The organism is Duganella paludis (genome assembly GCF_054461335.1).
The window spans coordinates 1,926,503-1,981,651 of sequence record NZ_CM136922.1 but is presented as its reverse complement, the minus strand read 5'-3'; the positions used below and the strand labels follow the sequence as shown (position 1 = coordinate 1,981,651).

The 55,149-nt window shown below is 62.3% G+C and carries 53 protein-coding genes, 1 tRNA gene and 1 pseudogene (1 of these 55 running past the window's edge); 35 read left to right on the top strand and 20 right to left on the bottom strand.

Annotation, left to right across the window (positions count from 1 at the left end; all coding sequences use genetic code 11):
- Positions 1-596: 596 nt before the first annotated feature.
- A pseudogene (locus ACXZ1M_RS08915) lies at positions 597-1,181 on the top strand (AbiU2 domain-containing protein); the annotation flags it as partial.
- A gap of 194 nt (positions 1,182-1,375) precedes the next feature.
- On the opposite strand, the gene ACXZ1M_RS08910 reads toward ACXZ1M_RS08915, so the two are convergent.
- Positions 1,376-1,663: a hypothetical protein gene (locus ACXZ1M_RS08910; RefSeq protein WP_459052814.1), complete on the bottom strand. Its 288-nt coding sequence runs from the start codon at positions 1,661-1,663 to the stop codon at positions 1,376-1,378.
- A gap of 22 nt (positions 1,664-1,685) precedes the next feature.
- Positions 1,686-1,883, bottom strand: coding sequence for a BrnT family toxin (locus tag ACXZ1M_RS08905; protein ID WP_459052813.1), 198 nt, complete (start codon positions 1,881-1,883; stop codon positions 1,686-1,688).
- Positions 1,884-2,134: 251 nt separating this feature from the next.
- Between ACXZ1M_RS08905 and ACXZ1M_RS08900 the strand changes: the two genes are divergently transcribed.
- On the top strand, positions 2,135-2,662 hold the full coding sequence (locus ACXZ1M_RS08900) for a hypothetical protein (RefSeq protein WP_459052812.1): 528 nt from the start codon (positions 2,135-2,137) through the stop codon (positions 2,660-2,662).
- Between the two features lie 164 nt (positions 2,663-2,826).
- Positions 2,827-3,252, top strand: a complete 426-nt coding sequence (locus ACXZ1M_RS08895) for a hypothetical protein (RefSeq protein ID WP_459052811.1) — start codon at positions 2,827-2,829, stop codon at positions 3,250-3,252.
- Between the two features lie 4 nt (positions 3,253-3,256).
- Here ACXZ1M_RS08895 and ACXZ1M_RS08890 read toward each other — a convergent pair whose 3' ends face one another.
- The 4 genes from ACXZ1M_RS08890 to ACXZ1M_RS08875 are packed head-to-tail and all read right to left on the bottom strand — an operon-like array spanning position 3,257 to position 7,245.
- Positions 3,257-4,105 carry a CPBP family intramembrane glutamic endopeptidase gene (locus ACXZ1M_RS08890; RefSeq protein ID WP_459052810.1) on the bottom strand — a complete coding sequence of 283 codons (849 nt, stop codon included), beginning with the start codon at positions 4,103-4,105 and terminating at the stop codon, positions 3,257-3,259.
- The gene (locus tag ACXZ1M_RS08885; protein ID WP_459052809.1) at positions 4,102-4,593 is read right to left on the bottom strand and encodes a MarR family winged helix-turn-helix transcriptional regulator; all 492 of its coding nucleotides are present in this window, start codon (positions 4,591-4,593) and stop codon (positions 4,102-4,104) included. Before ACXZ1M_RS08885 ends, ACXZ1M_RS08890 begins: the two co-directional genes overlap by 4 nt.
- Positions 4,594-4,635: 42 nt before the next feature.
- Positions 4,636-5,223 (bottom strand): response regulator transcription factor, encoded by a 588-nt coding sequence (locus ACXZ1M_RS08880; RefSeq protein ID WP_459052808.1) that lies wholly within the window; start codon positions 5,221-5,223, stop codon positions 4,636-4,638.
- A 3-nt stretch (positions 5,224-5,226) separates the two neighbouring features.
- Positions 5,227-7,245: a two-component system sensor histidine kinase NtrB gene (locus ACXZ1M_RS08875; protein ID WP_459052807.1), complete on the bottom strand. Its 2,019-nt coding sequence runs from the start codon at positions 7,243-7,245 to the stop codon at positions 5,227-5,229.
- Between the two features lie 89 nt (positions 7,246-7,334).
- On the opposite strand from ACXZ1M_RS08875, the gene ACXZ1M_RS08870 reads away from it, so the two are divergent.
- The 6 genes from ACXZ1M_RS08870 (at position 7,335) to ACXZ1M_RS08845 (ending at position 12,291) form a co-directional block, all read left to right on the top strand.
- Entirely contained in the window at positions 7,335-8,321 is a 987-nt protein-coding gene (locus ACXZ1M_RS08870) for a TRAP transporter substrate-binding protein (protein ID WP_459052806.1), read from the top strand.
- A 71-nt stretch (positions 8,322-8,392) separates the two neighbouring features.
- The gene (locus ACXZ1M_RS08865) at positions 8,393-8,965 is read left to right on the top strand and encodes a TRAP transporter small permease (protein WP_459052805.1); all 573 of its coding nucleotides are present in this window, start codon (positions 8,393-8,395) and stop codon (positions 8,963-8,965) included.
- Entirely contained in the window at positions 8,962-10,242 is a 1,281-nt protein-coding gene (locus ACXZ1M_RS08860; protein WP_459052804.1) for a TRAP transporter large permease, read from the top strand. Before ACXZ1M_RS08865 ends, ACXZ1M_RS08860 begins: the two co-directional genes overlap by 4 nt.
- A 416-nt stretch (positions 10,243-10,658) precedes the next feature.
- Positions 10,659-11,180: a methylated-DNA--[protein]-cysteine S-methyltransferase gene (locus ACXZ1M_RS08855; protein WP_459052803.1), complete on the top strand. Its 522-nt coding sequence runs from the start codon at positions 10,659-10,661 to the stop codon at positions 11,178-11,180.
- A complete protein-coding gene (gene xerD, locus ACXZ1M_RS08850; RefSeq protein ID WP_459052802.1) occupies positions 11,156-12,058 on the top strand; it encodes a site-specific tyrosine recombinase XerD in 903 nt (300 codons plus the stop codon). The genes ACXZ1M_RS08855 and xerD overlap by 25 nt, the downstream gene beginning before the upstream one ends.
- A gap of 56 nt (positions 12,059-12,114) precedes the next feature.
- Positions 12,115-12,291, top strand: a complete 177-nt coding sequence (locus ACXZ1M_RS08845) for a hypothetical protein (protein WP_459052801.1) — start codon at positions 12,115-12,117, stop codon at positions 12,289-12,291.
- 96 nt (positions 12,292-12,387) lie between these two features.
- Here the strand turns inward: ACXZ1M_RS08845 and ACXZ1M_RS08840 are convergent, their stop codons facing one another.
- The 3 genes from ACXZ1M_RS08840 to ACXZ1M_RS08830 all read right to left on the bottom strand — a co-directional run bounded on the left by ACXZ1M_RS08840 (position 12,388) and on the right by ACXZ1M_RS08830 (position 17,859).
- Positions 12,388-15,513 carry an efflux RND transporter permease subunit gene (locus ACXZ1M_RS08840; RefSeq protein WP_459052800.1) on the bottom strand — a complete coding sequence of 1,042 codons (3,126 nt, stop codon included), beginning with the start codon at positions 15,511-15,513 and terminating at the stop codon, positions 12,388-12,390.
- A gap of 2 nt (positions 15,514-15,515) precedes the next feature.
- Positions 15,516-16,751, bottom strand: a complete 1,236-nt coding sequence (locus ACXZ1M_RS08835; protein ID WP_459052799.1) for an efflux RND transporter periplasmic adaptor subunit — start codon at positions 16,749-16,751, stop codon at positions 15,516-15,518.
- Positions 16,752-16,878: 127 nt separating this feature from the next.
- Positions 16,879-17,859, bottom strand: coding sequence for an endonuclease/exonuclease/phosphatase family protein (locus tag ACXZ1M_RS08830; RefSeq protein WP_459052798.1), 981 nt, complete (start codon positions 17,857-17,859; stop codon positions 16,879-16,881).
- A 24-nt stretch (positions 17,860-17,883) separates the two neighbouring features.
- Between ACXZ1M_RS08830 and ybaK the strand changes: the two genes are divergently transcribed.
- The 6 genes from ybaK to ACXZ1M_RS08800 all read left to right on the top strand — a co-directional run bounded on the left by ybaK (position 17,884) and on the right by ACXZ1M_RS08800 (position 22,350).
- Positions 17,884-18,375, top strand: coding sequence for a Cys-tRNA(Pro) deacylase (gene ybaK, locus ACXZ1M_RS08825; protein ID WP_459052797.1), 492 nt, complete (start codon positions 17,884-17,886; stop codon positions 18,373-18,375).
- Positions 18,376-18,435: 60 nt separating this feature from the next.
- Positions 18,436-19,065: a glycerol-3-phosphate 1-O-acyltransferase PlsY gene (plsY, locus tag ACXZ1M_RS08820; protein ID WP_459052796.1), complete on the top strand. Its 630-nt coding sequence runs from the start codon at positions 18,436-18,438 to the stop codon at positions 19,063-19,065.
- Positions 19,066-19,713 (top strand): DsbA family oxidoreductase, encoded by a 648-nt coding sequence (locus ACXZ1M_RS08815; protein WP_459052795.1) that lies wholly within the window; start codon positions 19,066-19,068, stop codon positions 19,711-19,713.
- A gap of 83 nt (positions 19,714-19,796) precedes the next feature.
- Positions 19,797-20,849, top strand: coding sequence for a sensor domain-containing diguanylate cyclase (locus tag ACXZ1M_RS08810; RefSeq protein WP_459052794.1), 1,053 nt, complete (start codon positions 19,797-19,799; stop codon positions 20,847-20,849).
- A 13-nt stretch (positions 20,850-20,862) separates the two neighbouring features.
- The gene (locus ACXZ1M_RS08805; protein WP_459052793.1) at positions 20,863-21,153 is read left to right on the top strand and encodes a DUF427 domain-containing protein; all 291 of its coding nucleotides are present in this window, start codon (positions 20,863-20,865) and stop codon (positions 21,151-21,153) included.
- Positions 21,154-22,350, top strand: a complete 1,197-nt coding sequence (locus tag ACXZ1M_RS08800; RefSeq protein ID WP_459052792.1) for a metal-dependent hydrolase — start codon at positions 21,154-21,156, stop codon at positions 22,348-22,350. It begins immediately after the preceding gene.
- Between the two features lie 63 nt (positions 22,351-22,413).
- On the opposite strand, the gene ACXZ1M_RS08795 is transcribed toward ACXZ1M_RS08800, so the two are convergent.
- Positions 22,414-23,256 carry an oxidoreductase gene (locus ACXZ1M_RS08795; RefSeq protein WP_459052791.1) on the bottom strand — a complete coding sequence of 281 codons (843 nt, stop codon included), beginning with the start codon at positions 23,254-23,256 and terminating at the stop codon, positions 22,414-22,416.
- A gap of 110 nt (positions 23,257-23,366) precedes the next feature.
- Here ACXZ1M_RS08795 and ACXZ1M_RS08790 point away from each other — a divergent pair, with 110 nt between their 5' ends.
- Together ACXZ1M_RS08790 and ACXZ1M_RS08785 are read left to right on the top strand one after the other, a co-directional pair.
- Entirely contained in the window at positions 23,367-24,302 is a 936-nt protein-coding gene (locus ACXZ1M_RS08790) for a LysR family transcriptional regulator (RefSeq protein WP_459052790.1), read from the top strand.
- Between the two features lie 178 nt (positions 24,303-24,480).
- Positions 24,481-24,663: a hypothetical protein gene (locus ACXZ1M_RS08785; RefSeq protein WP_373988848.1), complete on the top strand. Its 183-nt coding sequence runs from the start codon at positions 24,481-24,483 to the stop codon at positions 24,661-24,663.
- Between the two features lie 8 nt (positions 24,664-24,671).
- Here ACXZ1M_RS08785 and tsaD read toward each other — a convergent pair whose 3' ends face one another.
- Positions 24,672-25,712: a tRNA (adenosine(37)-N6)-threonylcarbamoyltransferase complex transferase subunit TsaD gene (gene tsaD, locus ACXZ1M_RS08780; RefSeq protein WP_459052789.1), complete on the bottom strand. Its 1,041-nt coding sequence runs from the start codon at positions 25,710-25,712 to the stop codon at positions 24,672-24,674.
- A 173-nt stretch (positions 25,713-25,885) separates the two neighbouring features.
- On the opposite strand from tsaD, the gene ACXZ1M_RS08775 reads away from it, so the two are divergent.
- Complete coding sequence (locus tag ACXZ1M_RS08775; protein WP_459052788.1) at positions 25,886-26,206, top strand: Rieske (2Fe-2S) protein; 321 nt, start codon at positions 25,886-25,888, stop codon at positions 26,204-26,206.
- Here ACXZ1M_RS08775 and ACXZ1M_RS08770 read toward each other — a convergent pair whose 3' ends face one another.
- Positions 26,207-27,265, bottom strand: coding sequence for a 3-deoxy-7-phosphoheptulonate synthase (locus ACXZ1M_RS08770; protein ID WP_459052787.1), 1,059 nt, complete (start codon positions 27,263-27,265; stop codon positions 26,207-26,209). It abuts the gene before it with no gap.
- A gap of 75 nt (positions 27,266-27,340) precedes the next feature.
- On the opposite strand from ACXZ1M_RS08770, the gene ybiB reads away from it, so the two are divergent.
- The 7 genes from ybiB to ACXZ1M_RS08735 all read left to right on the top strand — a co-directional run bounded on the left by ybiB (position 27,341) and on the right by ACXZ1M_RS08735 (position 35,337).
- On the top strand, positions 27,341-28,324 hold the full coding sequence (ybiB, locus tag ACXZ1M_RS08765) for a DNA-binding protein YbiB (protein ID WP_459052786.1): 984 nt from the start codon (positions 27,341-27,343) through the stop codon (positions 28,322-28,324).
- A gap of 127 nt (positions 28,325-28,451) precedes the next feature.
- Positions 28,452-29,660 (top strand): BaiN/RdsA family NAD(P)/FAD-dependent oxidoreductase, encoded by a 1,209-nt coding sequence (locus ACXZ1M_RS08760; protein ID WP_459052785.1) that lies wholly within the window; start codon positions 28,452-28,454, stop codon positions 29,658-29,660.
- A gap of 141 nt (positions 29,661-29,801) precedes the next feature.
- A complete protein-coding gene (gene rpsU, locus ACXZ1M_RS08755; RefSeq protein WP_008451879.1) occupies positions 29,802-30,014 on the top strand; it encodes a 30S ribosomal protein S21 in 213 nt (70 codons plus the stop codon).
- Between the two features lie 128 nt (positions 30,015-30,142).
- On the top strand, positions 30,143-30,592 hold the full coding sequence (locus ACXZ1M_RS08750) for a GatB/YqeY domain-containing protein (RefSeq protein WP_459052784.1): 450 nt from the start codon (positions 30,143-30,145) through the stop codon (positions 30,590-30,592).
- Between the two features lie 97 nt (positions 30,593-30,689).
- Positions 30,690-32,486, top strand: a complete 1,797-nt coding sequence (gene dnaG / locus ACXZ1M_RS08745; RefSeq protein ID WP_459052783.1) for a DNA primase — start codon at positions 30,690-30,692, stop codon at positions 32,484-32,486.
- A 430-nt stretch (positions 32,487-32,916) separates the two neighbouring features.
- Complete coding sequence (gene rpoD, locus ACXZ1M_RS08740; protein WP_459052782.1) at positions 32,917-35,157, top strand: RNA polymerase sigma factor RpoD; 2,241 nt, start codon at positions 32,917-32,919, stop codon at positions 35,155-35,157.
- 101 nt (positions 35,158-35,258) lie between these two features.
- Positions 35,259-35,337 (top strand) — tRNA-Ile (locus ACXZ1M_RS08735).
- A 46-nt stretch (positions 35,338-35,383) separates the two neighbouring features.
- Here ACXZ1M_RS08735 and ACXZ1M_RS08730 read toward each other — a convergent pair.
- From ACXZ1M_RS08730 to ACXZ1M_RS08720, 3 genes are all read right to left on the bottom strand, one after another.
- Positions 35,384-35,707: a type II toxin-antitoxin system RelE/ParE family toxin gene (locus ACXZ1M_RS08730; protein ID WP_459052781.1), complete on the bottom strand. Its 324-nt coding sequence runs from the start codon at positions 35,705-35,707 to the stop codon at positions 35,384-35,386.
- Between the two features lie 8 nt (positions 35,708-35,715).
- On the bottom strand, positions 35,716-35,988 hold the full coding sequence (locus ACXZ1M_RS08725) for a type II toxin-antitoxin system Phd/YefM family antitoxin (protein ID WP_459052780.1): 273 nt from the start codon (positions 35,986-35,988) through the stop codon (positions 35,716-35,718).
- Between the two features lie 75 nt (positions 35,989-36,063).
- Positions 36,064-36,804: a substrate-binding periplasmic protein gene (locus ACXZ1M_RS08720; protein WP_459052779.1), complete on the bottom strand. Its 741-nt coding sequence runs from the start codon at positions 36,802-36,804 to the stop codon at positions 36,064-36,066.
- Positions 36,805-36,986: 182 nt separating this feature from the next.
- Here ACXZ1M_RS08720 and ACXZ1M_RS08715 point away from each other — a divergent pair, with 182 nt between their 5' ends.
- Positions 36,987-38,093 carry a Gfo/Idh/MocA family protein gene (locus tag ACXZ1M_RS08715; protein ID WP_459052778.1) on the top strand — a complete coding sequence of 369 codons (1,107 nt, stop codon included), beginning with the start codon at positions 36,987-36,989 and terminating at the stop codon, positions 38,091-38,093.
- A 3-nt stretch (positions 38,094-38,096) separates the two neighbouring features.
- Here the strand turns inward: ACXZ1M_RS08715 and ACXZ1M_RS08710 are convergent, their stop codons facing one another.
- The gene (locus ACXZ1M_RS08710) at positions 38,097-38,741 is read right to left on the bottom strand and encodes a hypothetical protein (protein ID WP_459052777.1); all 645 of its coding nucleotides are present in this window, start codon (positions 38,739-38,741) and stop codon (positions 38,097-38,099) included.
- A 12-nt stretch (positions 38,742-38,753) separates the two neighbouring features.
- Complete coding sequence (locus ACXZ1M_RS08705) at positions 38,754-39,212, bottom strand: GNAT family N-acetyltransferase (protein ID WP_459052776.1); 459 nt, start codon at positions 39,210-39,212, stop codon at positions 38,754-38,756.
- Positions 39,213-39,271: 59 nt separating this feature from the next.
- Here ACXZ1M_RS08705 and ACXZ1M_RS08700 point away from each other — a divergent pair, with 59 nt between their 5' ends.
- Genes ACXZ1M_RS08700 through ACXZ1M_RS08690 form a run of 3 tightly spaced genes read left to right on the top strand, consistent with a single transcriptional unit; the run spans position 39,272 to position 41,432 of the window.
- A complete protein-coding gene (locus ACXZ1M_RS08700; RefSeq protein ID WP_373988834.1) occupies positions 39,272-39,637 on the top strand; it encodes a DUF5710 domain-containing protein in 366 nt (121 codons plus the stop codon).
- Positions 39,638-39,657: 20 nt separating this feature from the next.
- Positions 39,658-40,749 (top strand): histone methylation protein DOT1-like protein, encoded by a 1,092-nt coding sequence (locus ACXZ1M_RS08695; protein ID WP_459052775.1) that lies wholly within the window; start codon positions 39,658-39,660, stop codon positions 40,747-40,749.
- Positions 40,746-41,432 carry a lysoplasmalogenase gene (locus ACXZ1M_RS08690; RefSeq protein ID WP_459052774.1) on the top strand — a complete coding sequence of 229 codons (687 nt, stop codon included), beginning with the start codon at positions 40,746-40,748 and terminating at the stop codon, positions 41,430-41,432. Before ACXZ1M_RS08695 ends, ACXZ1M_RS08690 begins: the two co-directional genes overlap by 4 nt.
- Here the strand turns inward: ACXZ1M_RS08690 and ACXZ1M_RS08685 are convergent.
- Entirely contained in the window at positions 41,382-42,272 is an 891-nt protein-coding gene (locus ACXZ1M_RS08685; protein ID WP_459052773.1) for a LysR family transcriptional regulator ArgP, read from the bottom strand. The genes ACXZ1M_RS08690 and ACXZ1M_RS08685 overlap by 51 nt on opposite strands.
- A gap of 87 nt (positions 42,273-42,359) precedes the next feature.
- Here ACXZ1M_RS08685 and ACXZ1M_RS08680 point away from each other — a divergent pair, with 87 nt between their 5' ends.
- Together ACXZ1M_RS08680 and ACXZ1M_RS08675 are read left to right on the top strand one after the other, a co-directional pair.
- Complete coding sequence (locus ACXZ1M_RS08680) at positions 42,360-42,965, top strand: LysE/ArgO family amino acid transporter (protein WP_459052772.1); 606 nt, start codon at positions 42,360-42,362, stop codon at positions 42,963-42,965.
- 602 nt (positions 42,966-43,567) lie between these two features.
- The gene (locus tag ACXZ1M_RS08675; RefSeq protein WP_459052771.1) at positions 43,568-45,412 is read left to right on the top strand and encodes a putative bifunctional diguanylate cyclase/phosphodiesterase; all 1,845 of its coding nucleotides are present in this window, start codon (positions 43,568-43,570) and stop codon (positions 45,410-45,412) included.
- Here the strand turns inward: ACXZ1M_RS08675 and ACXZ1M_RS08670 are convergent.
- Positions 45,405-45,734 (bottom strand): hypothetical protein, encoded by a 330-nt coding sequence (locus ACXZ1M_RS08670; protein WP_459052770.1) that lies wholly within the window; start codon positions 45,732-45,734, stop codon positions 45,405-45,407. The two genes, ACXZ1M_RS08675 and ACXZ1M_RS08670, sit on opposite strands and share 8 nt — an antisense overlap.
- Before the next feature lie 139 nt (positions 45,735-45,873).
- Here ACXZ1M_RS08670 and ACXZ1M_RS08665 point away from each other — a divergent pair, with 139 nt between their 5' ends.
- The gene (locus ACXZ1M_RS08665; protein ID WP_459052769.1) at positions 45,874-48,105 is read left to right on the top strand and encodes a TonB-dependent receptor; all 2,232 of its coding nucleotides are present in this window, start codon (positions 45,874-45,876) and stop codon (positions 48,103-48,105) included.
- A gap of 114 nt (positions 48,106-48,219) precedes the next feature.
- Positions 48,220-49,914 carry a methyl-accepting chemotaxis protein gene (locus ACXZ1M_RS08660; protein ID WP_459052768.1) on the top strand — a complete coding sequence of 565 codons (1,695 nt, stop codon included), beginning with the start codon at positions 48,220-48,222 and terminating at the stop codon, positions 49,912-49,914.
- 18 nt (positions 49,915-49,932) lie between these two features.
- Here the strand turns inward: ACXZ1M_RS08660 and ACXZ1M_RS08655 are convergent, their stop codons facing one another.
- Positions 49,933-53,028 (bottom strand): ligand-binding sensor domain-containing diguanylate cyclase, encoded by a 3,096-nt coding sequence (locus ACXZ1M_RS08655; protein WP_459052767.1) that lies wholly within the window; start codon positions 53,026-53,028, stop codon positions 49,933-49,935.
- A gap of 147 nt (positions 53,029-53,175) precedes the next feature.
- Between ACXZ1M_RS08655 and ACXZ1M_RS08650 the strand changes: the two genes are divergently transcribed.
- Both ACXZ1M_RS08650 and ACXZ1M_RS08645 read left to right on the top strand, forming a co-directional pair.
- Positions 53,176-54,663 (top strand): DEAD/DEAH box helicase, encoded by a 1,488-nt coding sequence (locus ACXZ1M_RS08650; RefSeq protein WP_459052766.1) that lies wholly within the window; start codon positions 53,176-53,178, stop codon positions 54,661-54,663.
- 154 nt (positions 54,664-54,817) lie between these two features.
- Positions 54,818-55,149, top strand: partial view of an acyltransferase family protein gene (locus ACXZ1M_RS08645; protein ID WP_459052765.1) — the beginning only. Its footprint extends 1,702 nt past the window's final position; the window shows 332 of its 2,034 coding nt (coding positions 1-332); it begins with the start codon at positions 54,818-54,820; its stop codon lies off the right edge, out of view.

Sequence of the window (55,149 nt, the reverse complement as noted above, 5' to 3'; positions counted from 1 at the left end):
CGATCTCCATATCTGTAATTAGTAGGGAAGGGGCGACTCTGTCAATTCATCGTAGACGTCCCCTTAGGGTGAATCAAGCGAGTACAGGTTCGATGTTGGCTCCCGAGTAGCTGCGATGCTATTGCTGGCGTTGAAGATGGTGACGCATCTCATTTTCAGGATTAATCCGTCAGGCTGACCTTCCTGTCAGCAAGGCTGTCTAGCGTGACAATCCGTGAATTTTTCAAATGAGCAAGATGTTATGCTGAGTACGGAGGCCGGGTTCGGCCAGGAGCAGCCAGTCGTATAACTCTTTTACGCCAAATCCAGAGGTTAGATGTCCAGTACTATCAAAAGCATGCGGCCGACCGCCGTAGTGGGTACAACAACCAGCTTTTGGCTGCGCGTTGCCTGTGCAGGCGGATACAATTGTTGGGATACCAAACCCAATTCGGTTAGCCATGGCCAATAAGCAGAAACTAGATAAATTGGTAGCCCATACTTCGCATCTGCTAACGTCGTTTATTCAGCTTCGAGAGCGTTATGCGATGCTGCACCCGATGCTATTTGATGAGCGGGTGCCGTAGCAGTACGGAAGCTACAAACAGGCACACGGGTTCACCATCCTTAAATCTTCCCTGTTCCTCTCGTGTTGTCAGGACATAGCCAAGCTTACTAGCGATAGTTCCACCAAGGCTCCAAGCTTGAAGCGTTCGGTCGAAGAGCTTATGGACTCTGGAACGCTAGCGAAGTGCAAGGCACGGTACATTGAGGACGGTCCTATCTTCGATGGAGACGACAAACCCGATCCCTACTTGGTAGAAGTCTATAGGTCGATTCACGCATCGGAACGAGAGGCGCGTAGCAAAGATTTTGATTCAAAGTACGTGCAGCTATTAGCAGCATGGGAAGCGTTCTCAAATTCGCCCCTATCAAATTCTTTTCGTGTTGTACGCGACAAGGTGACGGCACACACGGAACTTAAAGGGGATGACTATAAACCTATCGACATCAGCACACTTGGCATCAAGTGGGGTAACTTGAAGACGGTTATATCCGAAATGCAGGTAATCGTCGAATTGCTGAATAACCTAATTCGGGACGCCGGGTTCGCATGGGAGTCCTTTGATGCAATGGTAGAGAGGGCGGCCCTCGGGTTCTGGTCCGACCGTGACCTCCCAAATCCGAAACGCCAACTGTAACCATACAGGTCCTTGACGGGGGCAGCTCGGGGTCCCTTGACGGGGTCAGCTCTGTCATTTGGACAGCCAGTACGAATCGTTGATCTTCATCAGTACTTGAAAAGGCTCGAATATGCGTATTGAGATTAGTCAAACAAATTGTTCTTGTGTCCGAATGACAGAGCTGACCCTAGTTCCTGCTGTTGACTTCCTGGCTATTTAGTTTCAGTTTTCTCAGGAAGCTCTACCGGGTGCCGCTTGCCGTGGATTTTCCACAATGGATCTTGATGTGGATGGCCTCCTGGGAAGGTGACGATACCCCTTGACCAGTAAGCTTTCAATTCGGTTTCGTTGTTGGGATCGTACGGGTTGTCCGGGTCGTAGATGTATTCAGGAGCGGCAGCGATTGCGGCTTCAATCTGTTCCTTAGTAAAGACTGGAGTTGAAGTATTTTTGGGTGTCATATCGATCTCCATATCTGCAAGAAATAATTCGTGCATCATCACCGACGGGTGTCCAAATCACTCAGATCACACGTCCATGCAGCAGTCCCAAACTACGTATGCGCAACTCAGTGTGGTCAGCCGACCTGTCTTCTTCAGAATCCATGGCATGATCAAAAATAGACTCGGCTTCCGTGAAGTCTATGCCGTGATGTTTCAGATTCAGACGCCGCTTGTTTTCGTCCCATGTAATCATGGTCAATTCATCGTAGCCGCCCATTGAGATGAATCAAGCGGGCACATGTTCGACATATCGCTTCCAGCGCAGCTGCGTCGCTACTGCTCGTGTTTAGGATAGATGATGTATTTCATTTTCAATATCAATCCGTCAGATTGACCTATGTGGCAGCAAGGTTGGTTAGCGTGACAATCCGTGAATTTTTCAAATGAGTGAGATGTTATGCTGAGTATGGAGGCCGGATTCGGCCAGTAGCAGACCCGCCTCGAAACTGAAAAATGGAATATGCGAATATGACGGGACTGGTAGCTGTTAAAGAATTTGGCAACCCATCGGCCTTTGCCTTTGTATGTCAGCATGAACCTATTCCAAACGAAAGAGGGCATGTATATGGGCGGATGTGCATCAAGTCGAATGAAAAAGTGCTAGGGGACTTTGATGAACCTGTTTGCATGCTAAATGTAACTGCCTCTCATCTTGAAGCGGTCATAAGTCGTCTCCCAGAGCTCGATACGGATATGTTTGTCGGGCAGGATGACCTAGCGGTATGGGGAAAAATTGATAAGTATCTGTATCTTGATGATGAAAGGTCCAATGAGGAACTTGCCAATGACTCTGAGCAGTTTTCCAAATTCGATTTTTTAACCAACGGCGGAGAGTCCTTCGACGACTCGAAGTCTTTCATTATCCGAGAAGGTAGCCGGGTCCGGATTCTTTTTGTTCAAGGTAATTCAACGGTAAGCTGCATGAGCGTGCACACTGATTTGTTCAAAGAAACCGTGCAAGCATTTTTGGAATGGATAAATACCGGCGGAAAATAGCCTTTTAATGATGAGGGTCCGCAGGAGTAAGCCGCCGGCGATGGGAGAGGAAACGATCTGGGTATCTACAAAAACTTTGGCGGTTGCTCGCTACTATGACTACTGTAATCTTGCGCCTATCTATCTCTCTTATTCTTACTGGGATCTTGGTATCGTGCGTGCCAATGCGGCATATAGAACATCTGCGGCCGGCAGTCAGCGGGCTCATTGTCGAGGATGAAAAACCAATTCCCGGCGCTGTGCTCTTTTTGGCAAAATTCCCGGGGCACAATCAACCTTGCGCTGACGTCGGCGAAGTCGTGCCGGTTTCGCCGGAGGGTAATTTTTCCTTGGCAGCGGTTCAAGAGGACAAGCTCACGGATTCATTGATCAATCCGGCCGCAGTGCGCGGGCAGCTCACCGTTTTATGTATTCGCCACCCCAGGAAGGGCGTGCTGATCGGAGTGTCTATGATGATGAAGCTGAACAATCCAGTATCGCTGCACCTCGCCTGCGATGTGGCGCGCCCGCATAGCGGCGGCATGGGGCCGCACACTGTATCGAGCATGCTCGGGCAGCCTCAATACTGCGAGGCCAGCGCGAGCAATTAGCTTTTCATGATGTACGGCGCGCACTGCGCAGCAGGAGGAGGGCGGTGGCGCCCCATACCAGCAGCGTAGCGGCCGAGGCTTCTACGCCGTAGGCGCCGCCGCTCAGCCATTCCGGACCGGGCATGCTGACTTGCAGCCAGCCGCGCGCCGCGTGGCCCGAGACCGGGACGGCGAAGATGCCGTCGTACAGGTAGTTCCAGCCGAAGTGCAGGCCGATCGGCAGCCACAGGCGGCGCGTCAGCAGGTAGCTGGCGCTTAAGGTCAAACCCGCCACGCCGGTGATCACCACGCCCAGAATGCTGACATGTTCGTTCGGCAGGTGCGCCACCGCGAATAGCAGGAAGGACGCCCCCAGCGCGATGCGTGTGCCCCAGCGTTGTTCGGTGATGCGGAACAGCGCGGCGCGGAAGATCAGTTCTTCGAAGATGGCGACCATTACCTGCTCGGGTAGGGTTTTGAGTGCGATGGTCCAGCCGTTGCTGCCGGTGACCACGAAGGCGCCGGCCAGCGCCAGCAGGCCTGCGACGGCCAGACCGAGGATCACGCCCAGTGCCACGCCGGCGCCGGTTTCCCGCGCGGCGCCCGGCACGGCCAGTTCCGTCAGCGCACGCGGTGGTTCAGTGCGGCGCACGAAATAGCGGTAGCTCAGCACACTCATGGTGGCGGCCAGCAGGAAAGTCCAGCCGCCCACGCGCAAGGGCTTGGGCACCAGGATGTCGGCCAGGATCATGGTGATGGTGATCGGCGCCAGCACCGCGATCACGCCGATCAGCATGCGGGTGACGGGATGCGCGAACAGACGGCTGCGCCAGCCCGCGGCGGGCGACGTGATGTGTGACTGGGCGGTGCTCATGGTTGCTCCTGTTGCTGGTCCGGGTTGGTGAGGGCGGCGCGCGCGCTGCGGATGCGTGCGCCGAATGATTGGGTTTCCAGGGCTGCGATGGCGGCAGCCAGGGTGTCGGAGAGGGGATAAGGCAGGTCGCGGTCCAGGCTGTCGGCGGCGGCGCGCGTGGCTTGCCAGCACAGGCGCAGTCGCGGCAGCAGGGTCTGGCCCTGCGCGCTAAGGCGGATCACTTTTTGGCGCGCATCGTGGGCGCCGGGCGCGGCTTCCAGCAGGCCTTCGCGGATCATCAGCGCCACGGTCTGGGTGGCGGCTGGCTGGGTGATGCCTGCCGCTTCGGCGATCTGGCCCACCGTGCGCGGCTCGCCGCCCTCCAGCGCCCGCATCACCGGCGTGTAGCGCGGCCGGTAGTCGATGCCCGCGTCTTCATAGGCGACAGCGACCGCGCCGTCCAGCAGGTCGATCAAATGACGTAATTGGGTGCCGAGTCCTTGTCTCATGCATTGAATGTAACACAATGCATAAGCGCTTATGGAATATTTTTATTTCAGCAGGCCGGCCAGTTCGACGGCGGTTTTGACGTGCATCTTGTCGAAGATGTGGGCGCGGTGCACTTCCACCGTGCGCATGCTGATGCCGAGCTGGTCGGCCACCACCTTGTTCATTTTGCCGGCCAGGATCAGGTCCAGCACTTCCCGCTCGCGCGCCGAGAGCGTGGCCAGGCGGGCGTGGACGGCGGCGTTTTCGCCGGCGCGGCGCGAGCCGACCAAGGCTTCCTGCACCCGGTCCATCAGCTGGTTGTCGTTGAACGGTTTTTCGAAGAAGTCGAAGGCGCCGCGCTTCAGGGTGTCCACCGCCATCGGCACGTCGCCGTGGCCGGTCAGGAAGATCACGGGCATGCGCTGCGCCAGGCCGCGCGACAGCAGTTGGTCGAACACGGCCACGCCGTTCATGTCTGGCATGCGCACGTCGAGCAGCACGCAGTCGCCGTTGGCGTCGAAGGTGCCGCTGCCGATCTGTGCCAGGAAGTGCAGGCCCGATTCGTAGGCGCGCGCCGGAATGGACCGCGAGGTGGCCAGCCAGCTCAGCGAGTCGCGCACCACGGCTTCATCGTCGACGATATGCAGCATGTTCTATGTCTCCTGTTCGTTTGCCGCCGTTGCGGCCGGCAGCACGAAGGTAAATATGGTCCCGCCTTCGGGATTGGCGCGGAAGGTCAGCGCGCCACCGTGGAATTCTATCGCAGTGCGGCAGATGTTGAGGCCCATGCCCATGCCTTCGGCCTTGGTCGAGAAGAACGGCGAGAACAGGCGCTGCGCGACTTCGTCCGGAATGCCGTGGCCCTGGTCGATCACCGCGACGCTGACCTGCGCGGCGGCGACGTCGTGCGTGGCCACCACTTTCAGCACGCGCCGTGGCGACGGCACTTCCTGCATGGCTTCGATGGCGTTGCGGGTCAGGTTCAGCAGCACCTGCTCGATCATCACGCGGTCGGCGCGCACCGGCGGCAGGTCGGTCGGGATCTCGGCGCGGAAGGCCACGTGGCTGTGGCGTGCCTGCAGTTCGATCAGCGCGCGGATGCCGTCAAGCAGCGAGGCGATGGCCACCTGCTGGCGCAGCGGTTCGCGCTGCTTGACGAATTCATGCACGCTGCGGATGATCTGACCGGCCCGTTGCGCCTGCGCGCCGGCCTGTTCCAGCGCCGGCTTTAGGATCTCGCAATCGACCGGGCCGTCGCGCTCCAGCAGATTGAGGGCGCCGGTGGTGTAGCTGGAGATCGCCGCCAGCGGCTGGTTCAATTCGTGCGCCAGCATCGACGCCAGCTCGCCCATGGTGGCCAGGCGCGCCGAGGCCTGCAGCTTTTCCTGCTGCTGGCGGTTCAGTTCCTCGACCCGCTTGCGGTCCGAGATATCGAGGATGGACCCCATCCAGCCGGTCTGCTTGCCGTTGTTGTCGACCAGCGGCGCTTCGAACACCAGCACCGGCACCTGCTCGCCGTTGGGGCGCTGGAAGATGGTTTCGAACTGCGGCGTGACCTTGCCCGCCAACACCGAGGCGAGGCGGGTCTGGTATTCCGACATCGCCTCCGGCGCCCAGTAGGGCATGGGTGGCAGCCTGCCGACGATCTCTTCTTCCGGGTAGCCGGTGATCTGGCAAAAGGCCGGATTGACGTAGGTGATGCGGCCTTCGAGGTCGCGCGCGCGCAGGCCGGTCACCAGCGAGTTCTCCATCGCCGTGCGGAACAACATCTGCTGGCGCAGCGCGCCTTCGGCCGCCAGTCGCCTGGAGATGTGGCCCCACAGCGCCACTAGGCTCCACAGCAGGCCCAAGGACAGCACGATCACGGAGCCCACCAGCAGGTTGGGCAGCAGCTTCGGTGCGCTCTTGACGCTGTCGGTCACCAGTGTGACCGAGGCGCCCGGCAGATCGAGCGCGCGCTTGTGGGTGTAGACGCCGTGTCCCGGACCGGCCGCCGCGCGCCGCGCCAGCACGTTGTCGTCGCGGTCCACCAGCGTCACCTGGTTGTCCTGGGCGAACCACCACGGCACCATTTCATCGAGCAGGGCGCTGGCCTTGAAGGTGGCCACCAGGCCGCCGAGGTAGTCGTCGCCACGGAACAGCGGCACGTGATAGTCCATCAGCACCGCCGAAGGCGCGGCCGACTGCGTGGCGGTTTGCGATTCCGGCTGGCTGTACATGGGCCGGCGAGTCTTGCGCGTGATGTCGGCGGTGTTGGTCGAGGCCGGCGTCAGCTGCACCGGATTGGCCAGCGGATCGCTGGTGGCGGCCAGCGACCCGTCCGGCTTGAGCCACACCACGCGCACTAGTTCCTGGCCGTTTTTCAGCATGCGCGCCATGCGCTCGTGCAGTTCGGCCGGCGCCAGGCTGCCGGCGGCGATTTCCACGCCCAGCGTGCGCAGGCTTTCCTCGTCGCGGCCAAGCTGGAAGCGGATGGTCTGCTCGACCCACAAGGTGTCGGCGATCAGTTGTTCCTGGCGTTCGTTGCTTTCCATCTGGCGCGCCTGCCACGGCAGCCAGATCAGGATCGCCAGGAAAAACAACACCAGCATGATGGGCAGCAGCCAGCGCAGCGAGGTGCTGATGTTCAGGCGGCGGCGCGCGCCTGGCGCGCTGGATTGGGATGAGGTCATTCTATGAGAGAGCTTGCTTGTGTTGCCGCTATGCGCAACAATCATTCAAAATAAGAACAAGTGTAACTTTAAACTCAACTGGAGACCCCATGAAACTGAAACACGTACTGCTCGCCCTGAGCGCCGCCCTGAGCTTCAATGCCTATGCTCAGGCGCCGATCGTCATCAAATTCAGCCATGTGGTTGCCACCGACACGCCGAAAGGCCAGGCGGCGGAGCGCTTCAAGCAATTGGCGGAGAAGGCCACCAACGGCCGCGTGAAGGTCGAAGTCTATCCAAACAGCCAACTGTACAAGGACAAGGAAGAACTGGAAGCGCTGCAATTGGGCGCGGTGCAGATGCTGGCGCCGTCGCTGGCCAAGTTCGGCCCGCTGGGCGTGAAGGAGTTTGAAGCGTTCGACCTGCCGTTCATCTTCCCGTCCAAGACGGCGCTGTACAACGTGACCGAAGGCGAAATCGGCAAGTCGCTGCTGAAGAAGCTGGAACCGAAGGGCATCACCGGCCTGGCGTTCTGGGACAACGGCTTCAAGGTCATGTCGGCCAACAAGCCGCTGCGCGTGCCGGCCGATTTCAAGGGCCTGAAGATGCGCATCCAGTCGTCCAAGGTGCTGGACGCGCAGATGCGCGCGCTGGGCGCCAACCCGCAGGTGTTGGCCTTCTCCGAGGTGTACCAGGCGCTGCAGACCGGCGTGGTGGACGGCACCGAGAATCCGCCATCGAATATGTACACCCAGAAGATGCATGAAGTGCAGAAGTACGTGACCGTGTCCAACCACGGCTACCTGGGCTACGCGGTGATCGTCAACAAGAAGTTCTGGGACGGCCTGCCGTCGGACATCCGCGCCGCGCTGGACAAGGCCATGAAGGAAGCCACCACCTTCGAGAAAGCCATCGCACAGCGTGACAACGACCTGGCGCTGGAAGCCATCAAAAAGGCCGGCAAGACCGAGATCTACACCCTCAGCGTGAAAGAGCAGGCCGAGTGGCGCAAGGCCCTCCTTCCGGTGCACGAGCAAATGGAAGGCCGGATCGGCAAGGGCCTGATCTCCGCCATCAATAAAGAAGCTGCAAAATAAGCAGCCTGCGGGGCCGGCCTGACGGTGCAATGCCGGCCGGTCCCGCTTACATCTTCCTCCTGGAGACATCCATGAAATTCCTCGATAAACTCGAAGAATGGCTGATCGCGTCCCTGATGGGTGCGGCCACGCTGCTGATCTTCGTCGCCGTGCTGCACCGATACCTGTCCGGCTTGCCGATCCCCGGCGTACAGGACTACCTGATACAACTCAACACCAGCTGGGCCCAGGAAGCTTGCATCTACATGTTCGTGTGGATGGCCAAGTTTGGCGCGGCCTATGGCGTACGCACCGGCATCCACGTCGGCGTGGACGTGCTGATCAACCGCATGAGCAAGCCCTGGCACAACAAGTTCATCATCTTCGGCCTGCTGGCCGGCGCCGTGTTCACCGGCATCGTCGGCACGCTGGGCGCCAGCTTCGTCTGGGAAATCGGCCATACCGACCAGACCTCGGCCGATATGGAAATGCCGATGTGGATTGTCTACCTGGCGGTGCCGGTGGGCTCCTACCTGATGTGCTTCCGCTTTTTGCAGGTGATGGTGACGTTCATCCGCACCGGCACGCTGCCCAAGCACGACCACTCGCACGTCGATGGGCTGGAAGATGAACTCTCTGCCCAGCAGAAAGGAGCGCAACCATGAACTCCCTGATTATCTTCGTCCTGCTGCTGGCGCTGATGTTGACCGGCATGCCGATCTCGATCTCGCTGGGCCTGACGGTGCTGACTTTCCTGTTCACCATGACCACGGTGCCGATCGAATCGGTGGCGCTGAAGCTGTTCACCGGCATCGAGAAATTCGAGATCATGGCGATTCCGTTCTTCATCCTGGCCGGCAATTTCCTCACCCACGGCGGCGTGGCGCGGCGCATGATCAACTTCGCCAGTTCGATGGTGGGCCATTGGCACGGCGGCCTGGCGCTGGCCGGCGTGCTGGCCTGCGCGCTGTTCGCGGCGGTGTCCGGCTCGTCGCCGGCCACGGTGGTGGCGATCGGTTCCATCATCCTGCCTGCAATGGTGCGCCAGGGCTATCCGAAAAGCTTCGGCGCCGGCGTCATCACCACCTCGGGCGCGCTGGGCATCCTGATCCCGCCGTCGATCGTGATGGTGATGTACTCGGTCACCACCAACACCTCGGTCGGCAAGCTGTTCATGGCCGGCGTGGTGCCGGGCATCATGCTGGCCTTCTTCCTGGGCCTGACCACCTGGTGGCTGGCGCGCAAGCACAAGTACCCGCGCATGGCCAAGGCCAGCTGGGGCGAGCGCTGGGCCACCTTCCGCAAGAGCGCCTGGGGCCTGGCGCTGATCGTGGTGGTGATGGGCGGCATCTACAGCGGCACCTTCACCCCGACCGAGGCGGCGGCCATGGCGGCCGTGTACGCCTTCATCATCGCCGTGTTCGTGTACAAGGACTTGAAGCTGCGTCAGGTCGGCAAGGTGCTGCTGGATTCGGCGGCGATGTCGGCCATGCTGCTCTACATCATCACCAATGCCGTGCTGTTCTCGTTCCTGATGACCAGCGAGAACATCCCGCAGGCGATGGCGGAATGGATCACCGGCCAGGGGCTGGGCGTTGTCACGTTCTTGTTGGTTGTCAATATCCTGCTGCTTTTGGCGGGTAACATCATGGAACCGTCGTCCATCGTGCTGATTATGGCGCCTATCCTGTTCCCGGTGGCGATGAAGCTGGGGATCGATCCGATCCACTTCGGCATCCTGATCGTGGTGAACATGGAAGTCGGCATGTGCCATCCGCCGGTGGGGCTGAACCTCTACGTGGCGTCCGGCATCACCAAGATGGGCATCACCGAGCTGACCGTTGCCGTGTGGCCATGGCTGCTCACCATGCTGGGCTTTTTGATATTGGTCACATACATACCACAAATTTCCTTGTGGCTCCCAAATTTAATTTACTCTTAAAGTAGTCTGTCATGGCGTTGTAAAAAAAGTGGAAAAAAGCCAAAAACATACGTTATGATGGCGTCGCTCTCAGGGATACGTGCATAAGGATATGCAGCCCGGTAGCAAAGAATTGTAAGTGGGGAGTGTGTATAGAAACGGTAATTAAATACCGGCACTAGATCGAGGAGACACACGTTTTACAGAATGTTGCTGTTATAGGCTCTGCAAGCCGCCACAAGCGCGCTACGGAACCAGGCAAGCGACCGGGAACGTGAAGCAGGATTTGAAAACGCACCAGACGGTGCGTTTTTTTTTGGGCCGCGGCATTTACAATGCAATCGACGTGGTTTTTGGTTGTAGTAGCAACGCAACAAAATGGTGCGTTAAGACAACTAAATTACAAATGAAGTACTCTTTTGGTGCATACAACTGTGATGAAAATACAACAGGGCAGCGAGCATTTTTCCGGCGTGGTGTCGCTACCATTCGGAAAGCTGGGTATCCGGACCGGCGTCGGGGTGGTGAACGAGCTGTGCTACCTGCCGCCCCATTTTGAGGCAAAAACGCCGACGGACGCGACGGCCGAGCTGGTCGCCTACCAGGTCGAGCAATATTGCGCCGACGCCGATTACCGCTTTACGCTGCCGCTCAAGCACGTCGGCACCGAATTCCAGCGCAAGGTATGGGACGCCATCAGCTCCATCCCGCGCGGCGGCATGCGCACCTATGGCGAGCTGGCCAAGTACCTTGGTTCGGCGCCGCGCGCGGTGGGTCAGGCCTGCGGCGCCAACTGGTTCCCCATCGTCGTGCCATGCCACCGGGTGACGGCAGCAGGCGGCCTGGGCGGCTTCTCCAACAGTGACGATCCCAACGGCTACCTGCTGGGCGTGAAGCGCTGGCTGCTGGCCCACGAAGGTTCGAGCGAATACGCATGGCAGCAAACAACCTTGCTCTGATCGACGAGTTCTGCGACAGCCTGTGGCTGGAGGACGGGCTGTCCAAGAACACGCTGGAGGCCTACCGGCGCGACATGCGCCTGTTCGCCACCTGGCTGGAGAAAAAGCGCACCGGCGTCGACGGCCTGCTGGCGGTGCAGGCGCACGATATCGAAAGCTATATCGCCGCGCGCCACGAGCAGGGCAAGGCCACCTCGTCCAACCGGCGGCTGTCGGTGATCAAGCGCTTTTACCAGATGCTGCTGCGGCAGCGCCGCATCGAGGCCGATCCCAGCCTGAAGATGGCCTCGGCCAAGCAGCCGCAGCGCTTCGTGCACACGCTGAGCGAGGCCCAGGTGGAAGCCCTGCTGGCCGCGCCCGACATCAACACCCCGCTGGGCCTGCGCGAGCGGACCATGCTGGAGTTGATGTATGCGAGCGGGCTGCGGGTGTCCGAGCTGGTCGATCTCAAGCTGCTGGAGCTGAGCCTGAACGATGGCGTGCTGCGCATCACCGGCAAGGGCGCGAAAACGCGCCTGGTGCCCTTCGGCCAGCAGGCGCGGGTGTGGATCGAGCGCTATATGAAGGAGGCGCGCGGCGTCATCCTCAACGGCCAGCAGGACGACGCGCTGTTCGTCACCGGGCGGGGCGGGGCCATGACGCGGCAGATGTTCTGGGTCTTGATTAAAAAGCATGCCCTGAAGGCCGGCATCACGGCGCCGCTGTCGCCGCACACCATGCGGCACGCGTTTGCCACACATTTGCTGAACCACGGCGCCGACCTGCGTGTTGTGCAATTGCTATTGGGGCACTCCGATATTTCAACCACGCAGATCTATACCCACGTCGCGCGCGAGCGTTTGAAGCACTTGCATGCGCAACATCATCCTCGTGGTTGAGCAACTTCGGTCATAATGGGGGCTACGCAAGGCAACGCTTTTAGAAGGAGCAGCAAATGGCAAAGACAAACTTCGCATACGAAAAGCGGCAGCGCGAGTTGGAAAAGAAGAAAAAGCAGGAAGAGAAGAACCGGCGCAAGGCCGAGTTGAAGAACAATCCGGGCCTGGCCCAGGATGGTGAGGAAGATCTCGCCGAGGGCGAGACCTCCGGCCTCACCCCCGACGAAGAATAAAACCGGGGTCAGTTCTGCCAATCGGACACGAGCTCTACCGTAGCGATCGCTACGGTAGAGCTCGTGTCCGATTGGCAGAACTGACCCCGGTTTATATCAGGCGACTTCGGCCTGTTCTTTTTTGACTTCGTGCAGCGCGGGCTCTTCTTCGTGATTGCGCTTGAAGTAGCGCGCGCAGCGTTTGCCCAGGCGGTCCAGGTAGGTGTAGGCCACCGGCACCACCACCAGCGTCAGCAGGGTTGAGGTCAGCACGCCGCCGATCACCGCGCGGCCCATCGGCGCCTGCGTTTCGCCGCCATCCCCCATGCCGATCGCCATCGGCAACATGCCGAACACCATCGCCAGCGTCGTCATCAGGATAGGGCGCAGCCGCACCTGGCCCGCGCTCATGATGGCTTCGTGCTGGCTCTGGCCTTCGCGCTGGGCGTGGTTGGTGAAGTCCACCAGTAGAATGGCGTTCTTGGTGACCAGTCCCATCAGCATGATGAAGCCGATCACCGAGAAGATGTTGAGCGTGCTGCCGGTCACCAGCAGCGCCACCAGCACGCCGATCAGCGACAGCGGCAGCGACATCATGATCGCGATCGGCTGCAGGAAGCTGCCGAACTGCGAAGCCAGCACCAGGTAAATGAAGATCACCGCGATGCCCAGCGCGATCATGGCCGAGGTCATCGACGTCTCCATCTCCTGCGCGTTGCCGCCGACGTCGAAGCGCACGCCTGCCGGCAGTTCGATTTCCTTCATGGCTTTCTTGACGTCGCTATCGACGTCGCCGCCCGGACGGCCTTCGGTGCTGGCGTACACCGCCACCCGGCGTTGCAGCGCCTGGCGTTTGAGCACCTGCGGGCTGAAGGCCGGCACGAAATCCACCACTTGGCGCAGCGGCACCATCACCGGACGGCCATCCGGCCCCAGCTTGCTCGACGCCAGCGACAGGTCGGCCAGGTCGGTCACCTTTTGCCGGCCCGATTTCGGCAGTTGCACGTTGACCTCGTAGTTCTGGCCGTCCGCCGCCAGGAAGTGCGAGGTGGTGTCGCCCGCCACGAACGGCCGCAGGGCGGCGCCGATCTGCTGCGTGGTCAGGCCCAGGTCGCTGGCCAGCTCGTTGTTGATCTTGATGTTGGTCGATGGGTTGGCGCCTTCCTGGCTGTATTCCAGGTCGACCAGGCCCTTGATCTTGCGCATCTTGTCCATCAGGCGGTGCGCCACGTCGTCCAGCTTGCCTTCATCGGTGCCGAGGATGGCGATGAAGATAGGCTTCATGCCGGCCGTCAGCGTGATGCCGGCGATCTTGTTCAGGCGCGCGCGGATCGCCGCTTCCATCTGCTGCTGGGTGCGGCGCTTGTGCAGCTTGCGGTCGGTCAGCTTGAGGTCGAGCTGTGCCGTGTTGCGGCCGTCCCAGGTGCCGACCACGGTGATCACGCGGTCGATTTCCGGGAACTCCTTGAGCGCCGCTTCCACCTGGTGGATCTTGTTGTCGGTGTAGTCGAGGCTGGAGCCGACCGGGGTCTTGATCAGGAAGTTGACCCAGCCGTTGTCCTGCTCCGGCATCATCTCGCCGCCGATTTTCGGCACCAGCAGGATGCTGCCGGCGAACAGGCTGAAGGCCAGCAGCAGCGTCATTTTCTTCCAGCGCAGCGCCAGTCCCAGCACCTTGCCGTAGACCACGTGCAGCCATTCGATGCCGCCTTCGAGCCAGTGCATGAAGCGGCCCAGCCATGGCAGGTATTTGAAGCGGTCCTTGACCGGGTCCGGCCACACCGACGACAGCATCGGGTCCAGCGTGAAGGAGACGAACAGCGACACCATCACCGCCACCGCCACCGTAATGCCGAACTGCAGGAAGAAGCGGCCGATGATGCCGTCCATGAAGGCCACCGGAATGAACACCGCCACGATGGCGAAGGTGGTGGCCATCACGGCCAGGCCGATTTCGTTGGTGCCGTCTTCGGCCGCCTTGCGGTGGTTCTTGCCCATGCCGAGGTGGCGCACGATGTTTTCGCGCACCACGATGGCGTCGTCGATCAGCAGGCCGATGCACAACGACAGCGCCATCAGCGTCAGGAAGTTGAGCGTGAAGCCGAAGGCCTTCATGGCGATGAAGCTGGCCAGCACCGAGATCGGCAAGGTCAGGCCGGTGATGATGGTCGAGCGCCACGAGTGCAGGAAGAAGAACACGATCACCATGGTCAGCACCGCGCCTTCGAAGATGGTCTTCTTGACGTTGTCGAGCTGCGCCTGCACCTTGGTCGATTCATCGTTCAGCACTTCGACCTTGATGTCGGCCGGCAGCGTTTTCTTGAGGTCTTCCGCAACCTTCTGGATGCGGCGGCCCACTTCGACCACATTGGCGTCCTGCACCTTGGTGATGTCCAACGTGACCGAGCGCACGCCGTTGATGCGCGAGATCGACAGTTCTTCCTGCGCGCCGTCCTCCACCGTGGCCACCTGTTCCAGGTAGACCGGGCCGTTGGCGCGCCGTGCGACGATGATCTTGTTGAAGTCGCGCGGGTCCTTCATCTTGCCTTCGACGCGCACCAGTCGCTCGCTGGCGCCGTAGCTGATGAAGCCGGCCGGCAGGTTGGTGTTGGTGTTCTGGATCGCGTTCAGCACCTCGTCCACGCCGACCGCTTGCGCGGTCAGGTCGTTGGGGCGCAGCTGGATCAGGATCTGGCGCGCGGCCATGCCGTTGATGCGCACCTGGCCGACGCCGGCCACGCCCTGGAAACGCTTGGCGATGACCTGATCGGCCATGGTCGAGAGGTCGCGCAGCGAATGCTCGGTGGCGGACAGGCCGATTTGCGCGATCGGGCGGGCGTTCTCGCCCTCGAAGCGGATGATGAACGGGTCCTTGGCTTCGCGCGGGAAGCGTGGCCGCACTTGCGCCACCTTGTCGCGCAAGTCCTGCATGGCGCGGTCCATATCGGCCGACAGTTCGAAGTCGATGTAGACGCCGCCCCGGCCTTCCCACGAATTGGAGCGCAAGGTCTTGATGCCGCTGACGGTGTTGACCGCTTCTTCGATCGGGCGCGTGATGTCGTTTTCCACCGCTTCCGGCGAGGCGCCCGGATACTGCACCTCGATGGCGGCGCCGGGAATCTCGACATTGGGCATGGCTTCCAGCCCCAGGCCGCGATACGAGAACAGGCCCAGCACCATCAGCGCCACCATCACCATGGTGGCGAACACCGGGTTCTGGATACTGACTTTAGTCATCCACATGATCAGCCCTTCGCCGCGTCGGCGGATTTAGCCAGCGCCGACGGCGTCGACGCTGCGGCTGCGCCCGGCAGCTTGACCAGCGCACCGGGCTTCAGGCGGTCCAGGCGCGAGACGATCACGTGCGCACCCTGCTGCAAGCCTTCCACCACTTCGGCGTAGCCCTCGTCCTCGTTGCGCAGGCCCAGCTTGACCGGCTGCGACACCAGCGTGCCTTTCTCGACCTTATAGACGATGGACTTGCCATCCTTGTCGGTGCGCAGCGCGGCCAGCGGCACGATGGGCGATACCGCCGAACGGTCGGTGACGATGCTGCCCTTGGCGAACATGCCGGCGCGCAGCGCGCTGTCGTCGTTCTTGACGGCGATGTAGACCAGCATGGCGCGCGAGCCGGCCTCGGTGGCCGGATTGATGCGCGCCACCTGGCCGTGGAAGTCGCGCTGGGCATAGCCGTCGACGCGGAACTTGACGTCCTGGCCGACTTTCACGCGCGGGATTTCGGAAGCCGGTACCTGCGCTTCCAGCGTCAGCTCGGACAGGTTGACGATGCTGTAGACCGGCATGTCCGGCGCCAGCTTCTCGCCGGCCTGCACGTGGCGCTTGCTGATGACGCCGGCGATCGGCGCCTTGATCACGCCGTCGTTGAGCGCGATGCGGGCGATCTCGACCATGGCGGCCGCCGACTTGACGTTGGCGCGCGCCAGGTCGACCGTGTTCTGGGTCGAGTCGTAGGCGTTCTGGGAAATGTATTTTTGCGTCAGCAGGGCCTTGCTGTTGCCTTCGTTCTTGGTGGCCATGGCGAACTTGGCCTGGGCTTCGTCGAGCATGGCCTGCTGCTGTTGCAGGCGCGCGCGCAGGTCGGCCTGGTCGATGCGGGCCAGCACCTGGCCGGCGCTGACCGCCATGCCTTCCTGCAGCGTGGTCGCCTCCACCACGCCCGAGACCTTGGACTTGATGGTGGCGGAACTCAGGGGCGCCAGCGAGCCGGATAAGGGCAAGCTGACCGCCAATGAACGGGCGTCGACGGCGGCGATGTCGCCGGTCGATAATTCGAAGACGTCTTGCTTTTCTTTGGCCGCCGCCGCGTTGGCGGGCGCCGCAGGTGCAGCCTCCGGCTTGCCGCGCAGGACGGTCCAGCCGCCACCGGCCACGGCGATCACAATCAGGATGGCTGCCGGCGCGCGCCAGCGAGGCTTGCGGACGGTGGGCTGGGTGTATGGGGGCAAGGTTTCTAGTTTCATATCGTTCTTCTACTCAGGGGATTGCGCATGTTGCCACTTTAGGAATTTACAAGTGTGGCGACCAGCGAAATGCGATGAGCGGTGCAAAAGCACGCCTGAAATGCAGAAAAACGAGACCAGAGGGAAATCAGAACATGCGCAAACGCACTAATACCTGGCCGTGGTCGGACGCGTCCGGCTGTTGCGGCTGCAGATGGCCGTTCAGGTAGCTGACGTTGACCACCTCGCCCAGCTGGTGGCGCGAGCCCGGATGGAACTCCTCCGATACCAGCACGTGGTCGATGGTGGCGTGGCGGCCTTCGTGGGTGATGGTGTAGCCGCCGTCGCCGCGCTGTTCGCGGCCCGATTGCAGGTGGCGGCAGTCGAAGAGCTGGCCGTGCAGTTCCTCGCCCGGCTCGCAGGCGGCGCCGGCGCCCATGACGATGGTGGTGGTGACGGCATCGACCGTGTCGTTGAAATCGCCCAGCACCACGCGCGCACGGCGCTGTTGCTGGTCCATGGAGCTGAGCAGGGCGCGCAGCGCCACCGCCTCGGTGCCGCGTCGGATCAGCGAGCGCAGGTTGGCCTGGGCGTGCAGCATGGGCGCGTCGTTGCTGTCGGCGCTGTCTTCGTTGCGGTAGTCGGGCCGCTTGGACTTGAGGTGGATGACGATGACGTCGACGATTTTCTCGTTCGGCAGCACCACCTGGGCGTGCAGCGGCGCGCGCGCGAAGCGGTCGGCGTCGCGGCTGCCGTCGGGCAGGGCCACGCCGTCCGGGAACATGATGTAGGCTTGCGCCGGGCCGGCCAGCGGCAGGCGCGTGATCAGCGCCACTTCGGGCGTCAGGCGCGGCGCGCCGGTGACGGGATCGGGCGGCGGCTCGAAGCCGGCCAGGGTGGCGTCGCGGTAGCGGCGGCTCTTGGCCAGCACGTCGCGCAGGGCCGCCAGCGAGAAGATTTCCTGCAGGCCGATGACGTCGGCGTCGAGCTCGTCGAGCTGCTGCGCGGTCCAGGCGACTTTCGCTTCGTACCCGGCCTCGGTCAGGGGCGCCAGATTGTCGTACAATTTCGCCCCAGGCTGGGAAAGATTGCAAACGTTGAAAGTGGCAAAGCGAATTTCCTGCTGCATAATGGACAACTCCCCGATCTCACCATGGCTAAAAAAGAGCATATCTCCGAAACCCCGGCTACCCAGTTGCTGCGCAAGCACAAGGTGGCGTTCACCGAGCACCCCTACGACTACGAGGAGCACGGCGGCACCGGCGTGTCCTCGCGCGAGCTCGGCGTCGACGAGCACCACGTGGTCAAGACGCTGGTGATGCAGGACGAAGCCGCTAAACCATTAATTGTGCTGATGCATGGCGATTGCAAGGTGTCGACCAAAAACCTGGCCCGCAACATCGGCTGCAAGTCCGTCGAACCGTGCAAGCCGGAAGTGGCGACGCGCCACAGCGGCTACATGATCGGCGGAACCTCGCCGTTCGGCACCAAGAAGGCCATGCCCGTGTACGTAGAGGATAGCATCCTTGCGCTGGAAACGATTTATATCAATGGTGGCAGACGCGGTTACCTGGTCGGCATCAAGCCGCAGGTGCTCACCGAGCTGCTCAACGCCAAGGCGGTACACTGCGCTCTGGCCGAGTAGGGCGCGGCAGTGTATAGTCCTTGGCCGCCTTTTCGGCCATAACAAGAACCTGAGGAAAAGATGAATACAGTTTGGATGACCGTGGCCGCTTACCTGATCGGCTCGATCTCGTTTGCCGTTGTCAGCAGCAAGTTGTTCGGCCTGGCCGATCCCCGCACCTACGGCTCGAAAAATCCCGGCGCCACCAATGTGTTGCGAAGTGGCAACAAGGCTGCGGCCATCGTCACCCTGCTCGGCGACGCCTTCAAGGGCTGGCTGGCGGTGTGGCTGGCGATCCATTTCCAGGAACAACTGAACGTCGGCGACGGCACCATCGCGCTGGTGGCGATCGCTGTCTTCCTCGGCCACCTGTGGCCGGTGTTCTTCCGTTTTGTCGGCGGCAAAGGCGTGGCGACGGCGGCCGGTGTGCTGCTGGGCTTGAATCCTTGGCTGGGCGTCGCCACCTTGGTGACTTGGATGGCGGTTGCGTTCGCTTTCCGCTACTCGTCGCTGGCGGCGCTGATAGCGGCCCTGTTCGCACCGTTTTATTATGGACTGTTGTTTGGCGTGGAACCGCAGCTGTTCGCCGTGTTCGCCATGAGCGCACTGTTGATTTTCCGTCACGCAAAAAATATCTCCAACCTGATCGCAGGCAAGGAGAGCCGCATCGGCAGCAAGAGCAAGGATGCGGCCAAAACGAAAGGCAAATAAATGGCTACTCCGCTGAAAATCGATTTCGTCTCGGACGTTTCCTGCCCGTGGTGCGCCATCGGCCTGAAGTCGCTGGACAAGGCGCTGGCCGCCATCGGCGACGAGGCCGAAGTGAGCATCCACTTCCAGCCCTTCGAGCTGAACGCCGGCATGCCGCCGGAAGGCCAGGACATCGGTGAGCACCTGAGCGAGAAATACCATTCGACGCCGGAGCAGCAGCAGCAGGCGCGTGAGATGATCCGCGCGCGCGGCGCCGAGGTCGGCTTCGATTTCGCGATGGACAAGCGCGGCCGCATCTACAACACCTTCGACGCCCACCGCCTGCTGCATTGGGCCGGGCTGGAAGGCAAGCAGCGCGCGCTGAAGGAAGCGCTGTTCAAGGCTTACTTCACGCAGGGACTGGACCCGAGCGCGCACGAAGTGCTGATCTACATGGCCGGCGAAGCGGGCCTGGACAAGGAGGCCGCGCGCCAGGTGCTGCATTCGGGCGAATACGCCAGCGAAGTGCGCGAGGCCGAGCAGTTCTTCCAGCGCCACGGCATCAACTCGGTGCCGGCCGTGATCATCAACGAGCGCCACCTGATTTCCGGCGGCCAGCCGGCCGAGGTGTTCGAGCGCGCGTTGCGCGAGATTATCAGCAAGGCATAAAAAGTCGCGGGCGGATGCTCTTGTTTTGCTATAAACTCCTTGGGTAAAAAGATAAGACTCTTGTCAATTACTCAGGGAGGCCCATGCTGGCTGTAGAAAACGTACATCCGCTGATCACCGCGCGTCCGCTGGCAGACCAGTTCCGTCTGGCCGCGCTGCATCGTTATCACATTCTTGACACCCCGGCCTGCGAAGACTTCAGCTTTCTGACCGAGCTGGCGGCCAAAGTGTGCGCCGTGCCGTACGCTTTCATTTCGCTGGTCGACGCCGAGCGCGTCTGGATCAAATCCTGCACCGGCCTGCAGCTGGGTGAACTGCCGCGCGGCGAGAGCTACTGCTCGCTGGCCGTGCTGGGCCAGGCCGCCACTGAAATTCCCGATCTGAGCGAAGACCCGCGCACCGCCGGCATGGCGCTGACCGTGGGCGAGCCGCATATGCGCATGTACAGCAGCGTGGCGCTGACCTCGTCGGACGGCCACGCCATCGGCACCCTGTGCGTGATGAATACGCGTCCGGGCGGCCTGGACGCCGAGCAGCGCACCATGCTGACCAGGCTGGCACGGCAGGTGATGGCGCTGATCGAATTGCGCGCCAAGGAAAAAATGCTGGAATCGACGGTGCACGAGCTGGAACTGCTGGCCACCACCGACGAGCTGACCGGCCTGCACAACCGTCGCTCTCTGCTGCATCGCCTGAAGTTTGAAGTGGCGCGCTCGCGCCGTTTCCGCTCGCCGCTGTCGGCGCTAATGATCGACATCGACCACTTCAAGAAAGTCAACGACGAGCATGGCCACGTGGTGGGCGACCAGGTGTTGGCCAACGTCGGCCGCCTGTTGCGTGAGAACGTGCGCGTGATCGACATGCCGAGCCGCTACGGCGGCGAAGAGCTGTGCGTGCTGCTGCCCAACACGCCGGTGGAGGGTGCCTGCAAGCTGGCCGAGAACCTGCGGCTGAAGATCGAGGCGCAGCTGCACAGCGCCGGCGCGCGCCAGTTCCAGGTCAGCGCCAGCATCGGCGTGGGCATCTTCAACCATATGGAAATCGACGACGCCGAAAGCCTGCTCAAGCAGGCCGACGCCGCGCTGTACCGCGCCAAACACGCCGGCCGCAATCGGGTGGAGTGCGGCGACGCATAACAGGGAGAGAGTCATGCCTACCGCCAGCTGGAATGGCGTCGTCATCGCGCAGGCGAACGACGACGAAGTGCAAATCGTTGAAAACAACGTCTACTTCCCGCCGTCGAGCGTGAAGCGGGAATACCTGCAGCCGAGCAGCCATACCTCGCGCTGCCCGTGGAAGGGGCTGGCCAGCTACTACTCGGTCAATGTCGATGGCAAGCTCAACGAAAACGCGGCGTGGTACTACCCTGAGCCATCCGAAAAAGCGGCGCAGATCAAGGACCACGTGGCGTTCTGGCGCGGCGTGGACGTGCAGCGCTAGTTGGACAACATCACCCACAGCATCATCGGCTTCGGTGTTGGCGAGCTGGTGCACCGCAGCTTGCCGGCGGAGGTGGACGCCTTGTCGCAGCGCGTGCGGCACCGGCTGCTGCTGGTGTCGTGCGCGCTGGCCAGCAATTTTCCCGATCTCGACCTGTTCTTGACCAAGCTGTTGCCCGATCCGCTGGGCTACCTGCTTAACCATCGCGGTCATACGCATACGGTGCTGTGGGCGGTGCCGCAGGCCTTGCTGCTGGCGGCCTTGCTGTGGCTGTGCTGGCCGTCGGCACGGGCGTTGCTACGCGCCAGCCGGCCGGCGCGGCTGGGACTGGCGCTCAGCATCGGCTGCGGTTTCGCGCTGCATCTGCTGATGGACTACACCAATTCCTACGGTGTGCATCCGTGGTATCCGTTCGATGGGCGCTGGTTCTATGGTGACATGGTGTTCATCGTCGAGCCGCTGTTCTGGGTGGCGATCGGTGTGCCGATGTCGCTCATCATGCGCTGGCGCCTGTTGCGGATGGGCGGGCTGTTGATCCTGTTCGCGGCGCTGGCGGTTTTTGCCGCGCGTGGCTATCTCGGCGTGGTGTCGCTGGTGGCGCTGTTGCTGATTGCGCTGCTGTGCGGCGCTGCGCAGTGGCGCGCGGGCCAGCAGGGACGCGGCGGGCTGCTGCTGGCGCTGGGTGTCAGCGCCGCCTTCATCGGCGTGCAAGCGGCGGCCGGGCAGGCGGGGCGGAGGCAGATCACGGCGGAATTGCAGCGCGCCAATCCCGCATCGCGGGTGTTGGACGTGGCGATGACGGCGTTTCCGTCGCAGCCGCTGTGCTGGAGCTACGTCAGCTTTGAGACCGATGGCGCGCAGTACCGCTTGCGGCGCGGCGTGACCAGCCTGGCGCAGGTCGTTTGTCCGGCCGGCTTATCGGTGCCGCCGGAGACGGTGAGCGGCAGCGTGCAGGAACTGCGAGCGCTCAAGGCCGGCAACTGCCAGGCCGACGCCTGGCTGCGCTTCGCCCGCATGCCGCTGCTGGCGAACGGCGCGCTCTCCGACTATCGCTTCGCCAGCACACCGCGCGGCAACTTCACCACCTTGCACATCGATTCTGCCTCCCCATGCCCGGGCGGCGTCCCAACATGGAGCTACCCGCGCGCCGACTTATTCGGGGTCAGTTCCGACATTCGGACACGAGCCCAACCGTAGCGGCCGCTAGGGCTGGGCTCGTGTCCGAATGTCGGAACTGACCCCGAATGCTGAGCCCGAATGTCAGCTGTGGTCGGTGGAGAGGGCGAGGTCCAGCCACTCTGCCATCTCTTTTTCCACGAACAGGTTTTTGGCGCGCACGCGCTGTACCGTGTCCGAGCCCAGTTGCAGGCGTACCGGCGGTTTGTCGCTGTTGGCCAGTTGCAGCAACGCGCTGGCCAGTTTGACCGGGTCGCCGGGCTGCGCGTGGTTGGCGTCAGCCGCGAAGTCGCGCATCGCGCCCACTGTGGCAGCGTAGGCGTCGATGCGGTCGCGCGTGGCCACCAGCGAACTGCTGTCGAGGAAGTCGGTGCGGAAGAAGCCAGGCTCCACTACCGTCACCTGAATACCCAGTGGTTCCAGCTCGATCGCCATCGCTTCGCTCAGGCCTTCCACCGCAAACTTGGTCGAGCCGTACACGCCCCAGCCCGCATACGAGGAATAGCCGCCCACCGACGAGATGTTGATCACGTGGCCGCTGCCCTGGCGCCGCATCGCCGGCAGCACGGCGCGGCTGACGTTGAGCAGGCCGAAGACGTTGGTTTCGTACAGCGCGCGCACTTCCTCGGCGCTGGCTTCTTCCACCGCTCCCAGCAGACCGTAGCCGGCGTTGTTGACCAAGACGTCGATGCGGCCGAAGCGGGCGATCGCCTGCTGCGCGGCGCTGACCGCCTGCGCTTCCAGCCGCACATCCAGGCGCAAGGCCAGCAGATTCGGATGCTCGCCCAGCGCGGCGATGACGGTTTGCGGATCGCGCGCCGTCGCCACCACCAGGTCGCCGCGCTGCAGCGCTTGCTGCGCCGTCAGTACGCCGAAGCCACGCGATGCGCCAGTGATGAACCATACTTTTTGTGCGGTGCCGGTCATGATGTGTTTCCTTTCGAGGTAGAGTTGATGGACGCAAGTTTAGGCCCGCATTACCTGCTACACTAGCCATAGGAAAGCTGTTTGATTTTCACCTTTTGGTTGCTAATAACATGGACAAGGCCCGGGTCGTCAGTTTGTTTATCGGCGTGGTGCGCGCCAAGAGTTTCAGCCAGGCGGCGGTCGATGCCGGCCTGACGCCGCAGGCGGTGAGCAAGGCCGTGCGCCAGCTGGAAGAGCATCTCGGCGTGCGCCTGTTCCATCGCACCACGCGCAGCCTGAGCCTCACCGACGAAGGCGCGCGCCTGTTCGAGCTGGCCAATCCCGGCCTGCGCCTGCTGGACGAGGCGCTGGACCAGATCCAGAGCAGCCGCCTGGAAATGGACGGCCTGATCCGCCTGGCCGCTCCTATGTCGATCGGCAATGCCATCATCGTGCCGCTGCTGCAGCAGTTCCAGCAGCGCTATCCCGGCGCCCATTTCGATATGCAGCTCGACGACCATTTCACCGACCTGGTCGAAAGCCGCATCGACGTCGGCTTCCGCGCCGGCAGCCCGCCCGAGCGCAACCTGATTTCCCGCAAGCTCGGCGAGATCACCCTGCTGACCTGCGCCGCCCCCGCGTATCTGGCATTGCACGGCACGCCGAAGAAGGTGGCCGACCTGGCCGGCCACCGCTGCACCGGTTTCCGCCAGCCGAATACCGGCCGCCTGCTGCCGTGGGAATTCCAGGTGGGCGGCGCCACCGCCTATCAGGATGTGCCGGTGGTGGCGAGTTTCAATACGGTGGAAGGGGAGTTGACGGCGGTGCTGAACGGCATGGGCATCGGTCAGATGCCGGTGTTTATGATCGAGCGCGACCTGGCCAGCGGCGCCTTGGTCCCTTTGCTGACGACCACGGCCACCGCCAATAACGGCGTGTTCATGTATTACCAACAACGCACCCAGATGCCGCTGCGGGTGCGCCATTTCATCGATTTCGCGTCCGAGCACGTGCCGCTGCGGCTGCAGGCGCAGCGCGCCGCTGTCAATGCAGCGAAAGTCAGATAAAAGCAATTAAAGGTGCGCGTGTGCACGGAAACGGTGCCTCAGGCGTTGTACTGTGTGGCTACTTCGCCACAAAAGCGCCTAGAATCAAGCTGTATAGGCTGCTTTCTGCCTATTTGGTTGGCACAACAATTGCATTGCCCTCCAGAAAGGACGATGATCGATTTACATGGAGGCTGTTATGAATACCGCAACTGAACAAGAAAACAAAACCGTTGTACACGAATCGTCGGCCGATGAGCATCGTCTGCGCAGCGAGCGCATTGCCGCCCGTGGCGTCAGCCTCGGCAAGGGCAAGGCGAAGTATCTGATCCCGCTGGTCGGCCTGGCGGTTCTGGCCGGCATGGCTTTCGCCCAGGCCTAGGTTTAAATTTAAACCACCTTCAACTCGTCCAGCGGCCAGCGCGGCCGCACGTTGAACGAGTAATCTTTTTTCGCAGCGTCCGGGTTGATCATCAAACGCATGGCCCCGGCGAAGGCGATCATTGCGCCGTTGTCGGTGCAGAATTCAAGTTCAGGGTAATACACCTTGAACTTTTTCTTGGCCGCCGCCGCGTTCAACGCGGCGCGCAGCTGCGCATTCGCGCCGACGCCGCCGGCGATGACCAGCCGCTTCAAGCCCGTATGCTTGAGTGCGGAGACGCATTTCGCCGTCAACACTTCCACGATCGCGTCGACGAAACCGCGCGCGATGTTGGCCTTGTCCTGCTCGCAGATATTGGCGACTACCTGCTCTTCGTGGTTCTTCACCACCGTCAGCACCGCCGTTTTCAGGCCGGAAAAGCTGAAGTTGAAATCCTTGGTGTGCATCATCGGACGCGGCAGCTTGTAGGCCAGCGGATCGCCGAACTCGGCCAGGCGCGAAATCGCCGGGCCGCCCGGATAGCCCAGGCCCAGCAACTTGGCCGATTTGTCGAAGGCTTCGCCGGCCGCGTCGTCCAGGGTCTCGCCCAGCGGTGTGTATTGGCCGACGCCATCCACCCGCATCAGCTGGGTGTGGCCGCCCGAGACCAGCAGGGCGATGAAGGGAAACTCCGGCGGCTGCGTCGCCAGCAGCGGCGACAGCAAATGGCCTTCCAGGTGGTGCACGCCGAGCACCGGCTTGTCCAGCGCCAGCCCCAGGCTGCAAGCCACCGACGAGCCGACCAGCAGCGCGCCGGCCAAGCCCGGGCCTTGCGTGTAGGCGATGGCGTCGATGTCGGCCGGCGTCTTGCCGGCCTGTTTCAGCGTTTCTTCCAGCAGCGGAATGGCGCGGCGAATGTGGTCGCGCGAGGCCAGCTCGGGCACCACGCCGCCGTATTCCTCGTGCATGGCGACCTGCGAGTGAAGTGCATGGGAAAGCAGGCCGTGTTGCGTGTCGTACAACGCAAGGCCGGTTTCGTCACAGGAGGATTCAACGCCAAGAACGATCATGGAAGCAGCACAAATCAAAAGGGGAATCCGCCATTGTAATGTAAACCGCGTACAAGCATGCACCAGCGCAGCTCCGCCGCGCACTGGCCGGGTGCGGATTTTGGCCGGATTTTGCCAAACGGTCAGATTTTCGATGGCATCGCTCTTGCTAGATGACGGGCTGGGAGGGAGCCATGGATAAACACTGGAAACTGGTCTGCAAACTGAAGGACGTGCCGCTGGAGCGCGGCGCGCGGCTGATACCGCGCGGCCTGGCGTGGCAGGAGCTGCCGGGCGTGGCCTTGTTCCGCACGGGCGAGGAAAGCGTGCATGCCGTGCTGGAATGCCGGGGTGTGGACCCGCGCTGCAGCAACGCGCGCCGCTATTCGGTCAGGGTGGAGGGATGCAAGGTCTATCTGGACCTGGATGAACTGAGCGCCCCGGCCAGCAAGGCCGAGGCGGCGCTGGCGGGGCAGTTCGGCGTGGCCACCAGCATGGTGGCCTATTGCTACTGATCAGGGACGGTTCAGCAGCTGCTTGTGGGCGTCGCGCAGCATGGTTTCGGTGGTGTCCCAGTCGATGCAGCCGTCGGTGACCGAGCAGCCGTAGACCAGCTGGCTCAGGTCCGCCGGGATCTTCTGGTTGCCGCCGACGATGTTCGATTCAATCATTACGCCCACCAGCGACTTGTTGCCCTGGACGATCTGGTGGATCACATCGGCCATCACCAGCGGTTGCAGGTCCGGCTTCTTGTAGCTGTTGGCGTGCGAGCAGTCGACCACCAGGTTGGCCGGCAGCTTGGCCTTGGCCAGCGACTGTTCGGCGATCGCGATCGACACCGAATCGTAGTTCGGACGGCCGTCGCCGCCGCGCAGCACCACGTGGCCATAGGCGTTGCCTCGGGTGCGCACGATCGATACATTGCCCTGCGCATTGATGCCCAGGAAGGAGTGCGGGTGCGCCGACGACAGGATGGCGTTGATGGCGATGCTGATGTCGCCGTCGGTGCCGTTCTTGAAGCCGACCGGGGTCGACAGGCCGGACGACATTTCGCGGTGGGTCTGCGATTCCGTGGTGCGGGCGCCGATGGCGGTCCAGGCGATCAAATCGCCCAGGTATTGCGGCGAGATCGGGTCCAGCGCTTCGGTGGCGGTCGGCAGGCCCAGTTCGCACACGTCCAGCAGGAACTGGCGCGCTTTTTCCATGCCGACGTTGACGCGGAACGAGTCGTCCATGTCCGGGTCGTTGATATAACCCTTCCAGCCGGTGGTGGTGCGCGGCTTTTCGAAATACACGCGCATCACCAGCAGCATGGTGTCGGCCACTTCAGCCTGCAAGGCTTTCAGGCGGCGCGCATAGTCCAGGCCGGCCACCGGGTCGTGGATCGAGCAAGGGCCGACCACCACGAACAGGCGCTTGTCCTTGCGGTCGATGATGTTGCGCAGGGCTTCGCGGCCCTGCATCACGGTCTCGGAGGCCAGGTCGGTCAGCGGCAGCTTGCTGTGCAAGGCTTCCGGCGACGGCATGGGAGCAAACGAGGTGACGTTGACGTTTTCGATGTCTGGGGAAATCATGATCTCTACTGTGGTATTCATTTCGGGGGACAGATAGTGTAGCCGAAATGCAGGCTGGTGGTTTAAGCTGAGGGCATGACCACACTCCAATCATTCCCAGCCGCGCGTTTCATCAAAGAAATCGGACGCGGCAAGAACGGCGCCCGCAGCATGAACCGCGACGACGCCCACGACCTGTATCAAGCCATGCTGGACGGCCGCGTGTCCGACCTGGAACTGGGCGGGATTTTGCTGTCGATGCGCATCAAGGGCGAATCGGTGGAGGAGATCGCCGGCTTCCTCGATGCGGCCGAGGCCTGCTTCGAGCCGTTCAATGCGCCGCCCGGCCAGTTTGCGCCGGTGGTCATTCCGACCTACAACGGCGCGCGCAAGATGGCCAACCTGACGGCGCTGCTGGCCCTGCTGCTGGCGCGCGAAGGCGTGCCGGTGCTGGTGCACGGCGTGGCGACCGACCTGGGCCGCGTGGCGACGGCGGAAGTGCTGGCCGCGCTGGGCGTGCCGGCCGCGCGCCATCGCTCGGAGGCGGAGGAGGCCATGTCGCAGGGCAAGCCGGCCTTCATCACCATCGAAGCCATGGCGCCCAAGCTGGCGCATATGTTGTCGCTGCGCCGCATCCTCGGCGTGCGCAACTCGACCCATACGCTGGTGAAGATCATGCAGCCGTTAGCCGGGCCGGCGCTGCGACTGGTGTCCTACACCCATCCGGAATACCTGGAGATGCTGGGCGAATACTTCACCACCGCCGCCCTGCACGAGCGCGGCGACGCTTTCCTGATGCGCGGCACCGAAGGCGAGACGGTGGCCAACGCCAACAAGGCGCAGCAGATCGACTGGTTCCACGGCGGCCTGCGCACCACGCTGGTCCCCAAGCAGACGCAGGTGGGCGAGTTGCCGCTGCTGCCGGAAAACAAGGATGCGGCCACCACCGCCGCCTGGATACGCTCGGTGCTGGACGGCGAGATGCCGGTGCCGCCCTCGATCGCCGAGCAGGTGGCGCAGTGCCTGCTGGTGGCGCGCACCGTGCAGTCGCGCCAGCATGTCAGCGAGCCGATCGAGTAACTAGAGTAGAATCTCGCCCCTTTACGTCATTCCCGCGCACGCGGGAATCCATGCTGAGCATCCAAGCCAGCGTTGTATGGATACCCGCGTGCGCGGGTACGACGGCTAGCTAACTGACGGGAATGACATGGCAAAGTTTGATGTAGCGGTAATCGGCGCGGGCGCGGCCGGCATGATGTGCGCAGCGACGGCGGCCCAGCGCGGACTGCGCGTGGTCCTGATCGACCACGCGACCAAGCTGGCCGAGAAGATCCGCATCTCGGGCGGCGGGCGCTGCAACTTCACCAACGTCAACGCCGGGCCGGCCAACTTTCTGTCGGAAAATCCCCATTTCTGCAAGAGCGCCTTGTCGCGCTACACGCCGGCCGACTTCGTCGCGCTGGTGAAGAAACACCGCATCGGCTACCACGAGAAGCACAAGGGTCAGCTGTTCTGCGACGATTCCGCCGAGCAGATCATCGAAATGCTGAAGGACGAATGCGCCGGCGGCGACGTGCACTGGCGCATGCCGTGCAAGGTCGACAGCCTGGAGCAGACCGCCGACGGCTTCGTGCTGCACACCGACAGCGGCGAACAGATCGAAGCGCCGAGCGTGGTGATCGCCAGCGGCGGCCTGTCGATCCCGAAGATCGGCGCCACCGATTTCGGCTACCGCGTCGCGGCCCAGTTCGAGCTGCGCATGGTCGAGCCGCGTCCGGCGCTGGTGCCGCTGACCTTCGACGCCCAGCAGTGGGCGCCGTTCGTGGAAATGTCCGGCATCGCGCTGGAAGTGGATGTCGAGACCGGTTCCCTGAAAGGCCGCAACCCGAGCGGCGCGCGTTTCCGCGAAGACTTGCTGTTCACCCATCGCGGCCTGTCCGGCCCGGCGATTCTGCAGATTTCCTCCTACTGGCAGCCGGGCACGCCGATCGTGATCAACCTGCTGCCGGAACTCGACGTGGCGGCCACGCTAATCGAAGGCAAGGGCACCATCAAGAAGCAGCTCGGCAATGTGCTGTCGCAATGGCTGCCGACCCGCCTGGCCGAAGGCCTGCTGCTGGCGCACGGTTTTGCGCTGGACGCGCGCCTGGCCGACATGCCCGACGCGCAACTGCGCAAGCTGGGCGCCCTGATCAACCAGTGGACCATCACCCCGAACGGTTCCGAAGGCTACAAGAAAGCCGAAGTCACCCGTGGCGGCGTCGACACGCGCGAGCTGTCGCAGCAGACCATGATGGTGAGCAAGGTGCCGGGCCTGTACTTCATCGGCGAGGCGGTGGATGTGACCGGATGGCTGGGCGGCTACAACTTCCAGTGGGCCTGGGCTTCGGGAGTGGCGGCGGGCCAGGCGGTCTGATATAATGGCTGTCTGCACCGTGTTGTTTTTCCTGTGAAAGCCGCATGTCTGGCTGTGTCCGATAGCCTGTGACTTCCATTTTCTGGAAAAAGCTGCTATAGTCTCTGTCTCCCTATAACCTCCAACGGTTTGAATTTTTACATGACCACTATTCGCCTTAAAGAAAACGAGCCGTTCGAAGTCGCAATGCGTCGCTTCAAACGCACCATCGAAAAAACCGGTCTGCTGACCGAACTGCGCGCACGCGAGTTCTACGAGAAGCCAACGGCTGAACGTAAACGCAAGCTGGCTGCCGCTGTCAAGCGTCACTACAAGCGTATCCGCAGCCAGCAGCTGCCGAAAAAACTCTTCTAAGATTGTCGACGCAGGCCAACCTGGCGCATGCCGGTTGTGTTCGCGGCATCTAAGAGATACCCGCTCCGGCCTTTATGGCTGCGGCGGGTTTTCGCATTTTTATTGCATTATTTTTTGAAAGAAACGCCATGGGCTTGAAAGATCAAATCACCGAAGACATGAAAAACGCCATGCGCGCCAAGGAAGCCGGCCGCCTGTCGACCATCCGTCTGATCCTGGCGGAAATCAAGCGCAAGGAAGTGGACGAGCAGATCCAGGTGAGCGACGAGCAGACCGTTGCCATCGTGGAAAAAATGATCAAGCAGCGCAAGGATTCGATCACCCAGTTCGAAGCCGGCGGCCGCGCTGACCTGGCCGACATCGAAAAAGCCGAACTGGTGGTGCTGAGCGCCTACATGCCGGCCGGCCTGTCGGACGAGGAAATCGCCGCTGAGGTTGCTGCCGCCGTGGCCGCCTCGGGCGCCGCTGGCCCGCAGGACATGGGCAAGGTCATGGGCATCGTCAAGCCGAAGCTGGCCGGCCGCGCCGACATGACCGTGGTCTCGGCCCTGGTCAAGAAGGCCCTGTCGCCTGCTTAACGCCACACCGATGTACCACGCCGCCATGGTTTGATCCGCATCAAGGCGGATCGGTCATGGCGGTATAGCCTGATCAATAACAAGACCGTCCAGCCCAGTGATCCCACAATCCTTTATCGCCGATTTGCTGAACCGCGTCGACATCGTCGATGTCGTCGGACGTTATGTGCAGCTGAAAAAAGGCGGCGCGAACTTCATGGGCCTGTGCCCGTTCCACAATGAAAAGTCGCCCAGCTTCACGGTCAGCCCCACCAAGCAGTTTTACCACTGCTTCGGCTGCGGCGCCCATGGCACCTCCATCGGCTTCATGATCGAATACTCCGGTATGGGCTTTGTCGATGCCGTCAAGGAGCTGGCGCAAAACGTTGGCATGGTCGTGCCCGAACAGGACGACAAGATCCCGCCGGCCCAGCGCGCCCAGATGCAGGCCCAGTCGATGGCGCTGACCGACGCCATGACGCGCGCCAGCGACTTCTTCAAGCTGCAGTTGCGCAGCGCGCCGAACGCCATCGCCTACCTGAAGAATCGCGGCCTGACCGGCGAAATCGCCGCCCGTTTCGGCCTCGGCTACGCGCCGAACGGCTGGGACAACCTGCGCTCGGTGTTCCCGGACTACGAGGCGGTGGCCTTGGTCGAAGCCGGCCTGGTGATCGACAAGGTGGACGAGGACGGCGGCAACCGCAAACGCTACGACCGCTTCCGCGAGCGCGTCATGTTTCCGATCAAAAACACCAAAGGGCAGGTGATCGCCTTCGGCGGCCGGGTGCTCGATCAGGGCGAGCCAAAGTACTTGAATTCTCCCGAAACGCCTTTATTTTCAAAGGGCTTCGAGCTGTATGGCCTGTTCGAGGCGCGCCAGGCGATCCGCGATGCGGGCTATGTGCTGGTGACGGAAGGCTATATGGACGTGGTGGCGCTGGCGCAGATGGGTTTCCCGCAAGCCGTGGCGACCCTGGGCACCGCCTGTACCACCAACCATGTGCAGAAACTGTTGCGTCAGACCGACACGGTGATCTTCAGCTTCGACGGCGACAAGGCCGGCCGCCGCGCCGCACGGCGCGCGCTGGAAGCCTGTTTGCCGCACGTGACGGACAACAAGACCATCAAGTTCCTGTTCCTGCCGACCGAGCACGACCCGGACAGCTATGTGCGCGAGCACGGCAAGGAAGGGTTCGAGCGCGAAATCCAGGAAGCCATGCCGCTGTCGCAGTTCCTGATCAAGGAAGCGGTGGGCGAGCACGACATGAGCAGTCCCGAGGGCAGGGCGCGCGCACAGTTCGACGCCAAGCCCATGCTGCAGGCCATGACGCCGACCGCGCTGCGGCTGCAGATCGTCCACGGCCTGGCGCAGATGACGCTGACCACGCCGTACGAGATCGAGGTGCTGTTCGAGCTGGCCAAGCCGGTGGCGGTGGCCCGCAAGGCGCCGCCCCGCAGCGGCCGGCCGCAGCCCAAGGGGCTGGAGTTGCAGATCATGCGCCTGCTGGTGGCGCATCCGGCGCTGTCGATGGAGGTTGATGCGGCCGCGCTGGCGGCGTTCCAGTTCTTCGGTGCCGAGGCGGCCGAGCGGCTGGCGCAGCTGACCGAGTCGGCCCAGGTGCTGGGCGAGCATGGCAATTTCGCCGCCTTTGCCCAGCATCTGAAGTCGCTGGGCGATGAGTACGACGAGCTGATCGGCGAAATCGTCAAGGAGCCGGAGTCGGACCGCGACACCGAGCGCATGGTGCTGCGGGCGGCGATCCGCCAGGTCAAGCTGGACGCGCTCAAGCTCGAACTGAGCCAGCTGTTCGCCGCCGGGCTGTCGTCGGACGAGATCGGCGTGCGCTACCGCGAGTTGACATCGCAGCAAGATCAGCTGTTGCGCGAAGCCCAGGCGGAGCAGCCAAGCCGCTAAATTGGAGGTGTTTTGTGGCGTAATGTTTCTGTCATTATTCCAGAGGGGGATCTGCGGGTCTTCCCTCTGGAAATTGAAAAGTGACGTGCTATAATAAAACGCTAAGTGTTGTATGTTTTGGCATCGTTTTTCTGTTCAGAGTGTGTTTGTTTTCAGTGAGTTAGGCTCTTGATCGACGCGAATGAACGGGTGTCGGCGGCCAGGGCCAGCTTGGGTTACGCAACGAGTCTGTTTGCTAACTAACCCAGTCGCGGTTTCTTGCCCCCACGCACGTGTCTGATGCAGTAGAATTCCCCGGAGTTCTATAGAGTAGGTCGGCCTGACCGAAGGTATAAGTAAGTCGTAGTATTGTCGGACTTGTGTAGTCGGCAAGTTCGAAGACGTAGTGATCCCAGAAGGATCGAAACTTTATCCGTAATCGAAAGCGCCTGTGCCAATCAAGAAACCTGAATCCAAAGTGGCTGAAAAGCCGACTAAAGTGAGCGCTAAATCCGCGAAGACGGCGGATAAGCCGGAGACGCGCGTTGCCAGCAACCCTCCCGTGGTCAGCCAGACCACGGATGCGGCTGCATTGGCCGCGATCGATACGTCCGGTTACGTGCTGCCTTCGGTCAAAGTACCGGGCCGGCGCGGGCGCAAACCGAAAGAATTCCAGCCAGAAAACGACGAAGTCGCCGCCCTGAACGCGGTCGAGCGCGCCGAGCTGAAGGCGGTCGACAAGGCCAAGGCCAAGGACCGCAAGGCCAAGGAAAAGGCCCTGCTCAAGGACGCCTTCTCGTCCGACACCGAAGCGACCGAGGAAGAACTCGAACGCCGTCGCCAAAAACTCAAGACCCTGATCAAGTTCGGCAAGGAACGTGGTTTCCTGACCTATGCCGAAATCAACGACCACTTGCCGGACAATATAGTCGATCCGGAAGCGATCGAAGGCATTATCGGCACCTTCAACGACATGGGCATCGCCGTCTACGAGCACGCGCCCGATGCCGAGACCTTGCTGCTGTCGGACAACGTCGCCACCGTCACCAGCGACGATGAAGCCGAAGCGGCCGCCGAAGCGGCGCTGTCGACCGTCGATTCCGATTTCGGCCGCACCACCGACCCGGTCCGTATGTACATGCGCGAAATGGGCTCGGTCGAGCTGCTGACCCGCGAAGGCGAAATTGAAATCGCCAAGCGCATCGAAGACGGCCTGAAAGACATGATCCAGGCCATTTCCGCCTGCCCGGTCACCATCGCCGAGATCATCGCCGCCTCGGACCGCATCCGCGCCGAAGAAATCAAGATCGATGAAATCGTCGACGGCCTGGTCGACGACAGCGACGACGCGCCGCCGGCCCCGGCCGCCGCCAGCGACGAGGACGAAGAAGACGAGGAAGAGGAAGAAGAGGAAGAAGAGGAAGAGGAAGAGGCCAGCCCTTCGGGCGCTGCCGCCGGCTACTCGGCCGAACAGCTGGAAGCGTTGAAGAACGCCGCGCTGGACAAGTTCGACGTCATCTCCGTGCAATTCGACAAGATGCGCCGCGCCTTCGAGAAAGAGGGCTACAACTCGAAAGCCTACGTCAAGGCGCAGGAAGCGATCTCGGCGGAACTGCTGGGCATCCGCTTCACCGCCAAGGTGGTCGAGAAGCTGTGCGACACCCTGCGCGGCCAGGTGGACGAAGTGCGCCACATCGAGAAGCAGATCCTGGACGTGGCGGTGAACAAGTGCGGCATGCCGCGCGCCCACTTCATCAAGGTCTTCCCGGGCAATGAAACCAATCTGGACTGGGTCGACGGCGAAGTGGCCGCCGGCCACGCCTACAGCGCCATCCTGGGCCGCAATATTCCGACGATCAAGGAACTGCAGCAGCGCCTGATCGACCTGCAGGCGCGCGTGGTGCTACCGCTGCCGGACCTGCGCAACATCAACCGCCAGATGGCGGCCGGTGAAATGAAGGCGCGCAAGGCCAAGCGCGAAATGACCGAGGCCAACTTGCGCCTGGTGATTTCGATCGCCAAGAAATATACCAACCGTGGTCTGCAATTCCTCGACCTGATCCAGGAAGGCAACATCGGCCTGATGAAGGCGGTGGACAAGTTCGAATACCGTCGCGGCTACAAGTTCTCGACCTATGCGACGTGGTGGATTCGCCAGGCCATCACGCGTTCGATCGCCGACCAGGCGCGCACCATCCGGATTCCGGTGCACATGATCGAAACCATCAACAAGATGAACCGCATCTCGCGCCAGATCTTGCAAGAGACGGGCGCCGAGCCGGACCCGGCGACGCTGGCAATCAAGATGGAAATGCCCGAGGACAAGATCCGCAAGATCATGAAGATCGCCAAGGAACCGATCTCGATGGAGACGCCGATCGGCGACGACGACGATTCGCATCTGGGCGACTTCATCGAGGACAACAACACGCTGGCGCCATCGGACGCGGCGCTGCACGCCTCGATGCGCGGCGTGGTCAAGGATGTGCTCGATTCCCTGACGCCACGCGAAGCCAAGGTCCTGCGCATGCGTTTCGGCATCGAAATGTCGACCGATCACACGCTGGAAGAGGTGGGCAAGCAGTTTGACGTCACCCGCGAGCGCATCCGCCAGATCGAAGCGAAAGCCCTGCGCAAGCTGCGTCACCCGAGCCGTTCGGACAAGCTGAAGAGTTTCCTCGAAGGTAACTAAGACTTGACTGGGGGATGGCCTAGCCCTTATGCTCGCGTGCTCGGCAGCGCCGGGTGCGCATCGGAAGGCCTGAACAGGCCCCAGCGCAGCAGTATCCCTTAGGGCCCTTAGCTCATGCTTGGTTAGAGCAGCGGACTCATAATCCGTTGGTGCCCAGTTCGACTCTGGGAGGGCCTACCAATAAAAAAAAGGACTTAGATAAAAATCTAAGTCCTTTTTCTTTGTACTACGCATCCAGCAAGCGTCGGCGAATTAATGTTTCAAGATTGCGGCTCGTGTGCGCAACCATATGAACGTACACCGTATTGTCTTGTCCGCGCTCGATGATGATGCGGTTCTGACCGGCCAGGAGTTGGCGGTGGGTCGTCAAATGAAGGTCTTCCAGCTCTGGCACCAAAGTGCCTTTAGTATTCCACTCCTTGAGGGAATTGACCTCCGCCAAAATCTCTTGAGTCACCTTCTTGGCAAAGGCGGAGGATTCGCTCTGCTTCAAATATGCGCGAATCTCGTGTAAATCGTTCAGGGCGTTTTGCGTCCAAATGATTCTCATGTGATTGCTTAGCTTTCGTTGTCTTCAGCCTCAAAAAGAGCAACAACGTCGTCGTGATTAACTACCTTGCCTTCCTCAATCTGCTTTCTCCCGAGAGCGAGAATGCGAAGCATGGCATTTTGGTCTTGAGTCTTTTGAAAGCTGACAGGGTCTTGAACCACTGCCTGAACTCTGCCGTTTACCGTGATGGCTACCGGGGCACGAGTCTCCAGCACTTGCTTGACCACGTCACTTGTGTTGCTTTTCAAGTAACTAATTGGCTGTATGTCGGAAAAGTTCATGCTTTACCTCCTCGAGTGATGAGCACATCTTAGCACGCAAACCAAATTTGGTACTGAATTCAGTGCTTCAGCCTTCTAGTTGCCGGTGGCGTTGTACTTGTGCAGGATGCGGGCGAAGCTGCCGTCGGTGCGCATGGTGTCGAGGGTGGTGCGCCATTTGCGCGCTTCTTCTTCGCTGATGTCCAGCGAGCCGGCCAGCCAGACTTCGCCGTGGCGGAACGGCGGGCTGTAGTCGAAGTCGGTGGATTTGTTGCCGCCCGTGCTGGCGGCGGTGCGGTGCGTGTCTTCGGCGCCGAAGCTGGCGTCGGCGATGCCGGTTTTGACCATCCGCACGCATTCCTTGATGGTCGCGCATTCCGCCACGTCGGTGTAACCGGCGTCGAGCAGCAGTTGCTTGTAGGGCGTGCCGCGCAGCACCGCTAGGCGCGAATGCGTGAGCAGGGCAGGGTCGGCCAGCTTGCGGTTGCCGTGCTGGCCAACGAAGATCAGCCTTTGCTTGTAGATTTTCACCAGCCAGCGATATTTGTGCTCCCGCTCCTCGGTGCGCGTGATCGGCAGCACCAGCGTGCGCGGCGCCAGCGATACCATGACCACCGCGCGCGACCATGGGTAGAACTGCACTTCCACCGGCGATCCCATGCGCCGACCCAGTTCCTGGGTGATTTCCACCAGCGAACCAGGCGCCGTCGCGGCGGCGGAGGCAATGGCGTAGGGCGGCATGTCGCCCACCATCAGTTTCAGCGGCGCCGGGTCGGCCGCCAGCGCCATTGCCGGCAGCGCGCCTATCAACCATGCGATGTGTCGTGTCAGCCGCATTCCCCGTCTCGCCCCCTTTGCCCTGCGTTTAGTATCCCACAAGCATGCTTGTCGTGGACAGACGCGGCGCGCTCTGCTGCGATAGTTGTTTCATTTCCGTGATTTTTCCCAGTACACCGTTCCGCAACCTTGCGCTTATACTAAAATTACCGTTCGCAAGCTGAATTCATTGGAGACAGAGAATGATTAAAATAAATCGACGTAGTCTTGTGCTCGCTGCTGGTAGCGCTATCACGGCCTCGGCCATGGGGTTGCCGGCGATGGCGGCCACGCCGGGACGCAAGCTGGGCTACGCCATCGTGGGCTTGGGCGGGTATGGTCTGGGCGTGATTATTCCCCAGTTTAAGAACTGCCAGGACAGCAAACTGGTCGCGCTGGTCAGCGGCGATCCGGTCAAGGCCAAGCGTGTGGCGGCCGAGTACGGCGTGCCGGAACGCAGCATCTATGACTACAAGAATTTCGACAGCATCAAGGACAATCCGGACATCGACATCGTCTACGTCTGCCTGCCGGTTTCCATGCACGCCGAGTACACCATCCGCTCCGCCGCCGCCGGCAAGCACGTGATGTGCGAGAAGCCGATGGCGGTCTCGTCGGCCGAATGCGAATCCATGATCGCCGCCTGCAAGAAGGCCGGCAAAAAACTGATGATCGGTTACCGCTGCCATTTCGAGCCGCACAACCTGGAAGCGATCCGCCGCGCCCGCGCCGGCGAGATCGGCAAGCTGCGCTACTTCCGTTCGGAACACGGCTTCACGGCCGGCAATCCGAACGCCTGGCGCCTGAAGAAGGCCATGTCCGGCGGCGGTTCGCTGATGGATATCGGCATTTACGCGCTGAACGCGGCACGTTACATGACGGGTGAAGAGCCGGTGGCCGTCTACGCCAAGGAAACCACGGACCGCAACGATCCGCGCTTCCGCGAAGTGGAGGACATGATCGAGTTCCAGCTGGAGTTCCCGTCGGGCGTGATCGGTTCCTGCATGTCGATGTACAGCGCCAACCAGAACCACATCCTGCTGATGGGCGACAAGGGCCGCATCGACCTGGAACCGGGCACCCGTTATGACGGCAACAAGCTGTGGATCGGTCAGGACCGCACCACCCAGATCACGCCTAAGCCCGGACCGGGCGCCACCCAGTGGGCGGCCCAGTTGGACCACCTGTCACAATGCATCATCAACAACCGCGAGCCCATCGTGCCGGGCGAAGAGGGACTGCGCGATATCCGCATCGTCGAGGCGATCTACCGCTCGGCGCGCGAGCAGAAGCGCATCGTGCTGGCCTAAGCGCTAAGCGCCGGCTGAAGCCTCAGCCGCGCGCACGTCGACCATGGCGGCCACGAGGTCGGCCGTGGTCAGCAGTTCCTTGAGCGGGAAACCGTCTTCCAGCGCCACCACGGCGCCGTCGGCTATGGCTGCCTCGCCCTCGGTTTTGGCCGGCGTGTGCGGCATGTAGGCGAATTGCGGGAAGCGCGTTTCGCCGTGCTTGGCGATGTCGGCCACGGTGCGCGGCGCGGCGCGCAGCAGGCCGTTGCGCACGCGGCGCTGGCGTTCTTCGCGGCGCTGCGTGAGCCGCTCCGACAATTGCGGAATTTCTTCCGTCAGCCGGTCCGCCTCGGCCTGCTGGTTGTGCAATTCGTCATCGCTCAGCGCTTCTTCCCATTGGGTCAGCTTCAGCAGGCCGCGCTTGTGCATGGTCTGGCGCTGCAAGTCGATTTCCAGCGTGGACAGGCGGGTCTTGTGCTGCTCCAGCGTTTGCACCACGCCGGCGTCGCCGTTGGCGCGGTGCCATTTGTCGTTGAAGTCGAACACCAGGCCGTCAAAGTAAAAATACATGGGTAGCGCGCGCGGCGATTCCAGCACTTGCTGCGGGCTCATGTTCCAGCGCTCGGCCAGTTCGGCCAGCGTGAGGGTCAGTGGTTCTATGGTAGGCATGGCGACATTTTCTCACAGCTCACGCAAACCACGCCGCATGAAGATGGTGGCCTGCGGATTGTCGTTGTAGCGCGCGCAGCGTTCGTAGCCGAGGCGGTCGTAGAGACCGATCGCGCCGACCAGGTCGTCCTTGGTGTCGAGGTAGACGGCCCGGTAGCCGGCTTCGGCGGCGTGCTGTTCCAGCGCCGCCATCAGCGCCTCGGCCAGGCCGCGCCGGCGGAAGTTGCCGTTCACGTACAGGCGCTTGCACTCGCAGGCGCCGGCCACTTCGGGCAGCGGCCGCATGGCCACGCAGGCGGCGGGCACATCGTCCACGTAGGCGATCCACATGGCCGAACTGGCGTCGTTGAGGAAAGCGCGGATGGCGTCGTCGTCATCGCGCAGCACCACATCGATGGCATCGAAATATTCGTGCAGCAGGTGGCGGGCGTCGGTCAGGTGGGCGGCGGTGGCGCGGAGGATGCTGTTCATTCGGCCAATATAAGCGGCAGCCGGTAAAATGGCAATCTTGCTGCAAGGAGTGATCGACGATGATGTTCTTAAAAGTACCGTTCGCGGAAAAAGAGGAAGCCAAGGCGCTGGGCGCGCGCTGGAACAGCGAGCGCAAGTCCTGGTACGTGCCGGACGGCAAACCGGTCGAGGGATTCGAACGCTGGCTGCCGCCGGGCGGCGCCGATTTCGTGCCGGCCGTGGCCAAGCCGTCGCTGAAATCGCGTCCGGTGATGACCGATTCGTATGCCGGTAAAGCCGTCATCGGCCGCTTCTACCTGGAGCTGCCGCACGACTGCAATCCCTTCGAGGCTTGCCCCGTGTGTGCGCCCAAGCTGGCCGAGTCCGGCTGGCTGGCGCACTACGATGATGTTGCAAAGATGCTAAAGCCATTGCGGCCCGCATAGGGTTCTATTATCCTCGTGCAATGGATAGCACGACCCTGCAGCCCGCCTTTCGAACCGAGGACCGCTCCACCGCGCCGGTGCAGCGCTTCCGGCAAATCGCCGATATTTTCGAGGCCCTGTTCCAAAGCGTGCAGGGCGGCGAAACCCACGCCCGCCCGACTCTGGAGCTGACGCCGGATTCGCCGATGCTGCCGTTCCTGGAAGTCGGCTACGCGCTGCGCGCCTGCCTGGAACGTTCCGAACGCCACGACTATTTGCTGCAACGGCTGCGTCCGCACCTGAGCGTGATGATCGGCACGCTGCCGGCCAGCATCATGCCGCTGGGGATGCTGCCCAAGCTGTCGCCGTTGCCGGGCTTCCGCCCGCTGGAAGCGCTGGGCGACAACGAGGTGCGCGACTGGCTGATCCAGGAAGGTGGCCTGATCTACGGCGAAATGCAGCGCTTCGAGCTGGAAAACTACTTCGATGCCATCAAGCACCTGGTGCCGCCCGGCGGCGTCATGGTCGACCTGGGCAGCGGCCTCGGCAAGGTAGTGATGAGCGCGGCGCTGAGCTTGCCGTTCGCCCGCTGCATCGGCGTGGAATTGCTGAACTACCGCCACCGCCTGGCGCAGGAGCGCCTGGTGCGCCTGCTGACGCTGGCGCGGCAGGGGCTGGAGTCGCTGCCGGAATCCATCACGCTGGAAACACCGCTGCAATTGCCGTCGGGCGCGGTGGCAAGCGGCCGCCATCTGTTGGATCTCGGTTCGCGCATCCTGTTCCTGGAAAACGATATGTTCAAGGTCGATGTGCGCGGCGCCAGCCTGGTTTTCCTGTACAGCACCTGTTTCGGCCCGCTGATGGATGCCATCAGCAACAAGCTCGCGCGCGAGCTGCCGGAGGGCGCGCTGGTGACCACCACCACGTATCCGATCAAGCATCCGGCGTTCCGGCTGCTGCAAACGCATGCGCCGGGCACCTTGTCGTGGACCAGCGTGATGATTTACCAGCGTGTCGGCCCGCCCATGGCGGAGCCGGCGTGCGAGGCGCGATACCTGCATCAGCCCGATGCGGACGCGTGGGAGGCGCGCGCCAGGGAAGAACTGGCGGCGGTAATCGGAGCAAGTACATGAGTCTGTTCATACTGGTGTCGGCGCTGCTGGCCATCCTGGGCTCCACCCTGGGCGGCGATGCGATCTGGCTGCATTACGTCTTCAAGCCCTTGACCACCATGCTGGTGTGGTGGCTGGTCTGGCGCGCCACGGCGGGCGGGCAACCGCTTTACCGCAAGGCGATCCTGGCAGCCTTGCTGCTGTCCCTGTGCGGCGATGTGTTCCTGATGCTGCCCATACGCTTCGGTTTCGAGCTGGGGCTGGCCAGTTTCCTGGTGGCGCATCTGTTCTTTTTGCGGGCGTTCACGCGCGATGCGCCCCTGTTCGGCCGGCGTTTGCCGCTGATCCTGTTGTTGGCGCTGAGCGCGGCGAACCTGCTGGTACTGTGGCCCGGCGTTGGCGCGGGCTTGCAACTGCCGGTGCTGGCCTACATGCTGTGCCTGGTCGCCATGACTGCGCAGGCGGTGTCGCGCGCGTTCACCCTCGGCACGGCGGGCGGCAAGCTGGCCGCCTGTGGCGGCATCGCCTTCCTGATTTCAGACACCACGCTGGCGTACAACAAATTTCATGCGCCGGTGCCGGCCTCGGCGCTGCTGGTGCTGGGGACGTATTATGCGGCGCTGTACCTGATCGCTCTGTCGGTCAAGTCGAAATCAGCCGGTTATCAGCCACTTGCGCGCAGTAGCGATCAAGTTATCGGATAAAGCGCGCGTGAACGGGGTCTGGATGTCCCACATGTGCCACCTCAGCGGCACGTCCAGCCAGACGCCGGGTGCCAGGTCAATCAGCCTGCCTTCCTTTAACTGCCGCTCGCATTGCGGAATCGGCAGCATGCCGTAACCCAATCCCGCCTCGATAAACCGCACGTAGCCGTCCGAACTGGACAGGGCGTGGTGCGGATAGCGGCCCGTGTAGCCCGTGTGTTGCGCGATAAAGCGGGTTTGCAGCATGTCCTTGCGGTCGAAATTCATGGCCGGGGCCTGCTGGACGGCCTTCGCCGTCACGCCGCCGGGGAACCAGCGGGCGGCAAAATCCGGGCTGGCCACGCATAAATAGCGCATCACGCCCAACGGCGTCACGGTGGTGCCGGCCACCTGCGCGGTTTCGCTGGTCACGCAGCCGAAAACGCGGCCTTCGCGCAGCATGCTCAGGGTGTGGTCCTGGTCGTCCAGGCGGATCTGCAGCATGCAATCGCCGTTGCGCATCAGCGGCGTGACCGCTTCCTGCAGCCAGGTCGCGGCGCTGTCGGCGTTGACGGCGATGGCGATTTCGGGCCGGGCGCCGCTGTCGCCGGGACGCTTGTCCAGCGCCGATTCCAGCAGCCGGACCTGGCGGTAGTGGGCGATTAAACGCTGGCCGGCTTCGGTCGGCGCCGGTGGTTGGCTGCGGATGATCAGCAACTCGCCGGCGCTGTTTTCCAGCATGCGGATGCGTTGCGACACCGCCGATTGGGTGATCGCCAGCGCGGCGGCGGCCTTGTCAAAGCTACCATAATCGATCACGGCGTCCAGCGCCGCCAGTCCCCGATAGTCTATCCGGCTCATTAGCGATCCTAATACTTGGCAAATAATATTAATTATACTTATCTTTGCGCGGGCCGTAATCTGGCGTTTTTTTGCACGGAGTAGGGCATGGAACTCACCGCTTTTTTCAAAGGGATCGGCCTCGGTGGCGGTTTGATCGTCGCTATTGGTTCACAGAATGCTTATTTATTACGGCAGGCATTGAAGCGTGAATTTGTGCTGACCTGTATTGCGATCTGCATTATCTGCGACATGGTATTAATTGCCGCCGGCGTGGCGGGCATGGGAAAATTAATTACGGAAGCGCCAGTATTATTGTTCTGGATAAAAATCGCAGGCGCCGGGTTTTTATTCTGGTATGGTTTGCGCGCGGCGCGATCTGCGTTGAATCCATCCGCCATGGTGGCCGAGCAGAATAACGCTGCGCCGAATCGCGGTGCGGTTATTTCGGCGATGCTGGCTTTCAGCCTGTTAAATCCACATGTGTATCTGGATACTGTCGTGTTACTGGGTTCCATTGGCGGTCAGCAAGAAGGAAATGGACGGGTATATTTTGCCGTCGGCGCAATGTTGGCATCGGCGATATGGTTTTCCAGCCTGGGACTCGGCGCGCGCTATTTGACGCCGGTATTTTCCCGGCCCGGCGCCTGGCGGATTTTGGACGGGATTATCGCGGTAGTGATGTGGCTGCTGGCGATATCGCTGTTTCTTTAGCCATCAAGCTGGAAACTGGCAAGTACGTGCCAATTTTTAGCATGAAAAGACCGTGATTTTCCGCCTCTACGCCCTTGTTCATCATACAATGTCGCTAGTGACTTCGACACAGCGCCACGCCGCGCTGAAAGCCAATGAGCGCAGACCTGGGCTATCTCATCGCAATGGTGGTGGAGTTTTCCGCCGATGCCATTCTGAGTGCAATACTGATTTTCCTGTGGCTGATGCAGCGCAAGGAAAAGCACGCGCTATTCTGGGGCGTGGGGCAACTGGCCATTATGAGCGGCAGCATCATCTGGGTCGCCGGCGATCATTTATTTGGGTTTCAATCGCGCGTTTACTTGTGCGGTTTGTTTTTAACCATCGGCGCTGCCGGTTATTGGGCGGGCACGCAATTCTTTATCGGTAAATTGCGCTCTCTACATATGCGCTGGATGGCGCCTGGTATTTTATTGGGCAGCGCTCTATTTTATTCCTTGTGTAATTGGAATAATAACTGGGTGGTGCCGGTCAGTGCCTCGACAATAGGCCTGATGATGGTATGGGCCGGCGCCCAATTGGTATTTATTCGAAACCGCTATCGGCTCCTTGGCTGGACGCTAATGGCGCGCGGTGGTTTTAATCTGCTGGTGGTCAGCTTCGGAAATCCGGACGTTTATATCGCTTGGTTCCTCGGCAACAGTGTGCTGAAAATACTGTCCATGCTGGGCCTGGTGTACGCGGTGCAGGACGAAATCCAGCAACGCTATGCCCGCACCATCGACAGCCTCAGCCACGGTTTCCTGATCCGCGACCGGCGCGGTTACGTGCACGTCGCGAACGAGCGTTGTGCAAAATTGCTCGGATTCAACACTGCGCAAGAGTTATTAGGATTGCATGTTTGCGACCTGCTGCCGAATCTCACGCGCGACATGGCCGACCATTATTTCCGCCGCTTTGAAAACAACGACGTGCAGTTTCCGGTGTCCGATACCGGTGTGATTAAATTGCGAAACGGCAATAACTTGCCGGTCGAGATGTTGGGTTCGCCATACATCGAACGCGGCCGCCTGTACTGCCTGGTCCAGCTGCTCGATATCAGCGAACGCAAAAAGAAAGACGATTTGCTGTACCAGGCCGCCCGTATCGATCCAGTTACCGGCTTCTTCAACCGCCACGCGCTGGTGACCATGCTGGAGCAGGCGCTGGCCAAGGCGGCCGCCGACGGACGCGCCTGCGCCGTGCTGTTTATCGACCTGGACAAGTTCAAGCGCGTCAACGAGTCGTTCGGCCACGCCGCCGGCGACGAGCTGCTGCGCACCGCCGCCAACCGCCTGCACAGCCTGCTGCGGCCGACCGACCTGCTGGCGCGCTTCGGTGGCGACGAATTCATCGCCATCCTCCCCGATATTTCGCTCAACAGCGCCGAACAGATGGCAAACGACTGCGCCACCGAGATCATCGCGGCCATGGCCAAGGGCTTCGAACTGTCTTATCACGCCATCAGCGTCACGGCCAGCATCGGCATCGCCTGTTATCCACATCAGGGAAGCGATAGCGATGCGCTACTACGCAATGCCGACGTCGCCATGTACGAAGCCAAAAAGGCCGGCCGGGGCGAGCAGCGCGTGTTCAACGACGCCATGAACGTGGCCGCCAAGGACGGCCTGCTGATCGACGGCGCGCTGCGCGGCGCACTGGAGGCCAACGAGCTCTACCTGGTCTACCAGGCCATCACCAATGCCCACACCGGCAAGCTGACCAAGGTCGAGGCGCTGCTGCGCTGGAACAGTTCGCTGCTGGGGCCGGTATCGCCGGACCGCTTCATCCCGGTGGCCGAGGACAGCGGCATGATCATCGCGCTCGGCACCTGGGTGCTGGATCAGGCGTGCCGCCAGATGGGCTTGTGGAAGAAAAGCGTGTTGGATGACATCACCATCAGCATCAACGTCTCCGCCTGGCAGCTGGCCGATCCGGATTTCGTGACGCTGGTGTCGCAGGCGCTGATCCGCAACGGTCTGTCGCCGCACCAATTGGAGCTGGAGCTGACCGAGCGCGTGCTGATCGACGACGCCGGCAATGTGCAAGCGGTGCTGGCCCAGCTGCGCGCTCTTGGCGTCGGCATTTCGCTGGACGACTTCGGCACCGGCTACTCCTCGCTCAGCTACCTGACCCAATTCCAGCTCAACACCCTGAAGATCGACCGCGCCTTCGTGATGGACATCGAGCATAGCGAGCGCAGCAACAATCTGGTGCACGCCATCATCGCCATGGGCCACAGCCTGGGGTTGCAGCTGGTGGCCGAGGGCGTGGAGACGGCGGGGCAGGCGGCCATCCTGGAAAAGATGGGCTGCCACTATCTGCAGGGCTACCACATCGCACGCCCGATCGCGCCGGACGAGCTGTTGCGCTTTGCCGGCGAGCGCGTCGTCACGGCGCCCGCGCCCTACACCGACTTCGCTATTTAGCCGCCTCGGCGGCGGTCGGCACTTTCTGTGCCGCCTCGTCCTCGGTCAGTATCCAGATGCGGTCGATATTGCCCATCGTATCCAGCGTGTAGTTCACCACCAGATCCTTGCCGCGCAGGGCGGCCGGCATTTCGATCCGGTTGTCCTGGTTGAAAATGCGCGCGGCCGGCGACAACTGGCGGGCCTTGCCGTCCAGCGTGATGTCGGGGAAATAGCCGGGCGTGAATTTGCCGCGCAGGATGTTGGCGGGGAAGGGCCGATCGATGGCCCAGGCGGGAGCCAGAGCCAGAGCCAACAACAATAGCGCACTCAATCGCCGCATGCGGACCTCCTCCGGTTGGGAAGGCTCCAGCTTATCACGCACTGTCATGAAGATGTCACGGCGGCGTCATCGCATCGTCACATGCTGTTTCTACAATCTTGCAAGTTGATTTTCCAATAACCTGGCAAGAAAGAAAAACATGATGCTACCGCGCTTCCCTCTTAAACCATTGTGCCTGCTGGTCCTGCAGGCGTTGGCATGCCACGCTTACGCCGAAGATGACAGCGCCGCCATCGGTGCCATGGCCGGCCCGGTGCAAACGGTGGAAATCACCGGCCGCGGCCAGTCGCGCCAGGTGCAGAACATCAGCAAGGCCGACCTGGCCGAAGCGCTGCCGGGCACCAGCCCGCTGAAAGTGCTGGAGAAACTGCCAGGCGTGAACTTCCAGTCGGCCGACCCGTTCGGCGCCTACGAATGGTCGACCCGCTTTAGCATTCGCGGCTTCAACCAGAACCAGCTGGGCTTCACGCTGGACGGCATCCCGCTCGGCGACATGACCTACGGTAACAACAACGGCCTGCACATCAGCCGCGCCATCTCCTCGGAAAACATCGGCAGCGTCTCGGTGTCGCAAGGCGCCGGCGCGCTGGGCACGGCTTCCTCCAGCAACCTGGGCGGCACGGTGCAGTTCTTCACCCTGGCCCCAAGCGACGAACGCGGCCTGACCTTCGCCCAGACCCTGGGCAGCGATTCCACCTCGCGCACCTTCGCCCGCGTCGATACCGGCCTGTTGAATGGCGTGTTCAAGGCTTACCTGAGCGGCACCCGCCAGCGCACCGAAAAAACCAAGGGTCAAGGCGACCAGGACCAGGATCAGCTGAACTCGCGCTTCGTGCTCAACTTCGGCGAAAGCAACAGCCTGACCGGCTTCCTCAACTACTCGGACCGCCGTGAAGTCGACTACCAGGACGTGTCGCTGGAAATGGTCAAGCGCCTCGGCTACAACTGGGACAACTACGAGTCCGACTGGCAGCGCGCGGTCAACGCCGCCAAGGGCGTGTTCACGGGCGGCGTCAACAGCCTGGACGACGCCTACTATTCGGCCGGCGGCCTGCGCAAGGACACCATCGGCGGCCTGACGCTGGACCTGCAACTGCTGTCCAACCTGAACCTGAAAACCACCATCTACCACCACGACAACGAAGGCCAGGGCCACTGGTACACGCCTTACGTGGCGACCAACGCCAGCAACCCGATCTCGCTGCGCACCACCGAGTACACGATCGGCCGCGACGGCGTCACCAGCGACCTGAGCTGGGAACTCGGCGACCACACCATCAACGCCGGCCTGTGGGGCGAGCGCAACGAGCACACGGCTAGCCGCAACTACTACGCCGTGACCGGCCCGTCGGACACCATGTACTTCCTGAGCAATCCGTTCGCCACCGAGTGGAAGCAGAAGTTCGTCACCACCACCTCGCAGTACTACCTGCAGGACACGCTGGCCCTGATGGAAGGCAAGCTCAAGCTTAACGCCGGCTTCAAGGCGCTGGACGTCGAGATCGATGCCACCAACCTGGTCGGCACCCGCGCCGCCGGCAGCATTGGCGCCGAGAAGAAGTTCCTGCCACAGGCCGGCTTCAACTACGCCATCACCGGCAACGATGAAGTGTTCGCTTCGGCCGCGAAAAACATGCGCGCCCACCAGCCGGGCGTGACCGGTCCATTCTCGCAGACGCAGGTCGCCTACAACGCCGGCATCGCCAGCCTGAAGCCGGAAACCTCGACCAATATCGACCTCGGCTACCGCTTCAAGCGCGACAGCCTGCAAGGCTCCCTGGCCGTGTACAGCGCGCGCTTCGACGAGCGCCAGCTGAGCGTGGCCACCTGCGCCGGCATCCTCGGTTGCCCGTCGACCTTGGTCAACGTCGGCAAGGTCGACACCAAGGGCGTGGAAGCGATCGCCGTGTGGAAATTCAACCGCCAAATCAGCTGGTTCAACTCCTACACCTTCAACGATTCCAAGTACAAGTCCAACTACATGGACGGCTCCACCCTGGTGGCGGTCAGCGGCAAGACCGTGGTCGATGCGCCGCGTCAGTTGTTCAACACTGAAGTGTCGTACGACGGCGGCGCCTGGTTCGCGCGCGCCGGCGGCAAGTTCACCGGCAAGCGCTACTACACCTACCTGAACGACGGCGGCGTGCCGTCGTACTGGCTGGCCAGCCTGTCGGGCGGCTACAAGATGAAGAACCTTGGCTTCGTGAAAGACCTGTCGTTGCAAGTGAACGTCACCAACCTGTTCGACAAGCAGTACATCAGCTCGATCGGCACCAACGGCTTCCAGGCCAGCGACCGCACCGGCACCGCGCAGACGCTGCTGACCGGCGCGCCGCGCCAGGTGTTCATCACGCTGAACGGCAAGCTGTAAATCTCTCCAGCGCCACGCTGTTGCTAGCGCAACACAGCAACCGTATGGCGCTGGCAAGCTGCTCCTGATAGTTGCATACTGGGCGACCAGCCCCCAGCTATCAGGAGATGAGCCATGAAATGGTTTTACGATCTGAAAATAGCCACCAAACTGATTGTTTCATTCGGTGCCGTGTTGTTGTTGACCTTGTTGTTGGGCGTCAGCAATATGCTGTCGATGGACCGCGTCAATCAAGCCTCGACCGATCTGGCGGAAAACTGGATGCCCAGCGTGCGCGCGGTGATGGAACTGCGCTCCGACGTCGGCGAGCTGCGGCGCTGGGAACTGGCCCATTTGCTCAACGAGGATCCGGCCACCCTGGCCACCTACGAGAAAAACATGGATGCGTCGGTGCTCGCGCTCAAGCAGCATCGCGACGCGTACGAAAAGCTGATCTCCAGTCCGGAAGAGAAAGCCATCGCCGCCGAGTTCGACAAGAACCTGGCGGTCTTCATGATCGATCACGCCAAGATGATGGATCTGTCGCGCGCCGGCAAGAAAGCCGAGGGCCGCGATGTCGCCGCCACCACCTCGGCCAAGACGCTGGGACTGATCACCGACAGCGTCAACAAGTTGGTCAAGATCAACGTCGATGGCGGCGAGGCCGCCAGCGATACCGCCAGCGCCGTCTACAGCAACGCGCGCATGTTATCGATTGCTTTGCTGGTGGCGAATATCGGCATCGGCATGGTGCTGGCCGTATGGGTGGCGCGCATTGTTTCGGCGCCGCTGCAGGAGGCGGTATCGCTGGCGCGCGACGTCGCCGGCGGCGACCTGACGCGCTCGATCGATGTCAAAAGCGCGTGCGAAACCGGACAGCTGATGCAAGCGCTCAAGGACATGACCGGCAACCTGCAGACGCTGGTGAGCCAAGTGCGTCATGGCACGGACACCATCGCCACCGCCTCGTCGGAGATCGCCAGCGGCAACCAGGACCTGTCCTCGCGCACCGAGCAGCAGGCCAGCTCGCTCGAGGAAACCGCCTCGTCGATGGAGGAGCTGACCAGCACCGTCAAACAGAACGCGGACAACGCGCGCCAGGCCAACCAGCTGGCGCAATCGGCCTCGGGCATCGCGCTCAAGGGCGGCGATGTGGTGGGGCAGGTGGTGGGCACCATGGCGTCGATCAATGAATCGTCGCGCAAGATCGTCGACATTATTTCGGTGATCGACGGCATCGCGTTCCAGACCAATATTCTGGCGTTGAACGCGGCGGTGGAAGCGGCGCGCGCCGGCGAACAGGGGCGCGGCTTCGCAGTGGTGGCCAGCGAAGTGCGCAACCTGGCGCATCGCTCGGCGGCGGCGGCCAAGGACATCAAGATGCTGATCAGCGATTCGGTGGAGAAGGTGGAGGCCGGCTCGGCGCTGGTCAACCAGGCCGGCGATACCATGAGCGAGATCGTCACCAGCATCACGCGGGTGACCGACATCATGAGCGAGATCACCTCGGCCAGCGTGGAGCAAAGCGCCGGCATCGAGCAGGTGAACACGGCCATCGTGCAGATGGACCAGGTGACGCAGCAGAATGCGGCGCTGGTGGAGGAGGCCGCTGCTGCGGCGGAGTCGATGCAGGAGCAGGCGGCGCGTCTCAGCGAAGTGGTCAGCGTGTTCAAGCTGCTGGCGAGCGCGCAGGCGCCGGTGCGGGCGGCGGCGCCACGCCGGGCGGCGCCATTGCCGGCCGTGGCCCGCGCGCCAGCCGCTACACCACGTGTCGCGCTGAAGAAGCCGGTGAAGGAAACCGTGGGCGGCGACGAGTGGGAGGCGTTCTAACAGCGGTGTCCGGCGCGCTTACATCGGCGGCATGGCCAGCAGCGCCATGTTGCGGCCTTTTTCTTTGGCGCGGTAGAGCGTGCGGTCGGCCAGTTCCACCAGGTCTTGCGGCGAGCTGTCTTCCGTCGGCACCAGCACCGCGACACCGATGCTGATGGTGAGGATGCCGAATGGCGATTGCTCGTGCGGCAGCGCGCGCTTCGCCAGTTCGGCGCAGATTTCTTCCGCCACGCCGAACGCGTCGGCCGCATCCGTGGCCGCCGCCAGCAACGCGAACTCCTCGCCGCCGTAGCGCGCCACCAGGTCGCTGGTGCGGCGGCCGTGCGTGGTGATCAGGTCGGCCACCGTGCGCAAGGTACTGTCGCCGGCCAGGTGGCCGTAGTGGTCGTTGTATTTCTTGAAGTAGTCGACGTCCAGCATCAGCAGCGCCAGGGTCTGGCCGGTGCGCGCCGCGCGCCGCCATTCCGCTTCCAGCGCCAGGTCGAAACCGCGCCGGTTGCTCACGCCCGTCAGGCCGTCCGTGGTGCTCAGCGCCGCCAGCTTGCGGTTCGATTCCTCCAGCTCCGCCGTGCGCGACGCCACCGTCTGCTCCAGCTCGGCCTGGTGGCGCGTCAGGCGGTTGATGCGGGTTTTGTAGGAGAACGCCAGCGTGCCCACCACCAGTGCCCCCATCCCCGCGCGGAACCACCAGTGCTGCCAGAACGGCGGCGTGATGGTGATGTGCAGCGTGGCCGGCTGCTCGTTCCAGACGCCCATGTGGTTGGCCGCCTTCACGCGGAACACGTATTGCCCCGGGTTCAGGTTGGTGTAGCTGGCCGTGCGGTGCGCGGCGTCGGTTTCCACCCAGTCGCGGTCGAAGCCCTGCAGCTGGTAGGCGTAGCGGTTGCCGCCGGGCTCGGTGTAGTGCAGCGCCGCGAATTCCAGCGCGAACACCGAGGCCTGCGACGACAGCGTCAGCGCGGTCGGCGCCGTCACCGGCCCTTCGGCCTTGACGTTGGCCGCCGGCTGGCCGTTCTGCAGCGAGTGGTTGAACACCGTGATGTCGGTGATGGCCACCTGCGGCGGCACCGAGCTGGTCTTCACCTTGGCCGGCACCACGGCCGTCATGCCGTGCACGCCGCCGAAGTACAGCGTGCCGTCCGCGCCCAGCGTCGACGAGTTGACCGTGAAGCCTTCGGTCAGGCCGTCGGAGGAGGTGAACAGCGTGATCTGGTCGGTCTCGGGGTCGAGCCGGTACAGGCCGGCGATGGTGCTGCACCAGATCTTGCCGTCGCTGTCGTGTTGGATCGATTGGATCTTGGCCGCGCGCATGCCGGCCGCGTAGGATTTGAAGGTGATCGCGCCGTCCGCCTGGATCTGCGCCAGGTTCAGGCCCTTGCTGGTGCCGACCCAGATGCGGCCCTGCGCGTCCTCGTGCAGGCTGGCGACGTTGTCGTCGCTGATGTTGCCGACCTGTTTGCTGGAGTAGCGGAAGTGGCGGAATTTGCCGGTGGCCGTGTCCAGCAGGTCGAGCCCGCCGCCATTCCATTCCGAGCCGGCCCACACCCGGCCCTGGCGGTCTTCCAGCACGGCCGAGGTGCCGTTGACGCTGCGCGTGGCCGGGTCCTGCGGATCGTTGTAGTAGATCTTGCGGGCGTCGGTCTTGATGTCGTAGCGGATCAGGCTGTTGCCGGTGGCCAGCCACAGCACGCCGCCGGCGCCCGGCGCGATGGCGTTGATGTAGTCGCTGGCGGTGTTGCCGAAGTGGATGGTCTGGAACGGGCCGTCCTGCGCGTCCAGGCGGTTCAGGCCGTTGGAGGTGCCCAGCCACAGGGGACCCTTGCCGTCCTCGTCCTGGTACATGCTGTAGATGATCGAGTGCGACAGCTTGCCCGGCACCTTGTCGTCGGCGCGGTAGCTGCGCAGCACGGTGTTGGTGGCCGGATCGTACAAGCTCATGCCCACATTGCCGCCCAGCCAGATCTTGCCGCCGGGCGCGCGCGCCAGGCTGAGCAGGGCGTTGCTGGCCGGCGCCGAACGGCTGTCGATGCGGAACGGCACGTGGCGCGTGAAGCCCTCGCTGCTCAGGTTGGCCAGCGCGATGCCGTCGGTGAAGGAGGCGATCCACAGCATGCCGCCGCGGTCCTGCATCACGGCGCGCAGGTTGTCGCCGGGCAGGCTGTAGGGATCGTCGGCCGCGTGCACGAACTGGTCGAACTCGCCGTTGGACTCGTTCCAGCGCAGCAGGCCGGCCGACAGCGTGGCGCCCCACAGCACGCCCTTGTTGTCGATGCCGAAATTGGTGATGCGGCTGTACGGCGAGGGGATGGCCTTGCGCGTGCTCCAGTCGCTCTTGCCGTCCCAGCGGATCACGCCCGACTCGGTGCCGATCCACAGCGCGCCGTTGCGGTCGAACTGCAGCGCGCGCACGATATTGATGCGGGCGTCCGGCTTCGGTGACGGATCGACCTGGTGGTGCTTGAACACCTTGGCGCCGGGCGCCAGGTAGTCCATGCCGCCGGGCCAGGTGCCGATCCACAGGCCGCCCTTGGCGTCCAGCGCCAGCGCGTTCAGGTCGTTGCTGCCCAGGCTGTCGGGATTGTTGTCGTCGTGGGCGTAGATGGCGTCGAACTTGCCGCTGTCCGGATCGAAGTGCTGCAGGCCGCCCCAGCTGCCGATCCACAGGCCGTCCTTGCCGTCGCTGATGATGTTCTTGACGATGCGGTGGTTCTTCGGCGCCTGCTCGGTGGTGAAGGTGGTGAAGTTGTTGGTCTCGGGATTGAAGCGCGCCAGTCCGTTTTGCGTGGCGGCCCAGATGCGGCCCTTGCCGTCCTCGAAGATGGCGGAGACGCGGTCGTGCGGCAGGCTGGCAGGGTCGGCCGGGTTGTTGATGTATTTGACGGCCTGGTAGCCGTTGTAGCGGTACAGGCCGTTGGTATGGGTGCCGACCCAGATGAAGCCCTTGCGGTCCTGCATCAGCGACAGCATGGACGGCTCGTCGCCGCCCAGCGGGCCGAGTTTCTTGAAGCGCAGCGACGGCGCCGGCGCGGCGCTGGCCAGGCTTACCGCCAGGAATAGGCCAAACAACAGGCAAAGCAATACTATGCGGCGCAACGCCGAGAGGGGGACGTGCATGTGGTCCTGGGAATTAAACTGGTTTCTGATCAGACCGGCCATTATACATGCCATTGATGCAATAATTTCAGCAGAAAACTGCTGGTTTTTAGCGCAGTTGCCAGAAAGTAGGGTATAGTTTACGGCGCTTCACCATCCGTCCACATTATGTCCGATACCGAGATCACCACCCCGTCCATTCCCGAGCAGGCCGCCGTTGCCACGCCAGCCACCGTCCGCTTCGCCGATTTCGGCCTGTCGCCGGATATCCTGCGCGCGTTGAACGACCAAGGCTACGAGCACCCGACGCCGATTCAGGCCCAGGCCATCCCTGTGCTGCTGCAAGGCCGCGACGTCATGGGCGCGGCCCAGACCGGTACCGGCAAGACCGCCGGCTTCTCGCTGCCGATCATCCAGATGCTGCTGGCCCATGCCAGCACCAGCACCTCGCCGGCGCGTCACCCGGTGCGCGCGCTGATCCTGACGCCGACCCGCGAACTGGCGGTGCAGGTGGCCGAGAACGTCAAGGCCTACGCCCAGCACACGCCGCTGCGCTCGACCGTGGTGTTCGGCGGCATGGACATGAAGCCGCAGACCGTGACCCTGAAGGCCGGTGTGGAAATCGTCATCGCCACCCCGGGCCGCCTGCTGGACCACGTGGAGCAAAAGAATATCAGCCTGGGCCAGGTGCAGATGCTGGTGATGGACGAAGCCGACCGCATGCTGGACATGGGCTTCCTGCCGGACCTGCAGCGCATCATCAACCTGCTGCCGAAGAAGCGCCAGAACCTGATGTTCTCGGCCACCTTCTCGCCGGAAATCAAGAAGCTGGCCAACACCTTCCTGACCGACCCGATCACCATCGAAGTGGCGCGCAGCAACCAGACCGCCGACAAGGTCACCCAGGTGGTGTACAAGATCGCCGACAACCAGAAGCACGCGCTGACCGCGCACATCCTGCGCCAGCGCGAGCTCAAGCAGGTGATCATCTTCTCCAACACCAAGATCGGCGCCTCGCGCCTGGCGCGCGAACTCGAGCGCGAAGGCATGAAGGCGGTCGCCATCCACGGCGACAAGACCCAGCAGGAACGCATGGCCGCGCTGGACGCGTTCAAGAAAAACGAGATCGACATCCTGGTGGCGACCGACGTCGCCGCCCGTGGCCTCGACATCTCGGACCTGCCGTGCGTGATCAACTACGACCTGCCGTACAACGCTGAAGACTATGTGCACCGCATCGGCCGCACCGGCCGCGCCGGCGCCTCCGGCGACGCCATCTCGATCTACTCGGACAAGGACGAGCGCCTGCTGGCCGACATCGAAAAACTGATCAAGCAGACCATCAAGCGCGCCGAACCGGAAGGCTTCAACCCGGCGCCGAGCTTTGCCGACGAGCGCGGCGAGCGCCGTCCGCGCCGCACCGAAGACCTCGGCCGCGCGCCGGCCGCGCGTCCGTCCGAACGCGGCGAGCGTCCACCGCGCAGCCTCGGCGGCGGTGGCCCGCCACGCCGCGAAAAGGTCGATCCATGGTTCCTCAAGCCTTACGAGCCGGCCAAAGCGGCCCCGGTCGTCAGCGCCGGCACCGGCGGCGGCAGCGGTATCACCAAGGCCAAGCCCAAGCTGGCCTTCCTGCTGGGCGGAGCGCCGAAGCAGTAAAGCAGCCTACCAAAACGAAAGCAGCCGCCAGGCTGCTTTTTTTCCGGCCATCCTGTAGGCATTCAGCAACGGGCAGCAGGCCGGCCACAGAAAAAAACCTTCGGAAGTGTACGGTTTTTCATTACACTTGCGGTTTGTCATTCTTTTATACTAAATGCAACACGCTTCGCTCGCTGTCGTCAGCCCGGACGCGCCATCGTCCCCCGTACCTTCTCTCCATCCCGCCTACCGCCGAGATATCGACGGCCTGCGCGCCGTCGCCGTGTTGTCGGTGCTGGTGTTCCACGCCTTTCCGACGTGGCTGCCGGGCGGTTTCATCGGGGTCGACATTTTCTTCATCATCTCCGGATTCCTGATCAGCACCATCCTGCTCAACGGCATGCGCGCCGGCAGTTTCAGCGTGGCCGATTTCTACGCCCGCCGCGTGCGCCGCATCTTCCCGGCGCTGGTGCTGGTGATGGCCGCCTGCGCCGTGCTGGGCTGGTT

Coding starts and splice junctions, on each gene's coding strand:
- ACXZ1M_RS08910 (WP_459052814.1), bottom strand. CDS start 1,663: ATGATGCACGAATTATTTCTTGCAGATATGGAGATCGATATGACACCC.
- ACXZ1M_RS08905 (WP_459052813.1), bottom strand. CDS start 1,883: ATGGGCGGCTACGATGAATTGACCATGATTACATGGGACGAAAACAAG.
- ACXZ1M_RS08900 (WP_459052812.1), top strand. CDS start 2,135: ATGACGGGACTGGTAGCTGTTAAAGAATTTGGCAACCCATCGGCCTTT.
- ACXZ1M_RS08895 (WP_459052811.1), top strand. CDS start 2,827: ATGCGGCATATAGAACATCTGCGGCCGGCAGTCAGCGGGCTCATTGTC.
- ACXZ1M_RS08890 (WP_459052810.1), bottom strand. CDS start 4,105: ATGAGCACCGCCCAGTCACACATCACGTCGCCCGCCGCGGGCTGGCGC.
- ACXZ1M_RS08885 (WP_459052809.1), bottom strand. CDS start 4,593: ATGAGACAAGGACTCGGCACCCAATTACGTCATTTGATCGACCTGCTG.
- ACXZ1M_RS08880 (WP_459052808.1), bottom strand. CDS start 5,223: ATGCTGCATATCGTCGACGATGAAGCCGTGGTGCGCGACTCGCTGAGC.
- ACXZ1M_RS08875 (WP_459052807.1), bottom strand. CDS start 7,245: ATGACCTCATCCCAATCCAGCGCGCCAGGCGCGCGCCGCCGCCTGAAC.
- ACXZ1M_RS08870 (WP_459052806.1), top strand. CDS start 7,335: ATGAAACTGAAACACGTACTGCTCGCCCTGAGCGCCGCCCTGAGCTTC.
- ACXZ1M_RS08865 (WP_459052805.1), top strand. CDS start 8,393: ATGAAATTCCTCGATAAACTCGAAGAATGGCTGATCGCGTCCCTGATG.
- ACXZ1M_RS08860 (WP_459052804.1), top strand. CDS start 8,962: ATGAACTCCCTGATTATCTTCGTCCTGCTGCTGGCGCTGATGTTGACC.
- ACXZ1M_RS08855 (WP_459052803.1), top strand. CDS start 10,659: ATGAAAATACAACAGGGCAGCGAGCATTTTTCCGGCGTGGTGTCGCTA.
- xerD (WP_459052802.1), top strand. CDS start 11,156: ATGGCAGCAAACAACCTTGCTCTGATCGACGAGTTCTGCGACAGCCTG.
- ACXZ1M_RS08845 (WP_459052801.1), top strand. CDS start 12,115: ATGGCAAAGACAAACTTCGCATACGAAAAGCGGCAGCGCGAGTTGGAA.
- ACXZ1M_RS08840 (WP_459052800.1), bottom strand. CDS start 15,513: ATGTGGATGACTAAAGTCAGTATCCAGAACCCGGTGTTCGCCACCATG.
- ACXZ1M_RS08835 (WP_459052799.1), bottom strand. CDS start 16,751: ATGAAACTAGAAACCTTGCCCCCATACACCCAGCCCACCGTCCGCAAG.
- ACXZ1M_RS08830 (WP_459052798.1), bottom strand. CDS start 17,859: ATGCAGCAGGAAATTCGCTTTGCCACTTTCAACGTTTGCAATCTTTCC.
- ybaK (WP_459052797.1), top strand. CDS start 17,884: ATGGCTAAAAAAGAGCATATCTCCGAAACCCCGGCTACCCAGTTGCTG.
- plsY (WP_459052796.1), top strand. CDS start 18,436: ATGAATACAGTTTGGATGACCGTGGCCGCTTACCTGATCGGCTCGATC.
- ACXZ1M_RS08815 (WP_459052795.1), top strand. CDS start 19,066: ATGGCTACTCCGCTGAAAATCGATTTCGTCTCGGACGTTTCCTGCCCG.
- ACXZ1M_RS08810 (WP_459052794.1), top strand. CDS start 19,797: ATGCTGGCTGTAGAAAACGTACATCCGCTGATCACCGCGCGTCCGCTG.
- ACXZ1M_RS08805 (WP_459052793.1), top strand. CDS start 20,863: ATGCCTACCGCCAGCTGGAATGGCGTCGTCATCGCGCAGGCGAACGAC.
- ACXZ1M_RS08795 (WP_459052791.1), bottom strand. CDS start 23,256: ATGACCGGCACCGCACAAAAAGTATGGTTCATCACTGGCGCATCGCGT.
- ACXZ1M_RS08790 (WP_459052790.1), top strand. CDS start 23,367: ATGGACAAGGCCCGGGTCGTCAGTTTGTTTATCGGCGTGGTGCGCGCC.
- ACXZ1M_RS08785 (WP_373988848.1), top strand. CDS start 24,481: ATGAATACCGCAACTGAACAAGAAAACAAAACCGTTGTACACGAATCG.
- tsaD (WP_459052789.1), bottom strand. CDS start 25,712: ATGATCGTTCTTGGCGTTGAATCCTCCTGTGACGAAACCGGCCTTGCG.
- ACXZ1M_RS08775 (WP_459052788.1), top strand. CDS start 25,886: ATGGATAAACACTGGAAACTGGTCTGCAAACTGAAGGACGTGCCGCTG.
- ACXZ1M_RS08770 (WP_459052787.1), bottom strand. CDS start 27,265: ATGATTTCCCCAGACATCGAAAACGTCAACGTCACCTCGTTTGCTCCC.
- ybiB (WP_459052786.1), top strand. CDS start 27,341: ATGACCACACTCCAATCATTCCCAGCCGCGCGTTTCATCAAAGAAATC.
- ACXZ1M_RS08760 (WP_459052785.1), top strand. CDS start 28,452: ATGGCAAAGTTTGATGTAGCGGTAATCGGCGCGGGCGCGGCCGGCATG.
- rpsU (WP_008451879.1), top strand. CDS start 29,802: ATGACCACTATTCGCCTTAAAGAAAACGAGCCGTTCGAAGTCGCAATG.
- ACXZ1M_RS08750 (WP_459052784.1), top strand. CDS start 30,143: ATGGGCTTGAAAGATCAAATCACCGAAGACATGAAAAACGCCATGCGC.
- ACXZ1M_RS08730 (WP_459052781.1), bottom strand. CDS start 35,707: ATGAGAATCATTTGGACGCAAAACGCCCTGAACGATTTACACGAGATT.
- ACXZ1M_RS08725 (WP_459052780.1), bottom strand. CDS start 35,988: ATGAACTTTTCCGACATACAGCCAATTAGTTACTTGAAAAGCAACACA.
- ACXZ1M_RS08720 (WP_459052779.1), bottom strand. CDS start 36,804: ATGCGGCTGACACGACACATCGCATGGTTGATAGGCGCGCTGCCGGCA.
- ACXZ1M_RS08715 (WP_459052778.1), top strand. CDS start 36,987: ATGATTAAAATAAATCGACGTAGTCTTGTGCTCGCTGCTGGTAGCGCT.
- ACXZ1M_RS08710 (WP_459052777.1), bottom strand. CDS start 38,741: ATGCCTACCATAGAACCACTGACCCTCACGCTGGCCGAACTGGCCGAG.
- ACXZ1M_RS08705 (WP_459052776.1), bottom strand. CDS start 39,212: ATGAACAGCATCCTCCGCGCCACCGCCGCCCACCTGACCGACGCCCGC.
- ACXZ1M_RS08700 (WP_373988834.1), top strand. CDS start 39,272: ATGATGTTCTTAAAAGTACCGTTCGCGGAAAAAGAGGAAGCCAAGGCG.
- ACXZ1M_RS08695 (WP_459052775.1), top strand. CDS start 39,658: ATGGATAGCACGACCCTGCAGCCCGCCTTTCGAACCGAGGACCGCTCC.
- ACXZ1M_RS08690 (WP_459052774.1), top strand. CDS start 40,746: ATGAGTCTGTTCATACTGGTGTCGGCGCTGCTGGCCATCCTGGGCTCC.
- ACXZ1M_RS08685 (WP_459052773.1), bottom strand. CDS start 42,272: ATGAGCCGGATAGACTATCGGGGACTGGCGGCGCTGGACGCCGTGATC.
- ACXZ1M_RS08680 (WP_459052772.1), top strand. CDS start 42,360: ATGGAACTCACCGCTTTTTTCAAAGGGATCGGCCTCGGTGGCGGTTTG.
- ACXZ1M_RS08675 (WP_459052771.1), top strand. CDS start 43,568: ATGGCGCGCGGTGGTTTTAATCTGCTGGTGGTCAGCTTCGGAAATCCG.
- ACXZ1M_RS08670 (WP_459052770.1), bottom strand. CDS start 45,734: ATGCGGCGATTGAGTGCGCTATTGTTGTTGGCTCTGGCTCTGGCTCCC.
- ACXZ1M_RS08665 (WP_459052769.1), top strand. CDS start 45,874: ATGATGCTACCGCGCTTCCCTCTTAAACCATTGTGCCTGCTGGTCCTG.
- ACXZ1M_RS08660 (WP_459052768.1), top strand. CDS start 48,220: ATGAAATGGTTTTACGATCTGAAAATAGCCACCAAACTGATTGTTTCA.
- ACXZ1M_RS08655 (WP_459052767.1), bottom strand. CDS start 53,028: ATGCACGTCCCCCTCTCGGCGTTGCGCCGCATAGTATTGCTTTGCCTG.
- ACXZ1M_RS08650 (WP_459052766.1), top strand. CDS start 53,176: ATGTCCGATACCGAGATCACCACCCCGTCCATTCCCGAGCAGGCCGCC.